The organism is Ideonella margarita (genome assembly GCF_038066635.1).
GTDB classification, from domain to species: Bacteria; Pseudomonadota; Gammaproteobacteria; order Burkholderiales; family Burkholderiaceae_C; genus Ideonella; species Ideonella margarita.
Window position 1 is genome coordinate 227,667 of the sequence record NZ_JBBUTI010000007.1, and the last position, 56,244, is coordinate 283,910.

51 protein-coding genes and 1 other RNA gene (1 of these 52 cut by a window edge) are annotated in these 56,244 nt (G+C 64.7%); 26 read left to right on the top strand and 26 right to left on the bottom strand.

Going from position 1 to position 56,244, the window contains the following annotated elements; genetic code table 11:
• On the top strand, positions 1-1,096 hold the 3' end of the coding sequence (locus AACH00_RS12015; protein ID WP_341399376.1) for a hypothetical protein. The gene continues 9,965 nt to the left of window position 1, outside the view; the window shows 1,096 of its 11,061 coding nt (coding positions 9,966-11,061); its start codon lies beyond the left edge, outside the window; the stop codon is at positions 1,094-1,096.
• 123 nt (positions 1,097-1,219) lie between these two features.
• On the opposite strand, the gene AACH00_RS12020 is transcribed toward AACH00_RS12015, so the two are convergent.
• Positions 1,220-2,152 carry a glycosyltransferase family protein gene (locus tag AACH00_RS12020; protein WP_341399377.1) on the bottom strand — a complete coding sequence of 311 codons (933 nt, stop codon included), beginning with the start codon at positions 2,150-2,152 and terminating at the stop codon, positions 1,220-1,222.
• Positions 2,153-2,401: 249 nt separating this feature from the next.
• On the opposite strand from AACH00_RS12020, the gene AACH00_RS12025 reads away from it, so the two are divergent.
• On the top strand, positions 2,402-3,541 hold the full coding sequence (locus AACH00_RS12025) for a serine/threonine-protein kinase (protein ID WP_341399378.1): 1,140 nt from the start codon (positions 2,402-2,404) through the stop codon (positions 3,539-3,541).
• A 37-nt stretch (positions 3,542-3,578) separates the two neighbouring features.
• On the opposite strand, the gene AACH00_RS12030 is transcribed toward AACH00_RS12025, so the two are convergent.
• From AACH00_RS12030 to AACH00_RS12045, 4 genes are read right to left on the bottom strand one after another with little or no spacing between them, the layout of a single operon-like run.
• Positions 3,579-4,985 carry a TolC family protein gene (locus AACH00_RS12030; RefSeq protein WP_341399379.1) on the bottom strand — a complete coding sequence of 469 codons (1,407 nt, stop codon included), beginning with the start codon at positions 4,983-4,985 and terminating at the stop codon, positions 3,579-3,581.
• Positions 4,986-5,005: 20 nt separating this feature from the next.
• Positions 5,006-6,424 (bottom strand): HlyD family type I secretion periplasmic adaptor subunit, encoded by a 1,419-nt coding sequence (locus AACH00_RS12035; protein WP_341399380.1) that lies wholly within the window; start codon positions 6,422-6,424, stop codon positions 5,006-5,008.
• Positions 6,421-8,718, bottom strand: a complete 2,298-nt coding sequence (locus tag AACH00_RS12040) for a type I secretion system permease/ATPase (protein ID WP_341399381.1) — start codon at positions 8,716-8,718, stop codon at positions 6,421-6,423. The genes AACH00_RS12035 and AACH00_RS12040 overlap by 4 nt, the downstream gene beginning before the upstream one ends.
• Before the next feature lie 20 nt (positions 8,719-8,738).
• Positions 8,739-10,604 carry an O-linked N-acetylglucosamine transferase, SPINDLY family protein gene (locus AACH00_RS12045; RefSeq protein ID WP_341399382.1) on the bottom strand — a complete coding sequence of 622 codons (1,866 nt, stop codon included), beginning with the start codon at positions 10,602-10,604 and terminating at the stop codon, positions 8,739-8,741.
• 737 nt (positions 10,605-11,341) lie between these two features.
• Between AACH00_RS12045 and AACH00_RS12050 the strand changes: the two genes are divergently transcribed.
• From AACH00_RS12050 to AACH00_RS12075, 6 genes are all read left to right on the top strand, one after another.
• Positions 11,342-12,067 carry a hypothetical protein gene (locus tag AACH00_RS12050; RefSeq protein ID WP_341399383.1) on the top strand — a complete coding sequence of 242 codons (726 nt, stop codon included), beginning with the start codon at positions 11,342-11,344 and terminating at the stop codon, positions 12,065-12,067.
• A 125-nt stretch (positions 12,068-12,192) separates the two neighbouring features.
• A complete protein-coding gene (locus AACH00_RS12055) occupies positions 12,193-13,176 on the top strand; it encodes a DGQHR domain-containing protein (protein WP_341399384.1) in 984 nt (327 codons plus the stop codon).
• Between the two features lie 25 nt (positions 13,177-13,201).
• A complete protein-coding gene (locus AACH00_RS12060) occupies positions 13,202-14,068 on the top strand; it encodes a hypothetical protein (protein ID WP_341399385.1) in 867 nt (288 codons plus the stop codon).
• 153 nt (positions 14,069-14,221) lie between these two features.
• The gene (locus tag AACH00_RS12065; protein ID WP_341399386.1) at positions 14,222-14,827 is read left to right on the top strand and encodes a hypothetical protein; all 606 of its coding nucleotides are present in this window, start codon (positions 14,222-14,224) and stop codon (positions 14,825-14,827) included.
• Between the two features lie 186 nt (positions 14,828-15,013).
• Positions 15,014-15,463 (top strand): hypothetical protein, encoded by a 450-nt coding sequence (locus tag AACH00_RS12070; protein ID WP_341399387.1) that lies wholly within the window; start codon positions 15,014-15,016, stop codon positions 15,461-15,463.
• A 57-nt stretch (positions 15,464-15,520) separates the two neighbouring features.
• The gene (locus AACH00_RS12075; RefSeq protein WP_341399388.1) at positions 15,521-15,952 is read left to right on the top strand and encodes a DUF1801 domain-containing protein; all 432 of its coding nucleotides are present in this window, start codon (positions 15,521-15,523) and stop codon (positions 15,950-15,952) included.
• A 38-nt stretch (positions 15,953-15,990) separates the two neighbouring features.
• Here the strand turns inward: AACH00_RS12075 and AACH00_RS12080 are convergent, their stop codons facing one another.
• A complete protein-coding gene (locus tag AACH00_RS12080) occupies positions 15,991-16,944 on the bottom strand; it encodes an alpha/beta fold hydrolase (protein WP_341399389.1) in 954 nt (317 codons plus the stop codon).
• Entirely contained in the window at positions 16,938-17,705 is a 768-nt protein-coding gene (locus AACH00_RS12085; protein ID WP_341399390.1) for a sulfurtransferase, read from the bottom strand. Before AACH00_RS12085 ends, AACH00_RS12080 begins: the two co-directional genes overlap by 7 nt.
• Positions 17,706-17,833: 128 nt before the next feature.
• Here AACH00_RS12085 and dnaE point away from each other — a divergent pair, with 128 nt between their 5' ends.
• Both dnaE and AACH00_RS12095 read left to right on the top strand, forming a co-directional pair.
• On the top strand, positions 17,834-21,370 hold the full coding sequence (gene dnaE / locus AACH00_RS12090) for a DNA polymerase III subunit alpha (protein ID WP_341399391.1): 3,537 nt from the start codon (positions 17,834-17,836) through the stop codon (positions 21,368-21,370).
• A 94-nt stretch (positions 21,371-21,464) separates the two neighbouring features.
• Complete coding sequence (locus tag AACH00_RS12095) at positions 21,465-22,883, top strand: patatin-like phospholipase family protein (RefSeq protein ID WP_341399392.1); 1,419 nt, start codon at positions 21,465-21,467, stop codon at positions 22,881-22,883.
• Here the strand turns inward: AACH00_RS12095 and AACH00_RS12100 are convergent.
• The 15 genes from AACH00_RS12100 to gyrA form a co-directional block, all read right to left on the bottom strand.
• The gene (locus AACH00_RS12100) at positions 22,766-23,146 is read right to left on the bottom strand and encodes a ComEA family DNA-binding protein (protein ID WP_341399393.1); all 381 of its coding nucleotides are present in this window, start codon (positions 23,144-23,146) and stop codon (positions 22,766-22,768) included. The genes AACH00_RS12095 and AACH00_RS12100 overlap by 118 nt on opposite strands.
• A gap of 11 nt (positions 23,147-23,157) precedes the next feature.
• Positions 23,158-23,988, bottom strand: coding sequence for a hypothetical protein (locus tag AACH00_RS12105; protein WP_341399394.1), 831 nt, complete (start codon positions 23,986-23,988; stop codon positions 23,158-23,160).
• Positions 23,989-23,997: 9 nt separating this feature from the next.
• Complete coding sequence (locus tag AACH00_RS12110; RefSeq protein WP_341399395.1) at positions 23,998-24,756, bottom strand: glycosyltransferase family 25 protein; 759 nt, start codon at positions 24,754-24,756, stop codon at positions 23,998-24,000.
• An 11-nt stretch (positions 24,757-24,767) separates the two neighbouring features.
• Positions 24,768-25,874, bottom strand: coding sequence for a glycosyltransferase (locus AACH00_RS12115; RefSeq protein ID WP_341399396.1), 1,107 nt, complete (start codon positions 25,872-25,874; stop codon positions 24,768-24,770).
• Between the two features lie 13 nt (positions 25,875-25,887).
• Positions 25,888-26,688: a glycosyltransferase gene (locus tag AACH00_RS12120; RefSeq protein WP_423221926.1), complete on the bottom strand. Its 801-nt coding sequence runs from the start codon at positions 26,686-26,688 to the stop codon at positions 25,888-25,890.
• 16 nt (positions 26,689-26,704) lie between these two features.
• Positions 26,705-27,853, bottom strand: coding sequence for a lipopolysaccharide assembly protein LapB (lapB, locus tag AACH00_RS12125; protein ID WP_341399397.1), 1,149 nt, complete (start codon positions 27,851-27,853; stop codon positions 26,705-26,707).
• Entirely contained in the window at positions 27,843-28,139 is a 297-nt protein-coding gene (locus AACH00_RS12130) for a lipopolysaccharide assembly protein LapA domain-containing protein (protein ID WP_341399398.1), read from the bottom strand. The genes lapB and AACH00_RS12130 overlap by 11 nt, the downstream gene beginning before the upstream one ends.
• Before the next feature lie 117 nt (positions 28,140-28,256).
• On the bottom strand, positions 28,257-28,574 hold the full coding sequence (locus AACH00_RS12135; protein WP_341399399.1) for an integration host factor subunit beta: 318 nt from the start codon (positions 28,572-28,574) through the stop codon (positions 28,257-28,259).
• A 27-nt stretch (positions 28,575-28,601) separates the two neighbouring features.
• Entirely contained in the window at positions 28,602-30,290 is a 1,689-nt protein-coding gene (rpsA, locus tag AACH00_RS12140) for a 30S ribosomal protein S1 (protein WP_341399400.1), read from the bottom strand.
• Positions 30,291-30,449: 159 nt separating this feature from the next.
• Positions 30,450-32,462 (bottom strand): bifunctional 3-phosphoshikimate 1-carboxyvinyltransferase/cytidylate kinase, encoded by a 2,013-nt coding sequence (locus tag AACH00_RS12145; RefSeq protein WP_341399401.1) that lies wholly within the window; start codon positions 32,460-32,462, stop codon positions 30,450-30,452.
• Positions 32,463-32,539: 77 nt separating this feature from the next.
• Positions 32,540-33,424: a prephenate dehydrogenase gene (locus AACH00_RS12150; protein ID WP_341399402.1), complete on the bottom strand. Its 885-nt coding sequence runs from the start codon at positions 33,422-33,424 to the stop codon at positions 32,540-32,542.
• Between the two features lie 69 nt (positions 33,425-33,493).
• Complete coding sequence (gene pheA / locus AACH00_RS12155; protein WP_341399403.1) at positions 33,494-34,624, bottom strand: prephenate dehydratase; 1,131 nt, start codon at positions 34,622-34,624, stop codon at positions 33,494-33,496.
• Positions 34,617-35,723, bottom strand: coding sequence for a 3-phosphoserine/phosphohydroxythreonine transaminase (gene serC / locus AACH00_RS12160; protein ID WP_341399404.1), 1,107 nt, complete (start codon positions 35,721-35,723; stop codon positions 34,617-34,619). The genes pheA and serC overlap by 8 nt, the downstream gene beginning before the upstream one ends.
• Positions 35,724-35,731: 8 nt before the next feature.
• Positions 35,732-36,313, bottom strand: coding sequence for a DUF2059 domain-containing protein (locus AACH00_RS12165; RefSeq protein ID WP_341399405.1), 582 nt, complete (start codon positions 36,311-36,313; stop codon positions 35,732-35,734).
• Positions 36,310-38,982, bottom strand: a complete 2,673-nt coding sequence (gyrA, locus tag AACH00_RS12170) for a DNA gyrase subunit A (RefSeq protein WP_341399406.1) — start codon at positions 38,980-38,982, stop codon at positions 36,310-36,312. Before gyrA ends, AACH00_RS12165 begins: the two co-directional genes overlap by 4 nt.
• Positions 38,983-39,244: 262 nt before the next feature.
• On the opposite strand from gyrA, the gene ompA reads away from it, so the two are divergent.
• From ompA to ssrA, 4 genes are all read left to right on the top strand, one after another.
• The gene (gene ompA / locus AACH00_RS12175) at positions 39,245-39,898 is read left to right on the top strand and encodes an outer membrane protein OmpA (protein WP_341399407.1); all 654 of its coding nucleotides are present in this window, start codon (positions 39,245-39,247) and stop codon (positions 39,896-39,898) included.
• A 93-nt stretch (positions 39,899-39,991) separates the two neighbouring features.
• A complete protein-coding gene (gene ubiG / locus AACH00_RS12180; protein ID WP_341399408.1) occupies positions 39,992-40,690 on the top strand; it encodes a bifunctional 2-polyprenyl-6-hydroxyphenol methylase/3-demethylubiquinol 3-O-methyltransferase UbiG in 699 nt (232 codons plus the stop codon).
• Positions 40,687-41,352: an HAD family hydrolase gene (locus tag AACH00_RS12185; protein WP_341399409.1), complete on the top strand. Its 666-nt coding sequence runs from the start codon at positions 40,687-40,689 to the stop codon at positions 41,350-41,352. Before ubiG ends, AACH00_RS12185 begins: the two co-directional genes overlap by 4 nt.
• 14 nt (positions 41,353-41,366) lie before the next feature.
• Positions 41,367-41,739, top strand: a transfer-messenger RNA (tmRNA) gene (gene ssrA / locus AACH00_RS12190).
• 77 nt (positions 41,740-41,816) lie between these two features.
• Here the strand turns inward: ssrA and AACH00_RS12195 are convergent.
• A complete protein-coding gene (locus tag AACH00_RS12195; RefSeq protein ID WP_341399410.1) occupies positions 41,817-42,110 on the bottom strand; it encodes a hypothetical protein in 294 nt (97 codons plus the stop codon).
• 155 nt (positions 42,111-42,265) lie between these two features.
• Here AACH00_RS12195 and AACH00_RS12200 point away from each other — a divergent pair, with 155 nt between their 5' ends.
• The 12 genes from AACH00_RS12200 to ntrC all read left to right on the top strand — a co-directional run bounded on the left by AACH00_RS12200 (position 42,266) and on the right by ntrC (position 54,224).
• A complete protein-coding gene (locus tag AACH00_RS12200; protein WP_341399412.1) occupies positions 42,266-42,901 on the top strand; it encodes an NAD(P)H-dependent oxidoreductase in 636 nt (211 codons plus the stop codon).
• A gap of 118 nt (positions 42,902-43,019) precedes the next feature.
• A complete protein-coding gene (locus AACH00_RS12205; protein ID WP_341399413.1) occupies positions 43,020-43,628 on the top strand; it encodes a TetR/AcrR family transcriptional regulator in 609 nt (202 codons plus the stop codon).
• Positions 43,629-43,692: 64 nt separating this feature from the next.
• Positions 43,693-44,508 (top strand): TIGR00266 family protein, encoded by an 816-nt coding sequence (locus tag AACH00_RS12210; protein WP_341399467.1) that lies wholly within the window; start codon positions 43,693-43,695, stop codon positions 44,506-44,508.
• 155 nt (positions 44,509-44,663) lie between these two features.
• On the top strand, positions 44,664-45,662 hold the full coding sequence (locus AACH00_RS12215) for a YncE family protein (RefSeq protein WP_341399414.1): 999 nt from the start codon (positions 44,664-44,666) through the stop codon (positions 45,660-45,662).
• Positions 45,646-46,446, top strand: coding sequence for a polysaccharide deacetylase family protein (locus AACH00_RS12220; protein ID WP_341399415.1), 801 nt, complete (start codon positions 45,646-45,648; stop codon positions 46,444-46,446). The genes AACH00_RS12215 and AACH00_RS12220 overlap by 17 nt, the downstream gene beginning before the upstream one ends.
• Before the next feature lie 6 nt (positions 46,447-46,452).
• The gene (locus tag AACH00_RS12225; protein WP_341399416.1) at positions 46,453-47,472 is read left to right on the top strand and encodes a sterol desaturase family protein; all 1,020 of its coding nucleotides are present in this window, start codon (positions 46,453-46,455) and stop codon (positions 47,470-47,472) included.
• A gap of 51 nt (positions 47,473-47,523) precedes the next feature.
• Positions 47,524-48,444 carry an EI24 domain-containing protein gene (locus tag AACH00_RS12230; RefSeq protein WP_341399417.1) on the top strand — a complete coding sequence of 307 codons (921 nt, stop codon included), beginning with the start codon at positions 47,524-47,526 and terminating at the stop codon, positions 48,442-48,444.
• A gap of 33 nt (positions 48,445-48,477) precedes the next feature.
• Positions 48,478-49,263 (top strand): competence/damage-inducible protein A, encoded by a 786-nt coding sequence (locus tag AACH00_RS12235; protein ID WP_341399418.1) that lies wholly within the window; start codon positions 48,478-48,480, stop codon positions 49,261-49,263.
• A gap of 277 nt (positions 49,264-49,540) precedes the next feature.
• Complete coding sequence (gene glnA / locus AACH00_RS12240; protein ID WP_341399419.1) at positions 49,541-50,956, top strand: type I glutamate--ammonia ligase; 1,416 nt, start codon at positions 49,541-49,543, stop codon at positions 50,954-50,956.
• 70 nt (positions 50,957-51,026) lie between these two features.
• Complete coding sequence (locus AACH00_RS12245; RefSeq protein WP_341399420.1) at positions 51,027-51,557, top strand: hypothetical protein; 531 nt, start codon at positions 51,027-51,029, stop codon at positions 51,555-51,557.
• Positions 51,554-52,651 carry a nitrogen regulation protein NR(II) gene (gene glnL / locus AACH00_RS12250; RefSeq protein WP_341399421.1) on the top strand — a complete coding sequence of 366 codons (1,098 nt, stop codon included), beginning with the start codon at positions 51,554-51,556 and terminating at the stop codon, positions 52,649-52,651. The genes AACH00_RS12245 and glnL overlap by 4 nt, the downstream gene beginning before the upstream one ends.
• Positions 52,652-52,667: 16 nt before the next feature.
• Complete coding sequence (gene ntrC / locus AACH00_RS12255; RefSeq protein ID WP_341399422.1) at positions 52,668-54,224, top strand: nitrogen regulation protein NR(I); 1,557 nt, start codon at positions 52,668-52,670, stop codon at positions 54,222-54,224.
• A gap of 44 nt (positions 54,225-54,268) precedes the next feature.
• On the opposite strand, the gene xth is transcribed toward ntrC, so the two are convergent.
• From xth to AACH00_RS12270, 3 genes are read right to left on the bottom strand one after another with little or no spacing between them, the layout of a single operon-like run.
• A complete protein-coding gene (gene xth, locus AACH00_RS12260) occupies positions 54,269-55,036 on the bottom strand; it encodes an exodeoxyribonuclease III (protein ID WP_341399468.1) in 768 nt (255 codons plus the stop codon).
• Positions 55,037-55,061: 25 nt separating this feature from the next.
• Entirely contained in the window at positions 55,062-55,637 is a 576-nt protein-coding gene (locus AACH00_RS12265; RefSeq protein ID WP_341399424.1) for a DUF4337 domain-containing protein, read from the bottom strand.
• A 4-nt stretch (positions 55,638-55,641) separates the two neighbouring features.
• Positions 55,642-56,169: a dihydrofolate reductase gene (locus AACH00_RS12270; RefSeq protein WP_341399425.1), complete on the bottom strand. Its 528-nt coding sequence runs from the start codon at positions 56,167-56,169 to the stop codon at positions 55,642-55,644.
• Positions 56,170-56,244: the final 75 nt, after the last annotated feature.

The following is a 56,244-nucleotide window of genomic DNA, read 5'->3' on the forward strand; positions in this document are numbered from 1 at the left end:
CGCACAGATCGACGCCCTGACCACCGCGCAAGTGGCGGCCCTGACGACGACCTCGCTGAACGCGTTGACCACCGATCAGATCGTGGCGATTGCCACCGACGACATCCAGGCGCTGGGCACCCGCTTCGGTGGCCTGTCGACCGGCCATGTCGCGGCCCTGACGACTGAGCAGTTCGCATCGTTGACCTCGACTGAAATCGGCGCCTTGACGGTGGCCCAGGCCCGCGCCTTGACCACGGCCGAGATCGCCGCCTTCACGACCGACCAGATCAGCTCGCTGGGCACTGCCCAGATCGCTGCGATGTCGTCGACCCAGGTCGCTGCCTTCGAGGCGGAAGACGTGGGGGTGATGAATGCCGCGCAGCTGGACGCGTTCTTCGCGGTCACTCCGATCGTGCTGGACCTGGACGGCAACGGCATCCAGACCATCTCGGCGGCCAACGGCGTGAGCTTCGATCTGAACGGCACGGGCACGGTACGCCAGACCGGCTGGGTGGGTGGCCATGACGGCCTGCTGGCGATGGACGTGAACGGCGACGGCCTCATCAACAACGGCACCGAGCTGTTTGGTGCGGGCACGCTGGACGCCAGCGGACACCGCGCCGGCAACGGCTACGCCGCCATGGCCCTGCAAGACAGCAACCACGACGGCCAGCTGAGTGCGCTGGACACCAACTTCGACAAGTTGCGTGTGTGGGTCGACGCCAACCACGACGGCAAGACCGATGCGGGTGAGCTGAAGACGCTGACGGAAGCCGGCGTGGCCAGCATCAGCCTGGCGCACACCACGGGCAGCGAGTCGGACAACGGCAACCTGCTGGGCCTGGTGGGCAGCTATACCGGCACTGACGGCGGCACCCACGCGGCGGCTGACGTGTGGTTCACCAGGGCAGTGGATGCTTCGGCTTCAGACGCGTCCAGCACGGCAGCCCTGCCGGCCCTGTCTGATCTGCTGAGCGCACCGACGACGCTGGCCACCGACCTGCTGTCGAGCGGCGTGACCAACGTGGCGGTGAACGCTGCAGCGGCGGCCACGGCTGCCTTCACGGCCCACCGCGGCATCGACGAAGAGCAACGCAACCTTCCGCTGCTGTAAACACACGGCCCCGAAAGGGGCTGCAGGGGGCTTCAGTTGAGCCCCCAAAACCAAGGCCCCGGCGATGCACACGCACCGCCGGGGCCTTGTTTCATGGGCGGGCAGGGCGCCCGGTTCGGTGTGTCAGCTGATCAGGGCGTTCAGGCGCTCAACCGCCCGGGCCAGATTGGCGCGTTCGGTGGCGGGGCTGAAATCTTGGCGGATGCGCTCGATGCCGGGGGCCATCTGCGACTGGGCCTGCGGCTGGCTCACGAAGTGCGCCACCTCGTGGAACTTGCGGACGAAGTCGCGCACATCACCCATGTCAACGCTGCGGAAGTTGGGCTCGCGCCAGTATTCGCGGCCGCCCCAGCCGTGGTAGCCCAGCACCAGGTTGCCGGCCAACGCGGCTTCAATGGGCGGTACCGGGCAGCCCTCGAAATCACTGAAAGCCAGGAACACGGCCGAGATACGCATGGCCGCGGCCACCTGGTCTTCGCTCATGCCGTGCAGGGCCATGAACTGCCACTGCGGAAAAGCCAGGCGCAGCCACGGCACCACGTTGTTGGCATGCAGCGGCAGCTTGCGCGGCATGTAGGTGACGAGCATCTTCTTGGGCTCTGGCGTGAACTTGGCGGCGTCGACCGAGTAGGTCACGCGGATGGTCTTGGCGGCCACGTCCGGGAACACCGACTGCAGCAGGCCGCTGGTGTCGTCAGAAATCGACAGCACCGCCACCGCATGCCGGTAGCAGCGCTGCAGGGTGTCGGTATCGGCCGTGGGCAGCACCAGGTAGCCGTTCTGCACGAACATGCCGTAGGTGATGCCTTGCTCATGCAGGGTCAGGGCGAACTGCGTCATGATCTCCGGCACCATCACGATGTCGGTGCTGCGCAACTGAGACAGCGGGATGATCGGCGCCGTGTTCGGGAACCAGTCGCAGCGGAAGCCCTCGGCGAAATGCATCACGTGGGCATCAAAACCCATGCTGCGCAGCATCTGCACATGCTGGTAGATGACCTTGATGCCGCCGGTCGGGCTGTTGCTGTCTGGGCTGACGTAAATGAGGCGTCGCACGCGGATCACTCCTGGAATCGTGACCGAGCATAGGCGGGCGTGCGTGAACACAAGCGCGAAAGTTGCAACTTGAAATACGGCCAGATCGGCGATCTGCTGCGGGCGCCTTCACAATAGCGGGCTTGTTTGCCTCCGTTTTGTTGTCAGGCGCGCCATGGTTCTGCTGCTCAATCACGTCCTGTTCACGGAACCCGCCCTCGCTGGCGGGGGCACGGTGCTGGCAGCTTGCCCGGCACTGAAGGGCACCGCATGAGCACCGCACCCGTCCGCATCGGCAAATACCGCATCACCGGCGTGCTGGGTTACGGCGCCATGGGCGTGGTGTACCGCGGCTTCGACCCGCTGATCGAGCGCGCCGTGGCCATCAAGACGCTGCGCCCGGACGGCGCCACCGGCCTGGCCGATGTGGCCCGTGCGGCAGAACGCTTTCGCAACGAGGCCCGGGCCGTGGGGCGCATTGCGCACCCCGGCGTGGTGGCCATCCACGAATTTGGCGAGCATGACGGCAAGCCCTTCATGGCGATGGAGCTGGTGCATGCCCGCAACCTCGACCAGGTGCTGTCGACCACGCCCAGCATGCCGGAGGCCGAGGCCGTCGCCATCATGGGCCAGCTGCTCGACGCGCTGGACGCCGCGCACGCCCAGGGCGTGTGGCACCGCGACCTGAAACCCGCCAACCTGCTGATCACCGCGGACGGGCGCCTCAAGCTGACCGATTTCGGCATCGCCCGCATCGACGGCGGTGACTCTGAGCCCGGGGTGCCGCCCTCGGTGCAGGGCAGCCCCGGCTACATGGCGCCCGAGCAATATCTTGAAGCACCAGCCGATCACCGCGTTGATCTGTTCGCCGCCGGCGTGCTGTTCTACCGCCTGCTGACCGGCAAGGCGCCTTTCACCGGCAGCGCCGACGACATCAAGGAACAGCTCTTCAGCCAGGTGCCGCCGCTGCCCAGCGCGGTGCTGGACCGCCCGCGCCTGCGCCGCTACGACGCCGTGATGACCCGCGCCCTGGCCCGTGACCCGGCCCAGCGCTTTCTCAGCGCAGTGGAGTTTCGCCAGGCCCTGCAAGTGGCCGTGGCGCAAGACCAGGGGCTGGAAGACACCCAGATCTCGCTGCCCGTGCATTGGTTCGGCGCCAGCCAACCCACGCCGGTGGGCGGGGCAGCCGCGCCCAGCGCGCCGTCAGCCTGGGCTGAATCGCCCCTGGCGCAAGCCTGGCTGGCCCGCCTGCACGAGGCCTTGACCACCCAGCTCGGCGCGCAATCAGAAGCGCTGGTGATGCAAGCCGCCCAAGGCGCCAGCCACCAGGGCGAAGTGCTGATGCGCCTGCTGGCCACCAGCGTCGGCATCGACCGCGTCAAGCTGGCGAGGGATCTGGATCAGCCTTGAGGTGATGTGATCCGGGGCAAGGCGGAGCGGGGTGAGGTCACCGCAACGGCTGCGCCACGCCACCGGCCAAGGACCACAGCAGCGCCACCGCCTGCTGGCCGTCGTGCAGGGCGTCGACGTAGGACAGCCGGAGGTTGAAGTGGTCGCCCTCGGCCGACATCACGTCGAAGAGGGAGCGGCGGCCGAGTTGTTGCCACATCTGTAGTGTGTCGTCGCGCACGCGTTCGCTGTCTTTCAGCACCTGTACCACGTCGCGGGCGCGGGTGAAGGCGGCACCGGCTTGTTCATGCACCTGGGCCAGCCGGTTCTGCAGTGATTCAAGCGCGTCTTCGCGCTGCATGCGTGCGGCGTCTGCGCGCTGGCGGGCGGCACGTTCAGCGGGGGCTGCGCCCGGGTTCATCAAGGGCACGGCGAGGGTGATGCCGGCTTGCCAGACGGCGTTGCGGTCGCCCACCACGTTCTTGCTGAGCGAGGCAGACCAGCCGACCTGCGGCTTCTGGCTGGCACTGGTGGCGCGGGCCAGCTCGTCGGCGGCGGCGGCTTGTGCGTCCAGTTGCACGATGTCGGCGGCGCGCACGGCTTGCGTGGTCAGCTGGGCCAGTGGCGGGGTGTCCAGCATCAGCGCGGCCATGCTGGGCACGTCGGGCAGTTGGTCGCCCACCAGGCGGCGCAGGCGAGAGTCGGTCAGCCGCATTTGCGTGAGTGCTGCGCTACGCGAGAGTTGGACCTGCTGCAGGGTCTTGCGGGCCTGCACCAGCTCGCTGCTGCGGCCCTTGTCGGCGGTGACGATCTGCTCGAGTGAGCTGACCAGTCCGCACACCTTCTGCGTGTATTGCTGCCACACCTGCGCCTGCAGGCGGAAGCGGCTGCGATCGAACGCCAGGCTCACGGTTTGCAGCTGCACTTGTTCGGCGGCTGAGAGCTGGCCCATCTTGGCCGCTTCGATCAATTGCTCGCGCCAGCGGTTCAGGTAGTCCTGGCGGCCACCGTCGTACAGCGAAGCGCCGATCTGCACTGACGGACGCAGCACGGTGCTGTTGTTCAGGCCGCTGTCGCGCACTTGCGTGCCGGTGGCGCCGGCCAGCATGCTGAACGAGGCCTGGGCCTGCGACATCGCGCGGGTTTCTTCGGCGTCGCTGGCGGCGGCGTCGGCCAGCAGGCGGGCGGCGCCCACGGCCTTGCTGCGTTGCTCGGCCAGCTGCAGCAGGTTCAGCATCGACAGGCGCGGTGCGGCGGCATCGGTGGCGGCGTTGCTGGCCAGCGCGGCGGGCACTTCGCAGCCTTGCGGCGCGGCGGTGGCCAGTGCTGGCGTGAGCGTTGCAAAAGCGGCTGCGACAGTGGCTGAAACAGCGTTTGAAAGCAGCCCTGGGGCCTGCTTCAAACCCACCTGGCGGGCCGCTACAAACTTCGCGAATTCTTGGCAGGGGCGCAGTGCGTGAGCCATGCGGGACTCCTTCGGGGCGATCAGCGCTCCCGGAAGGCCTCGCGGGCTTTCAGCAGGGGGCGCAACACAAAATCCAGCACCGTGCGTTCGCCGGTGTTGATCTCGACCGTGCCGGTCATCCCTGGGAGAACCGACAAGACCTGATCATGCTTTTTGAGGTGGTTCTGCTTTACCCGGATCAGAGCCTTAAACCACGTGTTGTCTGGCCCATTGCCTTGCCGTTCGGTGTCGCCCAGCGCGTCGGGGCTGATCGACTCCACCACGCCGGTCAGGCCGCCGTAGAGGTTGTATTCATAGGCCGACAACTTGATCTCGGCCGCCTGCCCGACATGCACGAAGCCGATGTCGGCCGGCTTCACCCGCGCCTCGATCAGCAACTCTTCGCTGATCGGCACGATCTCCATGATCGGCGCGCCGGCGTTCACCACGCCGCCCAGCGTGTTCATGCGCACGTTCTTCACCAGCCCGTCCACGGGCGATTCCAGCACCGTGCGGCGCACCGCGTCTTCACGCGCCACCATCTGCTCATTCAGCTGGGTGAGTTCGGTCTGGGTTTTCAGCAACTCGGTGCTGGCGTCTTGCCGGAAGCGGTTGCGCCGTTCCAGCATCTGCTGCTGCATGTCGTTGATCTGGCGGCGCAGCCGCACCACCTCCACCTCCGACATCAAGCCGCGGGCGGCCATGCCAGCCGCCACATCCAGTTCGCGGCGCACCAGGCCGATGCTTTGCTGGTTCGCGCCCACGGCTTCTTCCAGCAGGCGGCGGCGGGCCTGGTAGGCCTCGGTTTCGTTGGCCACCACGGCCTTCTCGGTCAGCACGTCAGGCGGAAATACCAGCGGCCGGCCATTGGCTTCGGCCTGCAGCCGGGCGATGCTGGCCATCAGCGCCAAGCGGCGCGCCTGGCCTTCGTTCTGTTGTGATTCAAACCGTGTCGGGTCAAGCCGGGCCAGCGGTTGTCCCACGGTGACACGCGTGCCTTCACGCGCCATCAACTCACGCAGGATGCCGCCTTCCAGGCTGGCGATGACCTGCTCGCGGCCATCCGGCACCACGCGGCCATCAGCGCGCGTGATCTGCTCGATGTTCGTGTTGGCAGCCCAGGCCACGGCCAGCGCAATGCTGATCAGCATCAGCCAGATGGCGCCGTTCACGGCCGGGTGGGCTTCGACGTTTTGAGCGGCGTCTACCGCGCTGAGGAAGGCCTCGTCGCCGGGTTGCAAGGCGACGCGCTTCTTGCCGCGCTTGCCGGCGCCTCTGCTTGCGCTGTTGCCAGATGAAGCGGGCGCGGGCTGGGCGGCCCAGCGCTGGCGGGCCGGCGGTGCGGCCTCAATGGGGGCCGGGTCGTTGGCGGCGAAGGTGGGCTCTACCGCGCGCTGCCGCTCAGGCGGCACGGAGAACCAGCGCCACACATCGGCGTTGTTGCCCGATGGGCGGCTCATGCGGTGGCTCCGCGGGCGGGGGCGCCGGGTGCACCGGCAGCAGGCACTGCAGGCCTGGCAGCAGCCGGGGTTGTTGAGCCTTGCGGCGCGGTGCCATCAGGCGCGGGCGGGCGCGGTGCCTGGCCTTGCAGGGCGGCCAGCACCTGGGCTTTCGGGCCGTCCATCACCACCTTGCCGGCGTCCACCACCACGATGCGCTGGGCCAGTTCCAGCACGGCAGGGCGGTGGGTCACCATGATCAGCGTGCGCGGGCCGGCGGAAGCGGCAAGGCGCTGCAGGAACATCACTTCCGATTGCGCATCCATCGAGCTGGTGGGCTCGTCCATCAGCAGCATCTGCGGCCCGGTGACCAGGCAACGGGCCAGCGCCACCAGCTGGCGTTGCCCGCCTGAGAGCAACGCGCCGCGTTCACCCACCGGCAAGTCCCAGCCCAGCGGGTGGCTGCTCACCAGGCGGTCCAGGCCGGTGAGCTGGGCCACCAGTTGCAGGCGCTGGGCATCGGCGCTGGCGCGGCCGAGCAGCACGTTGTCACGCAGGGTGCCCGAGAACAAGCGCGGGTCTTGCGCCACGAAGCCGATCTGGTCGCGGTAGTCGGCGGGGTCAATCTGTCGCAGGTCGATGCCGTCGACTTCCACACGGCCTTCGGTGGGCTGGTAGAGCCCGGCCAGCAGTCGCAGGATGGTGGATTTGCCGCTGCCGATGCGCCCCAGAATCGCCACGCGTTCACCGGGGCGGAACTGCAGGTTGATGTCGTTCAGTACCTTCGGCGGCGTGTCGCTGCCGGTGGGTGGGTAGGCAAAGCCGGCGCTGCGCAGGGCCAGGCCGCCTTGCAGTTGCGGCCGCACCAGGTAGTTGCGGTTTTCTTCGCGCTCGAGCGGCAGGGTCATCAGGCGGTCGAGCGCGGTCATCGCGGCGCGGGCGCCCTGGTAGCGGTTGGCCAGGCTCACCACGCTGCCCAGCGGGGCGATGGCGCGGCCGGCGAACATCACTGCGCCAATGAGTGCGCCGGCGGTGATGACGCCGTCGCGGATCAAATACACGCCCCACACCAGCATCACCAGCGTCACGGCCTGCTGGGCGGTGGACGACAGGTTGTTCGACCAGCTGCTGATCGAGCGTGCCCGCAGGGCCGAGCTGGCGGCCAGCGCGGTGGCATCTTCATAGCGCTGCAGGAAGCGGCCTTGGGCGCCGCAGGTTTTGAGGTCTTCCAGGCCGTCCACCGCTTCCACCAGCACGCCTTGCAGGTCGGTCTGGTGCTGCAGGCCGGCGTTCATGCTGCGCTTGAGCGAGCCTTGAATCACCAGCACGATGGTCAGGATGACCGGGATGGCCAAGGCCAGCACCCAGCCCAGCGGGCCACCGACGATGAAGGTCATCGCCACGAACATGGCGATGAAGGGCAGGTCAGACAAGGTGGCCAGCGTGGCCGAGGCGAAGAAGTCGCGCACGGTTTCGATCTGCGCGAGGTGGTGCGCGTAGGCGCCTGAGGACGTGGGCCGGTGCTCCATGCGCACGCCCAGCGTTTGCCTGAACAGCAGCGAGCCGATGATCAGGTCGGCCTTGCGGCCGGAGATGTCGATCAGGTAGGCGCGCAGTTGCCGCGCAGCCAGGTCCACCAGCAGGGCCAGTGCGGCGCCGGAAGCCAACGTCCACAGCGTGACGAAGGCCTGGTGCGGAATGACCTTGTCGAACACCACTGAGCTCACCAGGCCACTGACCAGCATCATCACGTTGCTGACGAGTGCGGCCAGCAGCGCGGCGCGGTAGTAGGGCACGAAGCGCCGCAGCGTGCCCCACAGCCAGTGGCCACCGTGGCCCAGCAGTTCACCACCGCCTTGCGGCAGCGCCACCTGCGGCGACACGGCCAGCAGGTGCCCCAAATACTCTTCACTCAGTTCATCGGCACGCACCAGGCAGGTGGCATTGCGGGCGGCTGGCAGCACGATCTCGAAGCTGCAGCCGCCGAGTTGCGGCGTGTCGATGCGGCGCGTCACCACGCAGGCGTCGCCGTCGCGCAGCAGCACCACCACGGGCAGCATCAGCGGGCTGATCTGCTCCAGCGGGCGGCTGAGGATGCTGGCGTGAAAGCCGGCCTGCTGCATGGCGCGCACGGCCTGGTCGGGCAGCAGGTTGCCGCCGGTGATCGGGATGCCGGCCAGCAGCGCCGCGGCCGAGCGCTCACGGCCGTGGTGGCGGCTCAGCCACACCAGCGATTGCAGCAGGGCGTCGTTGTCCGGCCCGCCGGGCGGCAGGGCGTCGGCAGGGGGCGGGGTGGCGCGAGGGGCGGTTGGCACGGTACTTCAGGGGCCGATGTTCAGGCGGGTCGGCTGGCCAGGGCCAGTTGCTCAAAACCGGCCTCCAGATCACGCACCAGCTGCGGCACGTTGAACAGCGGTGACTGGCGGCCATGCTCAGCCAGATAGCGCTTGTAAGAGGCCACGCGGGCGGGCTGTTGGCCCAGCTGCACAGCCAGGCGTTCGTAGTCGGCCAGCGATTCGGTGATCAGGTCAGGCAGGCCCACGGCGTTCAGCAGGCTGCCCGCCATGCGCGAGATGTAGGTCCGGCCCGACCAGGTGATGAGCGGCAGGCCCATCCACAGCGCATCGCTGGCGGTGGTGCCGGCGTTGTACGGGAAGGTGTCGAGCATCAGGTCGGCCAGCTGGAAGCGGGCGAGGTATTCGGGCGGCGCCACCCGCGGGGCAATGATCAGCCGCTCTTGCGCTACGCCGTGCTCAGCGGCCACCTGGCGCATGTTGTCGCGGGCCCAGTCGTTGTCAGCCAGCAGCCACAGCACGCTGCCGGGCACCGCCTGCAAGATGCGCATCCAGCCGCGGAACTGGCCTTCGTTGAACTTGAAGGTGTTGTTGAACGAGCAGTAGACGAAGGCGTCTTCCGGCAGGCCGTATTGGGCGCGGGTAGGGCGGGGCGCGATGTCGCGCTGGCGGTCGCTCACCTGGTAGCAGGTGGGCACATACAGGGGTTGCTCGGTGCAGTAGGGCGTGAGCGCCTCGGGCATCACCTGGCGGTCGGCCACGATCCAGTCCACACCCGGCAGGGCGCAGGTGCCCGGAAAGCCCAGGTAGCTCACCTGCACCGGGGCCGGGCGCAGCGCCAGGATGTTCGGGCGGGCGCCGTTGGTCAGGCCTTGCAGGTCAACCAGCACGTCAATGCCCAGGCCGGCGATCAGGCGGGCGGCGGTGGTGTCGTCCAGCCCGCCGATGCGGATGTGGTGGTCCATCGCCTGCACCAGCCGCTGGCGCAGCGGCGAGCCGTCGTCCTTGCTCCAGCAGAAGGCATACACCTCGAAGCGCTCGCGGTCGTGCAGCTCATACAGCTCGGCCGTGAGCAGGCCGACCGCATGCATGCACAGATCACCACTCAGGTAGCCGATGCGGATGCGGCCGCTGCGTGCCGGGCCGCTGGCGTGCAGCGGCACCTCGGGCGGCTTCACCACGCGTTCATGCACGAAGCGCTGGGCGGCCATCAGCTGCAGCGCGGGGTCGTCGGTCATGCTCAGCATGGCTAGTGGCGAGGTGCCCACCACCAGCTGGTTGGCCGTGACCCGGCCCACCGGCTGGTAGACCGGCCATTTGCATTGCTTCTGGCGGATGTGCACGTAGTGCTGCAGCACGTCGAACTGCGCGGCCTTGGCCGTGAGGCTGCGGCGCATCCAGGCTTCGGCGGTGTCCAGACGGCGCAGCTGCTCGTTCAGCCGCGCCAGGTTGTTCATGGCGTGCAGGCGCAGCGCTTGGTTGTCGGGTGTGTCTGGCGTGTCTTCCACCACCGCCAGCCACTGGGCCAGGGCGCCGTCACCGTCGCCACGGCGCTCCAGCGCATGGCCCAGGTTCAGCCGGGCCTGCGGAAAGGCGGGAAACAGCGTCAAGGCGGCCTGGTAGGCCTTCTCTGCCTCGGCGTCGGCCTGGCGGCTGCCCAGCAGCGTGCCCAGGTTGAACCAGGCCACATGCCGCAGCGGCGAGGTGTTGCCGTCCAGCCAGTTGCGGTAGAGCTGCACAGCAGCGTCAGCCTGCCCGGCGTCTTGCAGGCGCTGGGCAGCTTCCAGCAGCTCAGCCAGCGGCAGGGCGTTGGTGGCGGGCTCGTTCGCGGGCTCGCGCACGGGCAGCGTGGCAATGCCAGCGCCCTTGGCGGGGCGGAGCGCAGCGGTGAGTGCAGACGAGCTCATGGATCAGACAGACGCGGTCAGGGTCTGGTGATCGTAGGCAAAGCGGCCTGGGGGCAGTGGCCGGAAATGCGATGGCTTGGCGGGTTAGTTCGGGGTGGGGGGTGACCGTCGCGTATGGAAAGTACGGTCGTTAAAGGTTTGAACAGCGATAGCAACCGGTCTTTGGCTCGCTTGGACTGCTGACTCTTGCCAGAAATACCGATGGGCGTAGCGTGTTGAACAGTTCGATGTAAGGACTCGCCGGTAAGCGAGAGAACTTGTAACATCGTGCTGCCGTTCACGGTAGGATAATTGCGGCTAGACACCCAGCCGCAACGAAGAAGCTGTTGAATTGACGGGTACTTGGCTACACCCACCTTATTCGTTTTAGAGGGCAGACTGCCAAGTTATGTGACCGGTGCTATTCGCGCAGAACTAGTTCACGTGGGCATTGTTGCGCGGTCTAGCAACTGGGCAGGAAATCTAAAAATGTATGTTTATGAATAATGAGATTTCTGGCTCGTCGCGCTCCGTGGCGGACATAACTAGACGAGTGAAGATTACGCGGAAGGGCCTTTTTCGCGACATAGAGGTGGCTGCAGAATGGGCCCTGTATACCTTCGCGTTCGACCAGTCAGTAGCCTGAGCTGCTTGGTCTGTAGTAATTGTATGGTATCTTCCGCTGCAACGGATGACGTAACGCGTCGACGTGGAGCCCGAAAATTATGCGCCGTAAGCCAATGTTCCTTCATCGCACGATGCGTGAATACCTTCAAAGGAAAGAGCCTTTCGAAATTATTGCCGCTAGGCATCAAACCGAAGACGGCCTTATTCCGTGCCAATGCTTGATTATCCGATGTACAGCCGACGGCTATGATCTGGCATTCGCCGAAAATCCAGATATCGAGGTTTTTCCCGTGCCCGAATCTAACGTCGTGGCCGATGCGCTTGTTAATCGTCCTGATCTGTGGAGGCAGGCCGCAATTCGTCTAACTTACCGCCCATCTGTCTGGGGATCAGCGCCAATATTTGGAGTGCCATTTCAACGCGCTGTCGAAATTGCGCTAAAGCAAGGTTATACAAAGTCCAAGTATTTTCTCCCAAACGCGCACACTGGCGGAGGGTATGAGTCTTTGCTTATTCATTTGCGCAAAGTCGATGACAAGAGGGGGGAGCTCCTTCAGTTGGAGGCGTGGCAGTACAAGCCTGGAAGTGATTTTGCTTATTACCTGCACGCTATGTCGACTAACTTTCAGTCGCTGATCGTTCACCTTGATGGTGCAACGATCCAGTATTCCGGGCGTGATCTCGATACTTTGCTTCTCGAAACTAAAAAGGTAAAGGGAAGCCATTATCAGAAGTTCTTTCGACTCGATGGTGAACTCGACGTAAATGATATGCACAAGTTGGCAACCGCGTTCTTGCCCGGAGAGCAGCTCTATATGGAGGCCCTAGATGTTGCTGTCATGCAGAACTGCGCATGATCTAACGGGCATCGGTAATGCGCCACAAGGGTGCACAGCGCCGATGGCCGATAATTTTTGTATTTCCCACGTCATCCACTAATGACGCGCTCCCTTGTAAATATTAATACCAATCGACCAAACATATGAGTACGATAGAAAAGCAAGCGTTCAGCATCGGGAATGATTCGATTGACTACTATGTCACCGTAATGACCGCGAGAGAGATTTTTGCATTCTCAAAAGTCTCCCGAGTCGACGAGGATCCGAAGCTTGGTTATCAACGTTTCCTGAGTGAAAAGCGGGCCGAATCCATCGCGGAATACCTTAACTCTGGGAATATAATTCCTGGAGCGATAATACTTAGTGCTCAAAAAAATGCCGATCTCGAGTTTGCGAACGGGAAGCTCACCATAAATTTGATTCCGGGCTCATTTTTTGTAATTGATGGCCAGCATCGTCTTTACGGTTCGGAGATGGCTAACGAGGACATCAGCCTTCCGGTATGCATTCTAGATGGGTTAGATCATGCAGCTGAAGTGAAGTATTTCATCGACATCAATTCAACACAAAAAGGCGTGCCAAAGACTCTTCGGATTGAGTTGATGAAATTCCTTTCCGAGCCAGACTCAATTGATGCAACAAGAAATCGGCTCTTTAAGGATCTGAACGAAAGCCCTGAATCGCCTCTTTATGAGCGCATGAGTGCGACCAGCTCTGCGCCAGGTCGGCTGTCGTTGGTTCCATTTCAGGCTGCAATTGATCCGTTGTTAAATGGTGACATACTGGGTCAATTCACCTACGATGATAAAAGAAAGCTCTTGATTAATTTTCTATCGGCGGTGGAGGCTTCGCTTGAAAAGATGGAGGAAAGATCGAATCGACTAACGACCTCAGCATTTTTTCAGGCGATATTTAAGATATTCGATAAGGTTTGTCACCTTTCAATCATGCACAACAAAAATTACTCGCTCGCCTCCATGAGCAAAATAATGGATGGAATTGTCGGTGTGGATCTCTCCAGGCACACGGGCTCGAATCAAGCCGCAATTAACGAGCTAGCATTGGAGTTGTCAACGCTACTTGAGTTGCATAGCCAAAAGCTGGGCACCCCTTCGGACTTGCTTTGAAATGCTTGAGGCCGATATTTTGAGCGTGTCCTTGAGTCACCTGTCAGCGATTGGCCTGCGGGGGGAGGATAAGCCTCAACAATACAGATACGGTCATACAGTGAAAAGTATACTAAGCGATGCGAGTGCCCATCGCGAAGTGTCCTTTATTGGTCCGAATCTATTTCAAATCACAATTGCAGCTGGCGAGTACACGGAGGCAATATTTAATGATTTATATTTTGGTAGTCAGCGCATCAATCAGCAGTGTCGGAATATAGAGTGCCTGCTTGATTCAAATGCGCAATCAGCCTGGATACTGGTTACCGCGTATTATGCGGCATATTTTATGGCGAATGATATCTCTAAAGTAAATGGGAGATTTATTATTAATTTGAGTGAGGCGGATTTTCTCGGGATACTCTCAGCTCAGCAGCCCTCGCTTCAAAACGGTGTGACTGTCGAGGCTAATAATCCATTTTTCGTAATTGCTGAGCATGGGCAAATGAGTGGGGAAATTGTATTGACGCTCAAGAAGTCTTCCCCAAAACCGCACCAAATCGCTTGGTCAAATTTTAGCCAGATAGCAGGGAAAATAAAGATAACCGACGAGCGACTGACGTACCTAACTTTGCTGCAGTCAATAGTCTCAGCGGGGAATTCTGGCTGGGAAACGCCTAGCACGGTAAGGAATACTTGGAATTACAGCCAGTCAAACTACTACGGCGAAAAGGGTGATGAAGTCGGTAAGATCTTTTCATCGATAATAAAATCGCCGAAGTCAGCTTTTAGCTGGGCGAGAAACAATAATTTAAAGCCTAGTCGAGAGAACCTGGCGGCAAGTGTTGCCTATGTTTATCACATTTTAAAACTCTCTCATTACGCAATTATCAACCGACTCAAGATTGCATAGTGGTGTGCCGGATTAAATAAATGTCAAGCTCTTCTTCGAGTGTGGGGATAACATCAGCTATGGCGAAATTGAGTTCTTGGTCAGTTATAGTCCTAACTAATTTCGGCTCCGGTACTAGTCATCGCCTAGGTTAGTTGTGTCACACGGATAGCTATGCAGTCAGATCAGAGAAAACTAGAAATATGCCATCATGAGGCGGGACATTGGGTGATCGCCCAGGCAGTGGGTTTTGAGGTAGATGATATTACTGTTACGTTATTTAAAGATGGTAAGCACATTACAGCATCAGGTTCGGCGACCGTATTCCCGCGCCTCGAGATAAAATCCGTCGAGGCGGTTGAAGAGTATTTGGTAAAGCGAATTGTGGTGTTGTTTTCTGGTGTAATTTCAGAGTCCATTGCCATTGAAAATAGAAATGAGTTTACGGCAAGGGAGTTGCTGAAAACGAACGGTATCGATGATGCGAGAAGCGCAAATGAACTCCTTCAGATTTTAAGAGGTGTCCGTTTTCCGGGGAGGATTACCATTGATGAATCGAGGCAATTAGCAGAAGTTCAAACCGAGTGTTGGCAATTGGCTAATGCCCTCATTGAGGAAAACCAAGATAAAATTCGGCGAGTGGCGCGAGGAATGGCATTAAATGTAAGTGCCTTAAACAAGCCAGTGAGGTTCCGTAAAGTGATGCTGCAAGAATTCTCCGTGCGCGAACACAGTGGTGCGTGTTGCAGGCAGCCGAAGCCTGACAGCTCACTGGTGTAATTAAGGGCTCAATTTTTGTGTGGGCGGGTTCGGATTTGTAGGCGCACGACCTTGCCAAAAATTGCATCGGGAATTTCACTCTTCTCACCTATAACTCAAGCCCTCTAGTTTCTGAAAGGCCTTGGCATCACCACACCTCCCAAGACCCGATCGAATACCAATCTGTATGCCGCACCGTCAGCCAGCGTGGCTGACATTCCCGACACCGCCGAGTCAGCGGGCACCCGCAAAAACCTCATCCCACTCTGGATCAAGGTGTTCGGCTGGATGTTCCTGGCGATGGGGGTTGTGATCCCGCTGCTCGCCGTCTTCGCCGCGGTAACTGGGCAGCCAGCTTCGTATGAAGTTTTCGGCCTTCGATATCACGGGTCACCGTTTCATCCGATGGCGCTCGTCATCGCGGCCATCTTGGTGTCGCTGGCGGTGTCGGCTTATGGGCTGCTTTTTGGAAAGCCGTGGGGGGTGAACGCTTGTCTGGTCACGGGCTACGGTGGGGTAGCGATCTGCCTGTTGACCATGGTTTATTCCCTTTCACAGGGCACCTTCAACCTGCGCCTGGATTTGCTGGTCCACATTCCATACTTGAGGAAGCTGCACCAGATCAAGCCACTTTGGCCTTCAGCAGCCGTACGGTGAGCTTGGCATTTCAAACACACCACGGCCGCAGCTTGTGGCCACAAAGGGGTTCTGCTCATGGCTGAAGCCAAGACCAAGCCGACGGCGGCCAGCGTAGATGACTATCTCGCCGCCGAGGCCAGCCCCGAGCAACTGGCCGACTGCAAAGCGCTGATGGCCTTGCTCAAGAAGGTCACGAAGCAGGCGCCCAAGATGTGGGGGCCAAGCATCGTGGGCTACGGCAGCTATGCCTACAGGTACGAGAGCGGTCGAACCGGCGAGTCATGTCTGACCGGGTTTGCCGTGCGTGGCAAGGAACTGGTGGTCTACCTCGTTGCCGAGGGTGCGGAACAGCAGGCGCTGCTGGCCAAGCTCGGCAAACACAAGATGGGTAAGGCTTGTCTTTACTTCAAGCGCTTTGCCGATCTGGACGCGGCTGTGTTGGAGGCTTTGGTTTTGGCGTCAGTTGAAGAGATCAAGCGTCGTCACCCATCGGTGGGCGCGGCCTAGGCTCATTCAGGCTGACCGGCTCCGCTGGCAGCCGCCCCTCACCTCACCCCAAGAAACTCCCTCACCGGCGCCAGGCTGCGCTCCGGGTTTTCTTCCTGCGGCACATGCCCCAGTTCGTCCAGCACCACCAGCTTGGCACCGATGATGTCGCGGGCGAATTGCGCGCCCACGGCCGGGGGAATCAGCTTGTCTTTGCCGCCCCACAGCACCAGGGTGGGCACGCGCAGCTTGGGGATGCGCTCTGGCTCCAGATCGGCTTCCAGGCCGGCCAGGCGCAGGCGCAGAGCGCGGCGGTTGCCTTCGCGCAGCGTCAGCTCGTAGTAGCGGTCAATCACCTCGGGCGTCACGCGGCGCGGGTCGGCGTACACGCCGTACACGGTGCGCTCGATCACGCTGCGCGGCAGCAGGGTTTCGCCAATCCAGGCCATGGCCGGGTTGCGCGCCAGCCTAAAGCCCAGCGGCAAATCATCGGGCGTGAAGCGGTAGCCAGAGGCGTCCACCAGCACCAGGCTGGCCACGCGCTCAGGCGCCAGGCTGGCCACGCGCCAGGCCACTTCACCGCCGAGCGAGTTGCCCACCATCACGGCGCGGCGCACCTTCAGGCGGTCCATCAGATCAAGGGTGAAGCGGGCGAGGGCGTCGCCGCTGTAGTCGTCGGGCGTGTAGCTGCCGGCAAACGGGCCGGTCAGGCCGAAGCCGGGCAGATCGAACGTGATGACGCGCCGGCGTTCCTTCAGGCCCGCCACCCAGCCTTGCCAGGTGTGCAGGCTGGATGAGGTGCCGTGGATCAGCACCAGCGGCGTGGGGTCCCAGCGGGGGCCTTCGTCGCGCACGTGCACCAGCTGGCCGCGCAGGTCGATGAAATCAGACGGCGGCGGTGCCCAGCGGGCCACCAGGGTGTCCACCGTGCGGTCGGGCGCGCGCAGCAGCGGCAGCGCCAAGGCGCTCAACATCAGCAGAACGCCGAAGGCGCGCCAGAGGAAGGTCAGCATGCCGAGGCTCCGGCGGTGTCTTCGGTGGGCAGCAGGCTGGCGTCGAGCACTTCACGTTCGTCGAACACGAAGCAGCCACCGCGCCAGTGCGGTGCGCCGTCGGTTTCCTCGAAGTACTTGAGGATGCCGCCTTCGAGCTGGTAGGTGTGGCTCAGGCCGAGTTGCTGCATCACGATGGCCGCCTTTTCGCAGCGGATGCCGCCGGTGCAGTAGCTGACGATGGTCTTGTCTTTCAGCTCGTCGCGGTGGGCCTCCAGGGCCGCCGGAAACTCGCTGAACTTGCGCAGGCGCCAGTCGATGGCGCCTTCAAAGGCACCCGCGTCCACTTCAAAGTCATTGCGGGTGTCGAGCGTGACCACCTCGCGCCCTTCGTCGTCATGGCCTTGTGCCAGCCAGCGTGCCAGCGTGCGCGGCGGCACGGCCGGGGCGCGGCCTTCAGCCGGCCGGATGGCGGGCATGTTCATGCGGATGATCTCGGCCTTGACCTTCACCTTCAGGCGCTTGAAGGGCTGGGTGTCTGACCAGCTTTCCTTGGGCGCCAGGTTGGCCAGGCGGGCGTCGATGCGGCCGGCGGCTTCCAGCCAGCTGCGCACGGCTTCGGCCGGGCCGGCCAGAAACAGGTTGATGCCTTCCTCGGCAATCAGCACCGTGCCGGTGAGTTGCCGGCTGGCGGCTTCGGCGTGCAGCTGCTCGCGCAGGGCTTCCAGTTCATCAAGCGGAACGAAGCGGTAGGTGGAGATGTTGAGGAAGGCGCCAGTCATGGCCGCGATTTTAGGCGTTGCCGGGCGGGGCATGGGCGCTGGCCCGTGGCGCGCCTGCACCGGTCTTGATCAAGGTCATGTCAGGCGGTGGGCGTCGTGGCGGGGTGAGGGCTCCTTACAATCGGCCCATGAGTTTTGTCCACCTGCGCACCCACTCCGAGTTCTCTGTTGTTGACGGCACCTTGCGCATCGACGATGCGGCCGGCGCCGCCAAATCTGACGGGATGGTGGCACTGGGCATCACCGACCTGGCCAACCTGTTTGGCGCCATCAAGTTCTACAAGGCCTGCCGGGGCAAGGGCGTCAAGCCGGTCATCGGCGCCGATGTGTGGGTGGAGCCGATGGAGGGCACCGGCGGCGGTGCCACGCGCCTGCTGCTGCTGGTGCAAAACACCCAGGGCTACCTGAACCTGAGCGAACTGCTCGCCCGCGCCTGGACGCGCAATGTGCAGAAGGCGCAAGCCTGGCTGACCTGGGAGTGGCTGAACGAGCTGGGCGACGGCCTGATCTGCCTGTCTGGTGCCGAGTTTGGTGCCGTGGGCCACGCCCTGATGGCGGGTGACGCAGCGCGGGCCGAGTCTTCAGCGCTGCAACTGGCTGAGCTGTTCCCTGGCCGCTTCTACCTGGAAGTGCAGCGCGGCGGCTTGCCGCACCACGAAGCGCTGGTGCGCGCCACGGTGCCGCTGGCCGCGCGCCTGGGCTTGCCGGTGGTGGCCACGCACCCGGTGCAGTTCCTGGCACCTGATGACTTTGAAGCCCACGAGGCCCGCGTGTGCGTGGCCGAGGGTGAAACGCTGGCCAACCCGCGGCGCGTGAAGCGCTTTGGCCGCGAGCAGTATTTCAAGACGCAGGCCCAGATGGCCGAGCTGTTTGCCGACCTGCCCAGTGCGCTGGCCAACAGCGTGCAAATTGCAGCGCGTTGCAGCCTGACGCTGGTGCTGGGCAAGCCGCAGCTGCCGAACTTCCCGACGCCGCTGCTGGCCGATGGCACGTCGATGCCCATCGCGCAGTTCTTCCGCGAAGAGAGTTACGCCGGCCTGGAATACCGCCTGCAGCAGATCTTCCCTGACGCCACCAAGCGTGAGGCCGAGCGCGCCCGATACGTCGAGCGGCTGGAATTCGAGCTGGGCACCATCCTGAAGATGGGCTTCCCCGGCTACTTCCTGATCGTGTCGGACTTCATCAAGTGGGCGAAGAACAATGGCTGCCCGGTCGGCCCGGGCCGGGGTTCGGGCGCTGGCTCGCTCGTGGCCTATGCACTGCTGATCACTGACCTCGACCCGCTGCAATACAACCTGCTGTTCGAGCGATTCCTGAACCCGGAGCGGGTGTCGATGCCTGACTTCGACATCGACTTCTGCCAGGGCAACCGCGATCGCGTCATCGACTACGTGAAAGACAAGTACGGTCGCCAGGCCGTGAGCCAGATCGCCACCTTCGGCACGATGGCGGCCAAGGCGGCGCTGCGCGACATCGGCCGGGTGCTGGGCATGGGCTTCGGCCAGGTCGACAGCATCGCCAAGCTGATTCCGGCGCCCCCGGGCAAAACCGTGACGCTGGCCAAGGTGCCGGCCGAGCCCGACAAGGGCGTGATCTACGCCCGCCTGGAAGCGCCCGAGCTGGAACTGCGCGAGAAGGCCGAAGAAGAAGTGGCCGAGCTGCTGAGCCTGGCCACCCGCGTGGAAGGCATGGTTCGCAACATCGGCATGCACGCCGGTGGTGTGTTGATTGCGCCGGGCAAGATCACCGACTTCTGCCCGCTGTACCAGCAGCCCGGCAGTGATTCAGCGGTGAGCCAGTACGACAAGGACGACGTGGAGGCCATCGGCCTCGTGAAGTTCGACTTTCTGGGTCTGGCCACGCTGACCATTCTGGAGCTGGCCAAAGACTTCATCGTCGAGCGCTACCCCGACCAGAAGGACTTCGCCTTCGAGAAGCTGCCGCTGGACGACGCCAAGGTCTACAAGCTGTTCTCGGACGGTTTGACCGAAGCCGTGTTCCAGTTTGAATCGCGCGGCATGCAGGGCATGTTGCGCGACGCCAAGCCGAGCCGGCTGGAAGACCTGATCGCCCTGAATGCGCTGTACCGCCCGGGCCCGATGGACCTGATCCCCAGCTTCGTGGCGCGAAAGCACGGCCGTGAAACCGTGGAGTACCCGCACCCGATGGTGGAGTGGGTGCTGTCGGAAACCTACGGGATCATGGTCTACCAGGAGCAGGTGATGCAGACCGCCCAGGTGCTGGGTGGCTACAGCCTGGGCGGCGCCGACATGCTGCGCCGCGCGATGGGCAAGAAGAAGGCCGAGGAAATGGCCGAGCACCGCGAGATCTTCCGCAAGGGGGCCGCGGCGAACAACATCGAGCAGGACAAGGCCGACGAAATCTTCGACTTGATGGAGAAGTTCGCCGGCTACGGTTTCAACAAGTCGCACGCTGCCGCCTACTCCCTGCTGGCCTATCACACGGGTTGGCTGAAGGTGCATTACACGGCCGAGTTCTTCGCGGCCAACATGACCAATGAAATGGGCGACACCGACAAGTTGAAGGTGTTGCTCAACGACGCGGTGAAGAACTTCAAGATCGAGTTCGAGCCGCCGAACGTGAACCGTGGCGTGTACCGCTTCGAGCCGATGCCGGGCCTGGAAGGGCGCCGCAAGATCCGCTACGGCCTGGGCGCCATCAAGGGCACGGGCCAGGGCGCGATCGAGGCCATGGTGGCCGCACGCACGGCCGACGGCCCTTTCACCAGCCTGTTCAACTTCTGCAGCCGCATGGACAAGGGCAAGGTCAACAAGCGCGTGGTGGAGGCCCTGATCAAGGCCGGCGCGTTTGATGAGCTGCACCCTGACCGCGCCGCCACGCTGGCCAGCGTGGGCCTGGCCTTCGACTGGGCCGAAACCCAGACCGCGAACGCCAACCAGGGCGGCCTGTTTGACTTTGACGACGGCGACAGCCACGGCAGCCACACCACCGAGCCGCCGCTGGTGGTGGTGTCTGAAGGCTGGACCGTGCGCGAAAAGCTCAGCCTTGAAAAGACGGCGCTGGGCTTCTACCTCTCGGGCCACCTTTTTGACCAGGACGAGGCCGAGGTGCGGCAGTTCTGCAAGCGCCGGGTGGCTGACCTGATTGATTCACGCGAGCCGCAATTGCTGGCCGGCATCGTCAGCGAGATGCGCGTCATCAACGGCCAGCGCGGCCGGGTGGGCATCTTCAAGGTTGATGACAACAGCGAGCCGATCGAGGCCGTGGCCAACGAGGAACTGCTCGACGCCAACAAGGACACGCTGCGCGAGGATGAGCTCATCATCGTGCAGGGCAAGGTGCAGCCCGACCGCTTCAGCGGCGGCCTGCGCCTGAACGTGACGCAGGTGTGGAGCCTGGCCGCAGCACGCGCGCGCTTTGGCCGCTACCTGGCGGTGGTGCCGCAGCCGGGTGTGCCGCCCATCGCCGAGCTGGTTCAAACCCACCCGCCGCGCATTGAGGCCACCGAGCAGGGCGACCTGCCGCAAGGCCTGAGCGTGCGGCTGAAGGTGCTGCGCCCAACCGCACAGGCTGAGCTGGACCTGGGCGAACGCGCCAAGTTCTGGCCCAGCGACGAGGCGCTGGCGCGCTGGAAGGCGCTGGCGCAAGACGGGCAGGCGCGCATCGTGTACGAAGCGGGTTGAGCCAAGCGCTGCTCGCAGCGCGGCGAACTGTGCGACAAAAGGCGCGCATTTGCCCACCATGCGCCGCGCGGTGCAGGCCTAGACTGGCAGCGCCATGTCCGCCGACAAGTTTGCCGCCAGCTCGGCCTCGCCCACTTCGCCGCTGCCTCATCAGGCCGCTGCGGATAGCCCCGTCACCGGTTTGATCCTGACGGGCGGTGGTGCGCGGGCGGCCTACCAGGTGGGCGTGCTGCGGGCCATTGGCCGCATCCGCGCCGAGCATGAACACGGCCGCGGCAACCCGTTTCAGGTGATCGCCGGCACATCAGCCGGCGCGCTCAATGCATCCGCGCTGGCTGCGGGCGCTGACGACTTTGATCTGGCGCTGGCCCGGCTGGCGGCGGTGTGGCGCGGCTTTCATGCCGACCAGGTTTACCGCACCGATTCGATTGGCGTGATTCGCACCGGCGCGCGCTGGCTGACGATGATGTCGATTGGCTGGGTGATTGCGCGCTGGCGCCGTCAAAAGCCGCGCTCGTTGCTCGACAACACGCCGCTCGAAGGCCTGCTGGAACAGATGATTCCGCTCGACCGCATCCCGGCGATGCTGGAGGGCGGGCACCTGAAGGCGCTGGCCATCAGCGCATCGAGCTACAGCTCGGGCGAGCACGTCACGTTCTATCAATCTGCCCAAGAGGTGGAGCCGTGGGTGCGCTCGCAGCGGCGCGCCGTGCCTGCGCCGATCACGATGCCGCACCTGCTGGCGTCGTCGGCCATTCCATTCGTGTTTTCGGCCCAGCCGCTGCTGCTTGATCAGGAGTTGCAGTGGTTCGGTGACGGCTCGATGCGCCAGGTGGCGCCCATCTCGCCGGCCGTTCACCTCGGCGCGCAACGTGTGCTGGTGATCGGCGCCGGGCGGCTGCAGGAGCCGGGCGGTGGCCGCGTGATCGTCGACCAAGACTATCCGACCATGGCCCAGATTGCGGGCCATGCCATGTCGAGCATCTTCCTCGACGCACTGGCCGTGGACATCGAACGCCTGCAGCGGGTGAACCGCACGCTGGGCCTGCTGACCGACGAGGCGCGGGCACAGTCGCAACTGCGCCCGATTGATGTGCTGGTGATTGCGCCGTCACAGCGGCTGGACGACATTGCCGCCCGCCATCTTGAGGCCCTGCCGCTGCCGGTGCGCGCGCTGCTGCGCGGCGTGGGGGTGTCAGGCGCTGATGCGGCCACGGGTGCGCGTGGCTCGGCGCTGGCCAGCTATCTGCTGTTTGAAGCCGATTTCACGCGTGAGCTGATGGCCTTGGGTGAGGCCGATGCCATGGCCCGCAAGGCCGAGGTCTGCCGCTTCTTCGGCTGGCCCGAACCGGTGGTGTGGCCGCAGCCGGGCCAGGGCTTGCCGCCGCGGGCCGCTCAACGCCGGGCGGCTTCGGCGGGTGATGGTGCAGCTGGTGCGGCAGGTGCTGCGGCGTTGGCCGAGGTAGCGCCTGAATTGGCGACTGAGGTTGACGTCGCCGGCGTGGCCGAATAAGCCAAGCCATTCACGCGCAAGCCGGCGTCTGAAAGGCGCTTGGCCCGCGCCGGGCCCACACCGGGCGTTCGTTCGATGAACTGTGCCCAGCTGGCAAACGGCCGCTGTTGCCGCGCCGCCAGCCATTGCTCAGACAACTGCGGGCCGACGCCCTTGATCATCTCCAGCTCGGCCTGGTTGGCGGTGTTCAGCTCGGTGGCTGCGGCAACGCCCGGCAGGCTCAATGCACACATGAGTACGACTGCCAGCGTCAAGCAGCGCATCGTCAATTCGCTCAGGTGCTTTGATCAAGCCAGCGGCGAATTGGCCGGCCCAGGCCGTAGGCCAGTTGCTGCCAACGCGTGCGCACATGGCGCTGCTGGAAGATGCGGCGGAACCAGTCGGTCAGCCGCAGCTCAGGCTTGTGCTGGTCGATCAGGCCCAGGCACAGCTGCCTCATCTTGTCGCGCTCCTGGCCGGCAGTCAGGCCGTTGCGGTACACCGTGTCACCGCTGGTGATGGGGCGCACATGGCTGGCCATCACGGCGTCGACGATGGCCGTGTGCGTCAGGCCGGTCAGCTGCTGCATCGTGGGCACCAGGTACTTGTCGATGCCCCACGACGACACGTTGCCTTCGAAGTGCGGCGCGCAGGCGGCGAACAGCTCGCCGCTGTAGACCGGCATCATCACCTCGACCCAGTCCACTTCGCGCAGCACGCGGTTGGGCTGCCGCAGCGACCAGCGGTGGGTGTAGTGGCTGTCATGGCTGAGCGCGGCCGAGCTGACATGCAGCCCGTGGTAGCTGGCCAGGTGCAGCAGGCGGTTGATGTCGCTGACGCTGATCAGCACATCGTCGTCAATCAGGCTGATGAAGCTCGGCTGCAGGCCGGTGGCTTGCAGGTGCCGGGCGAGGGCCTGGTAGATGTCGCCCTTGCACTGCGTGCGCTCGCTCAGCAGGGTGTTGGGCAGGGCGTGTGGCGCGTTGTGCGTGCCCACCCAGCGGGCGGTGTAGTCGAACACCACGATGTCGAATTGCGGTGTGGTGTCAGCCAGCAGGCAGCGCAGCGGGGCTTCGCTGCCGTTCCAGGAAATGAGAACCAGCGGTCGGTGGGGCGTCAGTGACATGGTGTGCGGTCAGTGGCCCGTGGGCGTGTCGTGGCGGGTGCGGAAGTTCGAGGTCAGCGAGCCCCAGGAATACATCACCTGGCTGCGGAACTTGCGCCACCGGTACATGAAGCCGCCGACCTGTTCGCGCTGGCCGATGCTGGACACGAACGAGGCTTCGGCCAGCTGGATGGGGTAGGGCAGCATGCCGTACAGGCGCAGGTCGGTTTCCCACCAGAAGCGCAGGTCCACATCCACCGGGCGGTAGAAGGGCTTGCGGGCGGCAGCGAGCTTGGCAGCACCTTCGCGGCTGAGCAGGTAGGCGCCGGTGAGGCTGGGGGCGCGGCGGTAGCGCACCACGCGCCAGCGCTCCAGCAGGGGCCAGCTGCGCCACACGCGTTCACGGTCGCGGCCCACCAGCTTGATCATGTCCCACTGCGGCGGCAGCTGGGCCACGGCGGCCAGCAGGGCGGGCAATTCAGGGCCAAGCGCCACGTCGTCTTCCAGCACCAGGGCCATGGGCGCGGCGTCGTCGCGCATGGTTTCCCACACACGCAGGTGGCTGGCGTAACAGCCGATCTCGCCCGGGCTCATCGGCTTGTGGAAGCGGGCCAAGTTCAGCGCGGGGCTGTAGAGCGCATCACGTTCATGCGGCTGCAGGTCTTTGCCGTACACGGCGTCGACGCGGCGGGTTTCCAGGCCCAGCGCGCTGATCTGCTGGCGCATCTGCTCGCCGCGTTCATGGTCACGCGGCAGGTTGATCAGGTAGACCGGGCAGGGGTGGCTCATGGGTTGCAGCTTCAGGCCAGTGCCGGGTCAACCAGCACGTCAAACAGTTCGTCGTAGCGGGCCGTCATCAACCCCAGTGAGTGGTGCTGCAAGGCGGCAGCGCGGCCGGCTGCGGCCATGCGGGCCGAGGCCTCGGGTTGCTGCAGCACGTCGGCCAGGGTGCGGGCCAGCGCAGCGGCGTCAGCGTGCGGCACGAGCCGGCCAGTCACGCCGTCATTCAACAGCTCTTCAATGCCGGGCACACTCGAGCCAACCGCCACGCAACCGGCGGCCATGCCTTCCACCAGCGACAGTGGCATGCCTTCGTAATGGCTGCTCAGCACGGCCACCTGGTGACGCATCAGCAGGCCCGGAATGTCTTTCTGGAAGCCGAGGAACTGCACCTGATCGTTCAGGCCCAGCGCAGCGCACAGGTCCACCACCTTCCGGCGGTGGCGCGCACTGCCGCTGCCAGCCAGCAGCAGCGGCGGGCGCAGGCCTTGCTGGCGCAGCAGGGCCAGGGCCTGCAGCAGCGTGGCGTGGTCTTTCTGGCTGGCGAAGCGGGCGCACATCACCAGGCCGGGCACGCGCGCAGCCCAGGGGTGGGCATCGGCCTGGGCGAAGGGCTCCAGGCGGATGCCGTTCGGGATGGCCATCACCCGATCTTCGGGCAGGCCCTGGGCCAGCAGCGCGCCTTTGACGCCCTCCGAGCAGCCGACGATGCGGTCGGTGTGCGGCGCCAGCCAACGGGTTTGCGCCAGCCGCCAGGCGCTGTAACGCTCGCGGGAGTTGTGTTCCACCTGCACCAGGTGCGGCACGTCAGCCCAGCGACCGGCATGGCGGCCCAGCAGGTGTTCAGGGAAGCCGTGTGCCACCAGCACGTCGGGCTTGATGCGCTGGCAAAGGCGGCGCAGCGCCACGATGGTGGCGAGGTGCGACCAGCCTGGCAGCACCGTCACGTCCATGCCTTCGTCGCGCAGCGCCTCCACCCGTTCCGGGCTGGTGGTTGACTTGCGGCGCAGGGCCAGGAAGGGCTGGTTGCGGCCGCTGGCGCGCGCACCGCGCACCAGGTCGATGGCCACCTGGGTGGCGCCGGAAAACCCGCCCGTCACCACATGCAGAACGCGGGGCATGCTCATGGGGTGCCTCGGGTCACTCGTGCCAGTGGTCGGCGATCCACGGCGCCGGCCGGGCCTTGCGCCAGTTGCCGTTGCTGCGGCCCGCCAGCGCGTCAGGTGGGTTGACCACGCCGTGGAAGATCAGGATGCGGGCACCCTTCGGAATGTGCGGCGGCTGCACGAAGTTCAGCGGGAAGCGCGGAATGCAGTGGTACTTCCAGCTGGCGCACCAGTCGGCCGGCCAGTAGCTGAGCTTGCCCTGGCGGTGCAGCACTTCGGACAGGAAGGCCTGCTCGTTGCGCAGGCGCTGGCGCACATCTTCCTGGGTGGCCAGGAATTCGCTGAGCACGTCGTCGTGGGCGCCGATGCGCCAGCGGTAGACCGACGAGTTGCCGGTGATGCGCCACGGCCGTTTCCAGTCGTGGATGATGAGGAATTCGCCGGGCACTTCGAAGAACGGCGTGATGTCGTCGACGATCACCACGTCCAGATCGAGGAACAGGGCGGTGCCCTGCAGGCCGTGCAAGTCAGGGCTGAAGGTGGTCAGCTTGGTCCAGCCGCGCTCGGGGATGCCCGGCGGCAAGGCCAGCGGCGGAATCGGCAGGCACTGCACCTCGGCCCGGATGCCTTCGCTGCGGTCGGTCAGGCAGACGAAGCGGAACTCGCCGCGCAGGTGACGGCGCACCATGGCGTAGAGGCGGTTGACGTACTCGGGGCCGTACTTGGTGCCCCACTTCATGCAGATGATGACCCGGTCGTCCGGGTGGCTGGGCGGGAACGGGCTGGCAGCGCTGTTGGCCGATGCCGGGATGGAAGTGGTCGCCGTCGAGGTCATGCGGGCCTTGTTGTTCTCAGAGTTCTTCCAGATGGCGCGGCGGGAAGCTGTCCCAGCCGAGGCAGCCCGGGCATTGCCAGAAATAGCGCTGCGCTTCGAAGCCGCAGGCGGCGCAGCGGTAGCGCTGCATCGGCCGTGCGGCCTTGGCCACGGCGGTGCGCACGGCGGCGGCGTCGGTTTCGGTCCAGTCGCTGGCAGGGCGCTCCAGCAGCGCCTGTGCGCCCGACAGCGTCGGGTGGGCCTGCAGGTGCGGCAGCAGCCCGGCCGAGCTGCCCAGCGGTTGCTGCGCCAGCTGAGCCAGCGCGCGCAGCAAGTCGAGCCCCGGCGTTTGCGCGTAGGCCTTGTCGAGCGCGGCACGAGCAGCTTCGACCTGGTCGGCGGCGATGGCGGCGCTGGCGTAATCAGCGGCCACCAGATGGAAGCTGGCTGGATCACGCAGGCGAAGTTCGTTCCAGTGCTGCAGGGCGGCGGTGGCGCTACCTGCGCGCCAGGCCTGCTGGCCGGCCAGCAGCAAGGGGCGCGGGGCCTGCGGGGCGGCTTCACGGGCCTTGGCCAGGGCGCTGGCGGCGCCGGCTGCATCACCGCGACCATCGGCTTCCATGGCCAGCTCGCACCAGTGGTGGGCGATGCGGGTGCCGAAGGCGCCGGTGCCGGTTTTTTCCAGTGCGGCGGCGGTGTCGGCGGCGGCGCGCCAGTCGCGGCTGCGCTCATAGAGGTTGAGCAGGGCGAGGCGCGATTCGGTGTCGAACGGCGTGCCGGCCAGCGCCTTGTAGGCCTGCTCGGCGCGGTCGAACAGACCGGCCTTCATGAAGTCTTGCGCCAGGGCGTGCTGGGCGCGGTCACGCTCGGTGGCGCCAAGGTCAGCCCGGCCCAGCAGGTGCTGGTGCACGCGCACGGCGCGCTCGAACTCACCGCGCCGGCGGAACAGGTTGCCGAGCGCGAAGTGCAGCTCGGTGGTGTCGGGGTCGTGCTGGACGGCTTCGATGAAGGCGTCGATGGCCTTGTCCTGCTGTTCGTTCAGCAGGAGGTTCAGGCCCTTGTAGTAGGCCTTGGGCGAGTTGCTGCTTTCGCGGCGCACCTGGCGCAAGTCAAGCCGCGAGGCCAGCCAACCCACGCCGAACGCGAGCGGCAGGGCGATCAACACCCACTGGAAATCAAAGTCCATCAGGAATCACCGGAGTCTGGTCGGGGTTGGCAGCCGGGCCGGCAGCCGGCGTGGCTGCGGCGATCTGGCGCTTCGCCACGCGGCGGTGGTGCCACCAGGCGGGCGTCATGGCCAGTACGCCAAACACGGTGCCAGCCACGAAGGTGACGAGCACGATGATGACCAGCGGGGCCTGCCAGGTCAGGCCGAAGAACCAGTTGACCGTGGCGGCCTGCTGGTTGTTCAGCGCAAAGGCGAACAGGCAGAAGAAGAGGAAGGCCCAAAAGAGCCGGATCAGGAATCGCATCGGAACTCCAGTGGTGGGCCGATTTTACGGAAGCCTGCGAGCCCGCCCGGGTGCGCGGCGCCAAAAAAGAAACAGGGCCCTGAAAAGGGCCCTGTCGGTGTACTTGCTGGCAGAACGTCAGACCTTGGGGGTCTGGCCGACCTCATCGGTCGGCAGGCTGGCATCCACGCCTTCGCGCAGTGCCTTGCCCGGCTTGAAATGCGGCACCAGCTTCTCGGGGATCGTGACCTGCTCGCCGCTGCGGGGATTGCGCCCCACGCGCGGCGGCCGGCGGTTGATCGAGAAGCTGCCGAAACCCCGAATCTCGATGCGGTGCCCGCGCCCGAGGGCATCAGACATCGCATCAAGCATGGTCTTGACCGCGAACTCGGTGTCGCGTTGCGTCAGCTGGGCGAAACGCTCAGCCAGTCGTGCCACGAGATCGGAACGGGTCATGGGGTGTCAGCGCGGTGCGTTCGCAGATCAGCTGTTCGAGTTGTCCAGCTTGGCGCGCAGCAGGGCGCCCAGGCTGGTCGTGCCGGCGTTTTCACGCTCGTTGGTCTGCGACAGACGCTGCATGGCTTCCTGCTGGTCGGCTTGGTCCTTGGCCTTGATCGACAGCTGGATGTTGCGGGTCTTGCGGTCGACGTTGACGATCATGACCGAGACTTCGTCGCCTTCCTTCAGCACGTTGCGTGCGTCTTCGACGCGGTCACGGCTGATTTCGGAAGCGCGCAGGTAGCCCAGGACGTCGTCGGCCAGCTGAACTTCAGCGCCGCGCGGATCCACGGTCTTGACCACGCCGTTCACCAGCATGCCACGGTCGTTGACCGAGGTGAAGGTGGCGAAGGGGTCGCCGTCCAGCTGCTTGATGCCCAGCGAGATGCGCTCACGCTCGACGTCGATGCCCAGCACCAGGGCTTCAACTTCCTGGCCCTTCTTGAAGTTGCGCACGGCAGCTTCGCCGGTTTCGTGCCACGACAGGTCAGACAGGTGCACCAGGCCGTCGATGCCGGCAGCCAGGCCCACGAACACGCCGAAGTCGGTGATCGACTTGATCGGGCCCTTGACCTTGTCACCGCGCTTGACGGTGGCCGAGAACTCTTCCCACGGGTTCGCCTTGCACTGCTTCATGCCCAGCGAGATGCGGCGCTTGTCTTCGTCGATCTCGAGGACCATGACTTCGACTTCTTCGCCCAGGGTCACGACCTTGGAAGGAGCAACGTTCTTGTTGGTCCAGTCCATTTCGGACACGTGCACCAGACCTTCGATGCCCGGCTCGATTTCAACGAATGCACCGTAGTCGGCGATGTTGGTGATCTTGCCGAACAGGCGGGTGCTGTTCGGGTAGCGGCGGGCCACACCCATCCACGGGTCGTCGCCCAGCTGCTTGATGCCCAGCGAGACGCGGTTCTTCTCAGCGTCGAACTTCAGGACCTTGGCTTGCAGTTCCTGGCCCACGGTCACCACTTCGCTCGGGTGACGGACACGGCGCCATGCCATGTCGGTGATGTGCAGCAGGCCGTCGATGCCGCCGAGGTCAACGAACGCACCGTATTCGGTGATGTTCTTGACCACGCCGCTGACGATCGCGCCTTCCGACAGGGTTTCGAGCAGCTTGGCGCGCTCTTCACCCATCGAGGCTTCCACCACAGCGCGGCGGCTCAGCACCACGTTGTTGCGCTTGCGATCGAGCTTGATGACCTTGAACTCCATGGTCTTGCCTTCGTACGGCGACATGTCCTTGACAGGGCGCGTATCGAGCAAAGAACCAGGCAGGAAGGCACGGATGCCGTTGACCAGGACGGTCAGGCCGCCCTTGACCTTGCCGGACACGGTACCGGTCACGAAGTCACCAGACTCCAGAGCGGTTTCCAGCGACAGCCACGAGGCCAGACGCTTGGCCTTGTCGCGCGACAGGATGGTGTCGCCGTAGCCGTTTTCGACAGCGTCGATGGCCACCGACACGAAGTCGCCGACCTGGACTTCAACTTCGCCCTGGTCGTTCTTGAATTCTTCGATGGGCACGTACGCTTCGGACTTCAGGCCGGCGTTGACCACCACGTGGCTGTGCTCGATGCGAACCACCTCGGCGGAGATGACTTCACCGACGCGCATGTCGGCGCTCTTCAGGGATTCCTCGAAAAGCGCTGCAAAGGAGTCTTGGGACATGGAAATTTCCTGTGTCGGCTTGAACAGCCGACGTTGGCTGTGACACAAGGCGTGTCACGGGGTTGAGGTTGCGAGATCACCGCCCTGAACGATGCTTTGCGCATCTGGAGGGCAGGGCGGTGGGCCCAGGCTCGTCAGCGTTCGATCTGATCGAACGCCTCAGAACGGTTGGCGTTGCTGCCACCAATTCAGCACCTGCACCACCGAATCCTCGATGGACAGCTGCGAGTTGTCGAGCAGCTCAGCATCTTCTGCCGGCTTCAAAGGTGCCACAGCGCGGTTTTTGTCGCGTGCGTCACGAGCTTCGAGGTCAATGCGAAGACTGTCGATATTAGCCGAATTTCCCTTTTCGATCAATTGGCGGTACCGGCGGGCCGCCCGTTGCTCGGCGCTGGCGGTCAGGAAGACCTTCAGCGGTGCGTCGGGGAAAACGACGGTGCCCATGTCGCGGCCGTCGGCCACCAGGCCCGGCGCGCGGCGGAAACCGAGTTGCAGCGCGTGCAGCGCCTGGCGCACTTCCGGGTGCACCGACACCTGCGAGGCCATGCCGCCGGTCGATTCCAGGCGCAGCGGGTGGGTAATTTCTCGGCCGTTCAGGAACACGTCGTGGCCGGTGAAGCGCAGATCGAGGTTCGCGGCCATGGCGGCCAGCGCCGGACCGTCATCGAGGGCGATGCCGGCGTCCTTCGCAGCCAGGGCGGTGGCGCGGTAGAGCGCGCCTGAATCAAGCAGGTGGTAGCCCAGACGTTCCGCCAATTCCGTGGCCAGCGTGCCCTTGCCGGAAGCGGTCGGGCCGTCGATGGCCAGCACGGGCACGGCACCCGCCACCGGCTCAACCAGGCTGAACAGCGCGTCGAAGTAGTCCGGGAAGGTCTTGGCGACGCACTTCGGGTCTTCGATGCGCACCGTGCAGGGCGGCTGTGCGCCGGCGAGCACGTTCAGGCTGGCCAGCGACAGGCACATCGCCATGCGGTGGTCGTCGTAGGTGTGGATGGTGGCGGCCTGCCAATGCTGCAGCGGCTGCACCACGATGTAGTCGGCGCCTTCTTCGACCGTGGCGCCGAGCTTGCGCAGTTCGGTGGCCATGGCGGCGATGCGGTCGGTTTCCTTCACGCGCCAGCTGGCGATGTTGTTCAGCCGGGTCGGGCTGTCGGCATACAGCGCCATCACGGCCAGCGTCATCGCGGCGTCGGGGATGTGGTTGCAGTCGAGCGTGATGCCCTTGAGCGGCCAGGCGCCGCGGCGCACTTCCAGCCAGCCCGGGCCGCCGGTGACGGCCGCGCCCATGGCCTGGGCGGCCTCGACGAAGCGGATGTCACCCTGGATGGCGTCAAAGCCCACGCCTTCGATGCGCACGGGCTGATCAATGCCGGCCAGAGCACCCAGTGCCACGAAATACGACGCGGACGAGGCGTCACCTTCCACGTGGATGCTGCCGGGCGACTTGTATTGCGAGCCCTGGGGCAGCACAAAACGCTGGTAGTCGCTGCGTTGCACTTCGATGCCGAAGCGCGCCAGCAGGCCCAGGGTGATGTCGATGTAGGGCTTCGAGATGAGCTCGCCGTCGACCTCGATGGTCACCGGGCCTTGCTCGGTGACGAGCGGCAGTGCCAGCAGCAGCGCCGTGAGGAACTGGCTCGACACATCACCGCGCACGCGGATCGTGCGCTCGGTGTGCAGCGCATGCTGGCCACTGTCGCCCACGCGCAGCGGCGGGAAGCCGGGCTGGCCCAGGTCGGTGACGGGGCAGCCGAGTTGGCGCAGGGCGTCCACCAGGTCGCCGATGGGGCGCTCATGCATGCGGGCCACGCCGGAGAGTTCGAACTGGCCGCCTTGCGTGGCTGCGAGCACGGCCAAAGCCGCCGTCAGCGGGCGCATGGCGGTGCCGGCATTGCCAAGGAAGAGCTTGGCGTTGCGCTGTTGCAGCTGGCCACCCAGACCGGTGACGTGCAGGGCGCTGCCGTCACGACGCAGGGTGCAGCCGAGCGTTTCCAGCGCGGTCAGCATCACGCGGGTGTCGTCGGAATCCAGCAGGTCATGGACCACCGTGGTGCCGGCGGCCAGGCCAGCCAGCAGCAGCACCCGGTTGGAAATGCTCTTCGAGCCGGGCAGGCGCACGGTGCCGGCGGCCGACTGGAACGGCGGGAGATCAAGGAAAGCGGTCGAATACATGGCGATGGGCCTGTACGGCAATGAAGTCGAAAGCGGAGTCCGGCGCGCTGGAAGGGCGCACCGACTCCTTCGGGCGATCAGGTGTTGGCGCTGCCGCGGGGCAAGCCCATGCGCCACTGGCTGCGCGCCGTGGAGACACCCTTGACCAAGGCTTCCAGCGATTCCCCCTGGCAGTCGCGCAGCACCTGTTCGAGGATGCCGAGCGCGCCCCGGAACTGCTCAGACTGCTTGAGCACCTCTTCGCGGTTGGCGATCAGGATGTCGCGCCAGATGGCGGGGTCGCTGGCGGCAATGCGCGTGAAATCTCGGAAGCCCGGGCCGGCGAGCGACAGGAACTGTTCGCTGTCAGCCTGCTGAAGAATGCCGGTGAAGTAGGCAAACGCCAGCAGGTGCGGGAAGTGGCTGACGGCGGCAAAGGCCGCGTCATGCGCTTCGGGCGTCATCACGCGAACGCTGGAGCCCACGGCCGACCACACCGCCTTGGCCTTCTCAACCAGTTCGGGCGAGGTTTGCGCGATCGGGGTGAGAATGACCTGGCGATCACGGTAAAGCGCTGCGTCGGCGTATTGCACGCCCGAGTGCTCCTTGCCGGCGATCGGGTGCGCGGGCACGAAGGCGATCGAGCGCTCCTTCAGCACGCGGCGGGCAGCGTCCACCACGTCGCGCTTGGTGCTGCCCACATCCATGAACAGCGTGTTCGGCGTGACGAGGTGCCGGATGGCGCGGAAGGTGGCGTCAGTGGCGGCCACCGGCACGGCGATCAGCACGATGTCGGAGCCTGACACGGCCAGCAGGGCCGATTCAGCCGTCTGGTCGATCACGCCCATCTGGCGGGCTTTTTCGGTGGTCGACGGCGACTTGCTGTAGCCGATGACTCGCTCCACCAGACCAGCCTGCTTCAGTGCGAGTGCAAAGGAGCCGCCCATCAGGCCGCAGCCGATCAGGCCGAGTTGCTTGAACATGGCCGCCATCTCAGCCCTCGGCGCGGCGCGGGCCGGCGTGGCGATGGCACACGGAAATGCGTACTGCGATCATTTGACGTCGATGGGGTAGGTGCCCAGCACCTTGAAGAAAGCGCACACCTCGCGCAGTTCCATCATGGCGGACTGCACATGCGGCTCGTCAGGGTGGCCCTGCAGGTCGACGTAGAAGTAGTACTCCCACTGGCCCGAGCGTGCGGGCCGCGACTCGAAGCGGGTCATCGAGACGCCATGGCGCTTCAGCGGCACCAGCATGTCGTGCAGCGCGCCCGGACGGTTGGTGACCGAGACGATGAGGCTGGTGCAATCGTGGCCCGACGCCTTGGGTGCCGGGTGCCGGTGCGGGTCGGTGACGATGGCGAAGCGGGTGCGGTTGTGGGTGTCGTCCTGGATGGCCGGGGCCACCAGGTGCAGGCCGTATTCGCTGCCGGCGCGGGCGCTGGCAATGCCGGCCAGACGCGGGTCCAGCGCAGCCAGGCGTGCGCCTTCGGCATTGCTGGACACCGGACGGCGTTCCACGTTCGGCAGGTGGTGCGACAACCAGCCGTGGCACTGGGCCAGCGCCTGCGGATGCGCGCACACGACTTCGATGCCTTCGAGCGCATTTTCCTTGCGCAGCAGGTTGTGGCGCACGAACAGGCTGGTCTCGCCGATGATGAACAGCGGCGTCGTCAGGAAGATGTCGAGCGAGCGGGCCACCACGCCTTCGGTGGAGTTTTCCACCGGCACGACGCCGAAATCGGCCGCGCCCGACGAGGTGGTGTGGAACACCTCGTCGATGCTGGCGCAGGGCACGCGAACGATGGAGGCGCCGAAGAAGCCAAGCGCGGCTTCTTCACTGAAGGTGCCGGCCGGGCCGAGGTAGGCCACGCGGGTGGGCGTTTCCAGCGCGCGGCAGGCAGACATGATCTCGCGCCAGATGGGCGCCACACTGTCCTTCTTCAGCGGGCCGGGGTTGACGGCCTTGAGGCCATCAATCACCTGCGCTTCACGCTCGGGGCGGAAGACCACCGAGCCTTCCTTCTTCTTCAACTCACCCACCGCCAGCGCCAGGCCGGCGCGGCGGTTCAGCAACTCGAGCAGGTCGCGGTCCAGGGCGTCGATCTGGTGGCGCAGGGCCAGCAATTCAGGGGGCGTGTCCGCGGCAGCGGACTTCGGGGCATCAGAGGGGGCGTCAGCCATGGCGGCGGGCAAAGTCCTGCATGTAGTTCACGAGCGCCTGCACGCCTTCCAGCGGCATGGCGTTGTAGATCGATGCACGCATGCCGCCCACAGACTTGTGGCCCTTGAGCTGCAGCAACCCTGCATCCTTGGCGCCCGACAGGAACGCGTCATTCAGCGCATCGTCGGCAAGGAAGAAGGGCACATTCATCCGCGATCTGGCTTGGGTGGCCACGCGGTTGCGGTAGAAACCGCCGTTGTTGTCGAGGTAGCCGTACAACAGGTCGGCTTTGGCAATGGCACGGCGTTCCATCTCGGCGACGCCGCCTTGCGATTTGAGCCACTGGAACACCAGGCCGGCGATGTAGATGCCGTAGGTGGGTGGCGTGTTGAACATCGAGCCGTTGTCGGCGACCGTCTTGTAGTCGAAGGCCGACGGGCAGATGGACAGGGCGTGGCCCAGCAGGTCTTCACGCACGAACACCAGCGTCACACCGGCCGGGCCGATGTTCTTCTGTGCGCCGGCGAAGGCGAGGCCGACGCGGCTCCAGTCAATCGTGCGCGAGAGGATGTGCGAGGAGCAATCCACCACCAGCGGGGCACGGCTGCCCAGGGCGGCCAAGTCGGGCAGTTCGCCCATCTCGACGCCATCGATGGTTTCGTTCGAGCACACGTGCACATAGGCCGCGCCGTCACGCAGGGCCCAGGTGGCCGGGGCGGGCAGGCTGGTGTGGTGGTCGGCTTCGTTGCTGGCCACCGCCAAGGCGTCGGCGTAACGACCGGCTTCCTTGAGCGACTTCTTGCTCCACGAGCCCGTCACCACCACGTCCACCATGCCGCCGCGCGACAGGTTCATCGGCACGATGGCGTTTTCGCCCAGGCCGCCACCCTGCATGAACAGGATGCGGAAGTTGGCCGGCACGGCCAGCAGATCACGCAGATCCTGTTCGGCAGCCGCGTGGATCGCCGTGAACTCCTTGCCGCGATGGCTCATCTCCATCACGCCCATGCCGCTGCCATGCCAGTCCAGCATCTCGGCAGCGGCCGTGCGCAACACGGCTTCAGGCAACACGGCCGGGCCAGCCGAGAAGTTGTAGGGGCGCAGGGGCGTGGTGCTCACGGATCAGATCACTTCTTCACGGGTTTGGCAGCGGCGGGCTTGGCGGCGCCGGCAGCGTCAACGGGCACGCCCAGCTTCTTGCGCAGGTTGTCTTCCAGGGCCTTCAGCTTCGGCTCCACCGTCGGGCGGGTGTCGGCCACCAGCTTCTGGCTCAGCGCGTTCTGCATGTCGTTGCTGATCTGGCTGAACTTCTTCATCGCCGACGATTCCAGCCACGTGATGATGGTCTTGAGCTCGTCTTCGGTGAACTTCTCTTCCAGCAGCGGGCCCAGCGTGGGCTGCGACAGCTTCACGGCGCGGTCGCGCAGCACCGGCTCGATCTCGTCGTGAAACTTCTTCACGTCGGCCTGGATTTCCTTCGCCACGGCTTCGCGCTTTTCGGGCGCAACGCCACCGATGGCGCCACCTGCGGCCTGCAGCACCTGCTGCGCCGTCTGGCCTGCCACGGCACGACCGACGTTCTCGGCCGACTGCTGCTGCAGCTGGACCACGCGGGCTGCGAGGTCCTTCTTGTCATCCGCATGGGCGGTGCCTGCCAGCAGGGCGCTGGCCAGCAGCGTCAGCGGCAAATGCTTGAGGAGGGTGATCATTCAGCGGAATCCTGGTTGTTGTCCGGGCCTTCGCCTGCGTCGGCCTGGCCTTCGGTGTCGCCTTCAACTTCAGCGTCGGTGTCGACGTTGGCGTCGTTTTCGACGATGCGTTGCAGGCCCGACAGCTTGCTGCCGTCGTCCAGCGAGATGAGCGTCACGCCCTGGGTGGCGCGGCCGAGTTCACGGATCTCCGAGACCCGGGTGCGCACCAGCACGCCCTTGTCGGTGATCAGCATGATCTCGTCTTCCGCACGCACCAGCGTGGCGGCCACAACCTTGCCATTGCGCTCGGTTTGCTGGATGGCGATCATGCCCTTCGTGCCACGGCCGTGGCGGGTGTATTCGACGATGCTGGTGCGCTTGCCGTAGCCGTTTTCGGTGGCCGTCAGCACGCTCTGGGTTTCGTCTTCGGCCACCAGCATGGCGATCACGCCCTGGCCTTCCTCCAGCATCATGCCGCGCACGCCGCGCGCCTGACGGCCCAGCGGACGAACGTCTTCTTCGTCGAAGCGCACGGCCTTGCCGCCGTCGCTGAAGAGCATCACGTCATGGTGACCGTCGGTCAGGGCGGCGCCGATCAGGTAATCGCCTTCGTCAAGGTCCACGGCGATGATGCCGGCCTTGCGCGGGTTGCTGAATTCATCCAGCGCCGTCTTCTTGACGGTGCCGCGTGCCGTGCACATGAACACGTAGTGGTCAGCAGGGAAGGTGCGGTTGGTGCCGGTCAGCGGCAGCACCACGGTGACCTTCTCGCCTGGCTGCAGCGGGAACATATTGACGATCGGCTTGCCGCGGCTGGCGCGGCCGCCCTGCGGCACTTCCCAGACCTTCAGCCAGTACACGCGGCCGCGATCGCTGAAGCACAGGATCCAGTCGTGGGTGTTGGCGATGAACAGCTGGTCGACCCAGTCGTCTTCCTTCGTGGCGGTGGCTTGCTTGCCGCGGCCGCCGCGCTTCTGTGCGCGGTACTCGGCCAGCGGCTGGCTCTTGATGTAGCCGGTGTGGCTCAGCGTCACGACCATGTCGGTCGGCGTGATCAGGTCTTCGGTGCCGAGTTCCTGCACGTTGTGCTCGACCACCGAGCGGCGTGCGCCGACCTTGGTCTGGCCGAACTCCTGCTTCAGCGCGATCAGCTCTTCGCTGATGATGAAGGTCACGCGCTCGGGCTTGGCGAGGATGTCCAGCAAGTCGGCGATGACCGACATGACGTCCTTGTACTCGCCGACGATCTTGTCCTGCTCCAGGCCGGTCAGGCGTTGCAGGCGCATCTGCAGGATTTCGCCCGCCTGGTCTTCCGACAGGCGATACAGGCCATCGGCCTGCATGCCGAACTCGGGCGCCAGGCCGTCCGGACGATAAGCAGCACGGCCGCCCGGGGTGTCGGTTTCGGCGCGCGAGAGCATCTCGCGGACCAGCGACGAATCCCAGCTCTTGGTCATCAAGGCGGCCTTGGCCATCGGCGGCGTCGGCGAGTTCTTGATCAGCTCGATGAACTCATCGATGTTGGCCAGCGCCACGGCCAGGCCTTCCAGCACGTGGCCGCGCTCGCGCGCCTTGCGCAGCTCGAACACCGTGCGGCGCGTCACCACTTCGCGGCGGTGCTCCAGGAAGATTTCCAGCAGCAGCTTCAGGTTGCACAGACGCGGCTGACCGTCGATCAGCGCGACCATGTTGACGCCGAAAGTGTCTTGCAGCTGGGTCTGCTTGTAGAGGTTGTTCAGCACGACCTCAGGCACTTCGCCGCGCTTGAGCTCGATCACCACCCGCATGCCGGACTTGTCCGACTCGTCCTGGATGTGGCTGATGCCGTCGATCTTCTTCTCGTGCACCAGCTCGGCGATGCGCTCGAGCAGCGTCTTCTTGTTGACCTGGTAGGGCAGCTCGTCAACGATGATCGACTGGCGCGAGCCACGGTCGATGTCCTCGAAGTGCACCTTGGCGCGCATCACCACGCGGCCGCGACCGGTGCGATAGCCTTCGCGCACGCCATTCACGCCGTAGATGATGCCGGCGGTCGGGAAGTCCGGCGCCGGGATGATTTCCATCAGCTGGTCGATCGTTGCGTCCGGCGCCTTCAGCAGGTGCAGGCAGGCGTCGACCACCTCGTTCAGGTTGTGCGGCGGGATGTTGGTGGCCATGCCCACCGCGATGCCGGCCGAGCCGTTGATCAGCAGGTTGGGCAAGCGCGCCGGCAGCACCAGCGGCTCTTTCTCTGAGCCGTCGTAGTTCGGTCCGAAGTCGACGGTTTCCTTGTCGATGTCGGCCAGCATTTCATGGGCGATCTTCGAGAGGCGGATTTCGGTGTACCGCATGGCCGCAGCGTTGTCGCCGTCGACCGAGCCGAAATTGCCCTGACCATCAACCAGCATGTGACGCAGGGAGAAATCCTGGGCCATGCGGACGATGGTGTCGTAAACGGCGGTGTCACCGTGCGGGTGATATTTACCGATGACGTCACCAACGATACGGGCCGACTTCTTGTAGGGCCGGTTCCAGTCGTTGTTCAACTCGTGCATCGCGAACAGCACGCGGCGGTGCACCGGCTTCAAGCCGTCACGCGCGTCGGGCAGGGCACGTCCCACGATCACGCTCATGGCGTAGTCGAGGTAGGAGCGCCGCATCTCCTCTTCGAGGCTGATGGGCAGGGTTTCCTTGGCGAATTGGGTCATCGGGTGCGCTGTTCGGGCCGGGTTGCGGCCGGGTGCCTGGAAAGACGGAAGCGCAGATTCTAAGGGGCGCCGCTTGTAGCTCCCAAGCAACATTGCAGGCACTCTTGCCTGCCCCGGAAGCCAAAACAAAGTCGGACCAAAGCCCTATGGCACAATCGGTTGTCGGTGGTGAGCGCTCGACGAAACCGGGTGTTTGCCAGGTTATCTCGCTTCCGATTTGGACGTATCGCAGTGAACTGCGGCTTTCCTTGAGAGGAGAATCATGAAGAAACTGAACAAGGTGGCGATGCTGTTTGCATCGGCTGCGCTCGCCGCTCCGGCTTTCGCACAATCCGTTGACAACTGGCGCGCCACTGATGGCACCGTCTGGAAGAACGGTACCAATGAACTGTGCTGGCGCGACGCCAACTGGACCCCGGCTACGGCTGCCAAGGGCTGCGACGGCGCTATCGTGCCGCCGGCACCGGCTCCGGCACCTGCCCCGGCTCCTAAGGCTGCCCCGGCTCCGGCCCCGGCACCTGCCCCGGCTCCGGTTCCTGTGCCTGCCGCTCCTGTGAGCGAAAAGGTCACCTACGCTGCTGACGCTTTCTTCGACGTGGACAAGTCCGTGCTGAAGACCGAAGCCAAGGCCAAGCTGGATGACCTGGTCAGCAAGACCTCGGGCATGAACCTCGAAGTCATCATCGCCGTCGGCCACACCGACAGCGACGGCTCCGATGCCTACAACCAGAAGCTGTCGGTTCGCCGCGCTGAATCCGTCAAGGAATATCTGGTCGGCAAGGGCGTGGAAAAGAACCGCGTCTACACCGAAGGCAAGGGCGAGAAGCAGCCTGTGGCCGACAACAAGACCAAGGAAGGCAAGGCGAAGAATCGCCGCGTCGAAATCGAGGTCGTTGGCACCCGCGCCAAGAAGTAATCAGTTCGCTGATTGCTCACTGAAACCCCGCCTCGGCGGGGTTTTTTCATTGGCGCTCCCATTCTTCAGAATCGCCCCGGATACCATTGCCCCATGCTGAATGCCGACCCCCAAGAACTGAGCAAATTTGGTGACCTGGCGCACCGCTGGTGGGACCCCGATGGTGAGTTCCGCCCGCTGCACCAGATCAATCCGCTGCGCCTGGACTGGATTGCCGCTCTGGCAGCCTTGCCGAACCACGACGTGATCGATGTGGGCTGCGGAGGGGGCATCCTGGCTGAATCGATGGCCCAGCGCGGTGCGCGTGTCACGGGCATCGATCTGTCGGTCAAGCCGCTGAAGGTGGCGCAGCTGCACGCCATGGAATCCGGCGTGGCCGTCGACTACCGCGAGATTGCCGCCGAGGCGCTGGCCGAGGAGCGCCCATCGAGTGCTGACGTGGTGACCTGCATGGAAATGCTGGAGCACGTGCCCGACCCAGGCTCGGTGGTGCGTGCGTGCGCCACCCTGGTCAAGCCGGGTGGCTGGGTGTTTTTCTCGACCCTGAACCGCAACCCCAAGTCTTTCCTGTTCGCGATCGTCGGTGCCGAGTACGTGCTGAAGATGCTGCCCAAGGGCACGCACGAATATGCCAAGTTCATCCGCCCGAGCGAACTCTCGCGCTGGGTGCGCGAGGCCGGCCTCGAAGTGCATGAGTTCAAGGGCATGGAGTTCAACCCGCTGACCAAGCGCTACTGGTTGTCCGGCGACACCAGCGTGAACTACATGGTGGCTTGCCGCCGTCCGCGATGAGGGGCGACATCGATGCGGTGCTGTTCGATCTGGACGGCACGCTGATTGACAGCGCCCCCGACCTGGCAGGTGCTGCCAACGCCCTGCGTGCGGAGCACGGCCTGCCACCGCTGCCCTACGCTGATCTTCGGCCCATGGTGGGCTCTGGTGCTCGCGGCATGGTGGGCGTGGCTTTGGGCCTCACGCCTTTGGATGCGGCATTCCCTGAGCAGCGTGACCGCTTCCTGGCAATCTACGAAGCGGCCCTGCTGGTGCACACGCGCGTGTTTGACGACATGGCGCCGGTGCTGGCGCAGTTGAGCGGCGCCGGCATCCCCTGGGGCATCATGACCAACAAGGCGACCCGGTTCGCCCAACCCGTGGTGGCGGGCCTGGGCCTCGATGCGGTGGCCAAGACGCTGGTGTGTGGTGACACAACCCCGCACGCCAAACCTCACCCTGAGCCCTTGCTGGAAGCCGCCCGACGCATGGGTGTGGCGCCAGAGCGTTGCGTCTACGTGGGCGACGACCTGCGCGACGTACAGGCCGGGCGCGCCGCCGGCATGCAGACGCTGGCCGCGGGCTGGGGCTACCTCGGCCAGGGCGAGGCGATCGAAGCCTGGGGCGCCACCGCAGTGACTAAGTTTCCGGCCGAGCTCTTGAACTGGCTGGAGATAGCCTAAACTACAGACTTCCTGGGGCCGACCTGGTTTCGACGTGGGTGCGGAGTTGGGATAGGGCACGCCGAGCACCAGTCCGCTCGTTAAACCACTGGAAAAAAAGTAACTGCGAACGACGAACGTTTCGCCCTCGCCGCTTAACACCGGTGAGCCTCTCAGCAGTTGGCCGATGGGCTGCGTCTGACGCCGCAAGGTGTTAGGCAGAGAGGTCATTCACATTGGCTGGTTTCCAGGTGGGCCATGTACCCGGAAATAAGATCAAGTGGCTGGCTGCCAACGAAGCGTGCTGCTGCGCGTCGGGGGTGGTGAGATCCAAATCAGTCAGCTAAGCGTGTAGATCTACCTGGCGATGGCTTGCGGACGGGGGTTCAATTCCCCCCGGCTCCACCATCACAACGTTCGCGCTAGATCGCGAACAACTGGAAAGCCCTGTGTCAAACGACCCAGGGCTTTTTCTTTGGGTTTTCTCACCGCGTCTGCAGCACCCACTCCAAGGCCAACGCTGCAATCTGGTTCTTCGACAGATCCGTGTGGCTGCACAGCTGGTCAATCTGGGCGTGAGTGTCCGGGCCCAATGTGCAGGTCACTTTCGTCGGCGCAGTCATCGCCGCGCCGGCCAGTGCCCGCTGGGTGATCCCCTGGCCCAGCAGCGCTGGGTTGGCCACGAAGGCGGCCACGCCCGTGGTGATGGCTGCTGAGCGGTTGATGCCGGCGGTCGATTCGCGCAGCTGCGTGGGAATCAGGAGGGTGGTGGTTCGCATGGTGGGGTTGTACCACCGGGCGTTTGCGTGCATGTTCGGCCTGACATGTCCCGATGCCCCCACGCCAGCACCACCGCGCGCCACTGGCTACGATGCCCCTCACGCTGACTGTGTTTTTCGCGCGGTCATTCCCAATCCCACCAAAAGGACAATTCATGAGCCTGCTCCAGAACCTGCAATGGCGTTACGCCGCCAAGAAGCTTGACGCCGCCAAGCCTGTGCCCGAGGACAAGGTTGAGCGCATTCTGGAAGCCATTCGCCTGACCGCCACCTCCAGCGGCCTGCAGCCGTATGAAGTGATCGTCGTGACCAACGCCGAAGTGCGCGAGAAGATCAAGCCGATCGCCTGGAACCAGAACCAGATCACCGATGGCTCGCACCTGCTGGTGTTCGCGGCATGGGACAACTACACGGTTGAGCGCATCAACATGATGTTCGACCTGACCAACGACGAGCGCGGCTTCAAGAACGAAGGCTGGGAGAACTACCGCAACATGCTGCTGGGCATCTACCCGAAGCGTGAAGCTGAAGTGAACTACCAGCATGCGGCTCGCCAGGCCTACATCGGCCTGGGCACGGCGCTGATCGCGGCTGCGGAAGAGCAGGTCGACAGCACGCCGATGGAAGGTTTTGATCCGAACGCGCTGGACGAGATCCTGGGCTTGCGTGCCCGTGGCCTGCGCAGCGTCGTCATCCTGCCGCTGGGCTATCGCGAGCCCGCCAAGGATTGGCTGGTCAGCCTGAAGAAGGTGCGCCGCTCGGTCGACAATTTCATCAGCTGGGTGCGCTGAACCGAGTGACTGACCGGCAGGGGGCGCGGGCATGACTCGCGGGTCTGTTCGCGATGCATTCGCCTGCATTGAAAACTTGTCAGTCACCTTATAGCCGTGGGCGCCTAAAATAGCGCCCATGGCCAAGATCTCTTTCCGCGAGCAGGTGCTCCGCGTCCGTGAGGACGCCATCATCACGTCCGTCAATCGCTTGTTGGCCGAAAAGGGCTTCGACAGCATGACGGTGGACGAGGTGGCCGCTGACGTCGGTATCGCCAAAGCCAGTCTCTACAAGCACTTCGCCTCCAAGGAGGCGCTCGCTGCGGCGGCGATGGTTCGTGTGCTGGCGCGCACGCTGGAGCACATGAACACCCTGACGGGCCGGCCTGAGTTGACGCCGGTGCAGTGCCTGCGCTCGGTCACCGGCTGGGCCTTGCAGTTGCAGCTGGCGGGCGAGATGCCGGCCTTGCCCTCGCAGAATTCCACGCTCCGCGCGACGCTGGTGTCGGACACCGCCTACCTCGACCGCCTCAATGAGGTCAGCGAGCAGATGGGCGCCTGGATCGTGGCCGCCCAGGCGGACGGCAGCATCGATGACACCTTGCCGCCTGAGCTGGTGCTCTACACCTTGTTCGCCCGTGCCTGTGACCCGGTTCCGGGCGTGATGCAGGCCAGCGGGCAGCACACCGATGAGCGCATCATCGAGTGGGTGTTGCAGACCTGTTTCAACGGCCTGCGCAAGTCCTGAGATTGCCTTCGTATTTCGGTACCATTCGCGCCTTTGCAGACTTCCCGTTGAAGGGGTGATGAACATGGCGATGGACGTGGTGGACTTCGAAATCAAGGGCTCGGAAATGCAGTTCGTCGAGGTCGAACTCGACCCGGGCGAGGCTGCAGTCGGCGAGGCCGGCAGTCTGATGTTCATGGACGCCGGCATCGGCATGGACACCGTCTTCGGTGACGGCGCCAAGTCAGGCGGCGGCTTCTTCGGCAAGCTGCTCGGCGCCGGCAAGCGGCTTGTGACGGGCGAGTCGCTGTTCACCACGGTCTACACCAACCAGGTGTCGTCGAAGCAGCGCGTGGCCTTTGCCGCCCCGTACCCAGGCAAGATCCTGCCGATGGACTTGAGCAAGATGGGCGGCACGCTGATCTGCCAGAAGGACGCGTTCCTTTGCGCTGCCCGCGGTGTGTCGCTCGGCATTCACTTCCAGCAGAAGCTGTCGGTCGGCTTCTTTGGCGGCGAAGGCTTCATCATGCAGAAGCTCGAAGGTGACGGCCTGGCGTTTGTGCATGCCGGTGGCACCGTGGTGCGTCGTGAACTGAAGGCCGGCGAAACGCTGCTGGTGGACACCGGTTGCGTCGTGGCCTACACCCCGAACGTCGACTTCGAGATCCAGTACGTTGGCAAGATCAAGACGGCGCTGTTCGGCGGTGAAGGCCTGTTCTTCGCCAAGATGACCGGCCCGGGCACGATCTGGCTGCAGAGCCTGCCGTTCTCGCGACTGGCCAGCCGCATCTTCGCTGCAGCACCGCAGGCGGGTGGTGGCTCCCGCGAAGAGGGTTCGATGCTGGGCGGTTTTGGTGCCGGGGGCCTGCTGGGTGCCGTGTTGGGCGGCGACGACGAGTGAGTCGGAATTGCGGAAGGACAAACGCCCGGCGCGTTTGCCTTTCCGCGGTGGCGTTCACAGCGCCTACACTTGCGGGTTGCCCCCAATGAGCCCGCCGCGCTGTGAACCTGCCTTTTGTTGATCGCCTTTCGCTTCGCCAGTCCGCTGCTGGCGTGATGCTGTCTCTTGCCTGCGCGCTGGTTGCTGCGCAGAGCCCGGCCAAGCCGGCGGCTGCCGCACCGGCGCCCGCAGCGCCGCGTCCCATCTTCGTGCTGAACTCGCTCGACGCCAGCGTCAGCGTGGTCGATCCGCTGCGCTTCACCGAGGTCAAGCGCATCCCGGTCGGCAAGGAGCCGCATCACCTCTACATGTCGCCTGACGAGAAGTCGCTGCTCGTGGCCAACGCCGTGGGCGACACGCTGACCTTCATCGACCCGGTGAACGCCACCGTGCAGCGCACCATCACCGGCATCGTAGACCCGTACCAACTGCGCTTCTCGCCCGACATGAAGTGGTTCGTGACGCTGGCCAACCGCCTCGATCACGTCGACATCTACCGCTGGCAGCCCGAGAACGCCGCCGAGCCGCTGAGGCTGGCCAAGCGCATCTCCACCGGCAAGACGCCGAGCCACCAGTGGATCGACAGCAAGAGCACGACGATCTTCGCAACCATGCAGGACAGCAACGAGCTGGTGGCCGTCGATCTGGCCAGCCAGTCGATCCGCTGGCGCGTGGGCACCGGCAAGCTGCCGGCGGACGTGTACCTCACAGCCGATGACAAGACGCTGTTTGTCGGCTTGACTGGCGACCGCTTCGTCGAGGCCTACGACGTGTCCAGCGGCCCGGCCAAGCTGATCAAGCGCATCGAGACCGGGGAGGGCGCCCACGCCTTCCGCGCCAAGGGCGACAAGCGCCACATCTTCGTGAGCAACCGCGTGGCCAACACCATCAGCATCATCGATACGCAGACGATGACGGTGGTGAGCCAGCTGCCCGGCCCGGGCGGCCCGGACTGCATGGAACTGCTGGCCGACGGCAAGACGCTGCTGGTGAGCTCACGCTGGGCCCGCAAGCTGACCTACATCGACATCGAAACCAAGCAGGTGCTGCGCCAGGTCAACGTCGGCCGCTCGCCGCACGGTGTGTGGACGCTGGACCATGCCGGCCGCCAATAAGGTTGCCCGCCAGTTCGGCCTTGGGCTGGCACTGGCCGCTGTGGCCCTGCCCGGGCCGGCAGCCACCTGCAGCCGGCCGGTCTACCTGACATTCGACACAGGCCACATGGGCGTGGCGCCGCTGGTGGCCGAAGTGCTGCAACGCCAGCAGGTGCCGGTCACCTTTTTCCTTGCCAATGAGCGCACGCGTACCGAGGGCACCAGCCTCGATGAGCATTGGGCGCCCTGGTGGAAAGCCCGCGCCGCCGAGGGTCACCTGCTGGCCAGTCACACCTTCGACCATGTCTACTGGATGGCGGACCGTCCCGGCGGTCGGTTCCTGATGCGACCCAGCGCCGGCCCCAAGTCAGGCCAGACCTTCGAGTGGAGCGCGGCCGAGTACTGCCAGGAACTGGACCGCGTTGGCGCACGTGTGCAGGCCATGACTGGCCAGCAGCGGCGCGTGCCGCTGTTCCGCGCCCCCGGTGGCAAGACCTCGCCCGCGTTGCTGGCCGCGGCCAGGCAGTGCGGTTATGCGCATGTGGGCTGGGCGCCCGCCGGGTTTCTCGGCGACGAGCTCTCGAGCGAAAAATTCCCGAATGCCCAATTGCTGGCCAAGGCGCTGCGTGATGTGCAGGCCGGCGATATCCTGATGGCGCACCTCGGCATCTGGTCGCGGCAAGACCCCTGGGCGCCTGCGGTGCTGGAGCCCCTGATCAACGGCCTGAAGGCGCGCGGCCTGTGCTTTGCCAGCCTGCGTGATCACCCGAGCTACCGGGAACTTCTGGCCACGGCAACACCCTGAACGTCCATGGCGGTACTGGCGCAACTCTTTGACTGGCTCGGTGATCTGTTTGGACAGGTCCAGCAGCTGCTGTTCGAGACGGTGGTGCAGCCGGTGCTGTTCCACGCGGGGTTGGCGTCTTTGTTGTCTGATGCTTATGACGCGACCGGCTGGTTGCTGGTGGGCCTGCTGCAGCTGGTGGTCATGCTGCTGGTGCTGGGCCCATTGCAGCGCTGGCGGCCGATCGAGCGCGAGCCGCAGTCGGCCATCGGCCGCGCCGAGCGCCGCATGGCCGTGGCCACCGACGTGATCTACACCTTGCTGCACCGGCTGGGCGTGTTCCGTGTCGCCATGTTCTTCCTGATCGACCCGGTCTGGAACCTCCTGTTCGGCTGGCTGGCCGTGCAGGGCCTGGACGGCTGGCACCTGGATCAGTGGATCGCGCCGGCCTGGCCGGGGGTGAGCGACACCGCATTGGCCGGCTTCGTGGTTTACCTCGTGGCGCTGGACCTGCTGAACTACCTTTTGCACCGCGCCCAGCATCAATTCGATTGGTGGTGGGCGCTGCATGCCACCCACCACAGCCAGCGCCACATGACGATGTGGACCGACAACCGGAACCACCTGCTCGATAGCCTGCTGGTGGACTGCATCTTCGTGCTGGTGGCCCGCGTGATTGGCGTGGCGCCCGGGCAGTTCGTGGCGCTCGTCGCCATCTCGCAACTGCTCGAAAGCCTGTCGCACGCCAACGTCCGTCTGAGCTTTGGTTGGCTGGGCGAGCGCCTGCTGGTCAGCCCGCGGTTTCATCGGCTGCACCATGCCATGGGCATCGGCCATGAGTCAGAGGGCAAGGGCACGCTGGGTGGCCACAACTTCGCCGTGTTGCTGCCCGTGTGGGATTTGCTTTTCCGCACCGCCAGTTTCGCCCCGGTCGACGGCGCCACAGGCATCCGTGACCAGTTGCCGGAAGAGGGTGGCCGCGATTACGGCAACACCTTCTGGGCGCAGCAACGGCTCGGCCTGCGCCGCCTCTTCGGGCGCGCTTAAGCGGCACGGCCCGCGGCGGCAAGGCCCCGGGCTTGCCGTTATGCTCGCGGGATGAAACTTCTGCTTGATTCTTCCTGGCGCGCAGCCGTTTACCTGCTGATGCCGCGTGTCATCGGCCTGTCGCTGCTGCCCCTGTTGATCGCGGGCGGGCTGGCGGTCGGGCTGGGCTACTTCTTCTGGGAAGCCGCCGTGGCCGGCGTGCGCGCCTCGCTGGAAAGCTGGTCGCTGATCGAGGCCATGCTCAAGTGGGTCGATGCGTCTGTCGGCCCGAGCTTCCGTGCCGTGCTGGCGCCGCTGCTGGTGGTGGGCATGGCGGTGCCTGTGGTGGTGGTGGTGAGCCTGCTGCTGGTGGCCGGCTTGATGACACCAGCGATCGTGAGCCTGGTGGCCGAGCGGCGCTTTCCGGCGCTGCAGCGCCGACACGGTGCCGCCTGGTGGCAGGGCCTGTTGCGTGGCCTCGGTGCCACCGTCGTGGCCATGCTGGCGCTGCTCATCACGATGCCGCTGTGGTTCATTCCGCCCCTCATGTTGCTGATTCCGCCGCTGATCTGGGGCTGGCTCACGGCACGTGTGATGGGCTTCGATGCGCTGGCTGACCACGCCAGCCGGGAAGAGCGCGAAGCGCTGCTCGCCCAGCACCGCTGGCCCATGCTGGTGATCGGGTTGTTCACCGGCTTTCTGGGGGCTGCGCCCTCGCTGATCTGGGCCATCAGCGCGACGATGCTGTTCCTCGCGCCGCTGATGGTGGCGGTGTCCGTGTGGCTCTACACCCTGGTGTTCGCGTTCTCGTCGCTGTGGTTCACCCATTACGCCTTGGCGGCGCTGCAGGCGCACCGCGTGCGGGTGGAGGGCGAGGTGCTGGCGCCGCGCACCGACCGCGAGCCGGCGCCCCAGGTCATCGAGCCTATCGCGCCGGGCCCTACCGATGCGGCACCGCCCATCGGCGGCACCTCGATCGCCCCTTTGCCCTGACCGGGCGTCTCTCTTCATTCGGCAAGCTGCACCATGGCCTTCGGACTCATCATCATCGGCGACGAAATCCTCTCCGGCCGTCGCCAGGACAAGCACATGGCCCGCGTCATCGAGATGCTCAGGGAGCGTGGCCACATGTTGTCCTGGGTGCGCTACATCGGCGATGACCGCGAATCCATCACCGCCACCCTGAGAGACGCTTTCGCCAGTGGCGATATCGTGTTTTCCTGCGGCGGCATCGGTGCCACGCCCGATGACCACACCCGGCAGTGCGCTGCCGCGGCCTTGGGCGTGCCTCTGGCATTGAACCCTGAGGCGCGCGAACTCATCCTCGAGCGCATCCGCGACGTGGCGGCCGAGCAGGGCGTGCCCTATGAGCCTGAGCGCGACGACAACGTGCACCGCCTCAACATGGGCGTGTTCCCGCAGGGTGCCCGCATCATTCCGAATCCGTACAACAAGATACCGGGCTTCAGCGTGGGCACGGTGCACTTCGTGCCCGGCTTCCCGGTGATGGCGCACCCGATGGTGGCCTGGGTGCTCGACACCCAGTGCGGCCACGTCCGCCCCGCTGATGTCGAGGAGCGGTCGGTCTTCGTGTTCGGCAGCATGGAGTCCACGCTGACGCCGCTGATGCTCGACATCGAGCGCGACCATCCCGGCATCCGCGTGTTCAGCTTGCCCAGCGTGGATCACCCGGTGCGTGGCCGTCACATCGAACTGGGCGTGAAGGGCGCGTCTGGCGACCTGCCCGCCGCATTCGACGCCTTGATGGCTGGCCTCGCCCGATTCACCGACATCAAGGTGCGCACCGAATGAGTGCGAATTGAATGCACCAAGTTGGCGCTACCGAGGGCGCCATTTCGGTGCATTCCGCAAATTCAAGCACTGCCATGCCTGAGGTTTCCGCGAGGAAGCGGTCTTGCACCCACGGTGGTGTCTTCTGGCAGCCGCTTGCGTTGGCATCCCCATTTCTGGGCATGGTTTCTGCTACATTCTTTCGGCCGTGACAAGTCCGAGCTTGCCCTTGAAAGCAGGCTTGTTCTGGTCACTGACTCAAGAACCCGTTGACAACTCATCCGCCAGGAGCCCCTTGATGGCAAAGACCGTCGCCGATGTGATGAAGATGGTGAAGGACAACGAAATCAAGTTCGTTGACTTCCGCTTCACCGATACCCGTGGCAAGGAACAGCACGTCACCGTGCCGGTTTCCCACTTTGACGAAGACAAGTTCACCTCGGGCCACGCGTTCGACGGTTCTTCGATTGCTGGCTGGAAGGGCATTGAAGCCTCCGACATGCAGTTGATGCCCGACCCGAGCACGGCCAACATCGACCCGTTTTTCGAAGAGCCGACGCTGATCCTGACCTGCGACGTCATCGATCCGGCCGACGGCAAGCCTTACGAGCGCGATCCGCGTTCGCTGGCCAAGCGCGCTGAAGCCTACATGAAGGCCTCGGGCCTGGGCGACGTGGCTTACTTCGGTCCGGAACCCGAATTCTTCGTGTTCGACAGCGTCCGTTGGGCCAATGAAATGTCGGGCTCGTTCTTCAAGATCGACTCCGAAGAAGGCGCCTGGAACTCGGGCCGTGAATACGAGCACGGTAACACCGGCTATCGCCCGACCGTCAAGGGTGGCTACTTCCCGGTTCCCCCGGTCGACAGCGCCCAGGACATGCGTTCGGAAATGTGCCTGCTGCTCGAGCAGTGCGGCATTCCGGTCGAAGTGCACCACCACGAAGTGGCGAACGCCGGCCAGATGGAAATCGGCACCAAGTTCAGCTCGCTGGTTGAGCGCGCTGACTGGGTCCAGCTGCAGAAGTACATCATCGTGAACGTCGCTCATGCCTACGGCAAGACCGCGACCTTCATGCCGAAGCCGATCGTTGGCGACAACGGTTCGGGCATGCACGTGCACCAGTCGGTCTGGAAGGACGGCAAGAACCTGTTCGCCGGTGACGGCTATGCAGGCCTGTCGGAATTCGCGCTGTACTACATCGGCGGCATCATCAAGCACGCCCGTGCCCTGAACGCCATCACCAACCCGGGTACGAACTCGTACAAGCGTCTGGTGCCTGGCTTCGAAGCCCCGGTGAAGCTGGCTTACTCGGCCAAGAACCGCTCGGCCTCAATCCGTATTCCTTACGTCGCGAACCCGAAGGGCCGCCGTATCGAAGCACGTTTCCCGGATCCTTCCGCCAACCCGTACCTGGCCTTCGCAGCACTGCTGATGGCCGGTCTGGACGGCGTGGAAAACAAGATCCATCCGGGCGAAGCCGCAACGAAGGACCTGTACCACCTGCCGCCGGAAGAAGACAAGCTGATCCCGACGGTCTGCCACAGCCTGGACCAGGCTCTGGAATACCTGGACAAGGACCGCGCGTTCCTGACCAAGGGTGGCGTGTTCACCGATGCGTACATCGATGCGTACATCGACCTGAAGATGCAGGAAGTCACGCGTTTCCGCATGGCCACGCACCCGGTCGAATTCGACATGTACTACGCACTCTGATCCTCCGGATCCAGTGCAAGCAAGAGGGACGGCTTTGGCCGTCCCTTTTTTTTGGCTGCACAATCAAGGCATGAAATTGACGCTGTCCAGCTTGATCTCCCGCACGCTTGGCCGCACCCTGCTGGTGGCGCCGGTGTTGACCGTTCTGCCCGCCCTGGCGCAGGCGCCGTCGGTCTATTACATCTGCCCCGGCAATGTGTTCACCAACACCATTGGCGCCAAGGAAGCCGAGCAGCGCGGCTGCAAGGCCCGAGAAACCCAGCAGCCCACCACGGTGCCGGGCACCAAGCCCAAGCCGAGCACATCGCCCAGCACCCCGCCAGCCTCCGGCCCGAGGCCGCCTGACGCCCGGGTGGACGCCGCCGAGCAACGCGGCCGCGACACCGACGCCCGCCGCATCCTGGAGGCTGAACTCCGCAAGGAAGAAGCCGCACTGGAGGCTGCCAAGCGCGAGTACAACAACGGCGAGCCAGAGCGCCGCGGCGATGAGCGCAACGCCCAGAAATATCTCGATCGCGTCGCCGAACTCAAGGCCGCCGTGACCCGCAAGGAGGCTGATGTGGCCGCCATCAAGCGTGAAATCCAGAAGCTCGGTGGATGATGCAATTTTCTGAACAAGCCGCCCCTGACGAAGTCCGGGCATGGGAAGCGTTCGATCTGCTGGCCACGATGGTTGCCGTCGTTCAGCCTGATGGCACCTGTCTGTTCGCCAATGCGGTGCTCGAATCGGTGGTGGGGCTGTCTCGCCGCACGCTGGTCACCCGCACCTTGCCCGAGTGGTTCAGAGAGCCTTCGGCGCTGCTGGAAGCGATCGATGCCGTGTCGCGCAACGAGTTCGCCACCCGCCGCTTTGAAGGCGCGCTGCGCCGCGCGGTGGTCGGCCACGCCGAGCCTCTGCCTGTGCACATCATCGTCAGCCAGACCGAGCATTCGCACAGCCGCATCCTGGTCGAGATGATCGAGATCGAGCAGCAGACCCGGCAAGACCGCGAAGAGCGGGCGCTGGGCCAGGCGCAGGTCACCAAAGAGCTGATCCGCAACCTGGCGCATGAGATCAAGAACCCGCTCGGTGGCATTCGCGGCGCCGCGCAGCTGCTGGCGATGGATCTGCCCAGCCCCGAGCTGATCGAATACACCCAGGTGATCATCCACGAGGCGGACCGGCTGCAGACGCTGGTCGATCGCCTGCTGGCGCCGCACCGCAAGCCGCATGTGGTGGGTGACGTGAACATCCACGAGGTCTGTGAGCGGGTGCGCTCGCTGGTGCTGGCCGAGCATTCACGCGGCCTGCGCGTGGAGCGCGACTACGACGCCTCGATCCCCGAGTTCCGCGGTGACCGCGAGCAGCTCATCCAGGCCGTGCTCAACATCGTTCACAACGCCTGCCAGGCCTTGAATGAGCGCATTGACGAGGGCGATGCCTGCATCACGCTGCGCACGCGGGTCTCGCGGCAAGTCACGATCGGCAAGCAACGGTTTCGACTGGCACTGGAATTGCATATCCAGGACAACGGACCGGGCGTCCCCGACAGTTTGAGAGACCGTATCTTCTACCCGCTGGTGTCAGGGCGGGACGGTGGCTCAGGACTTGGGCTCACGCTGGCGCAGACATTCGTGCAACAGCATCAGGGCACGATCGAATGCGACAGCGCGCCGGGACGCACGGTCTTCAAGATCGTGATTCCGTTGCCCTGACGCAAAAGTTGCCTGAATGAAACCCATCTGGATCGTTGACGACGACCAATCCATCCGCTTCGTGCTTGAAAAAGCACTGGCCCGTGAGCAACTGCCGGTCCGCAGTTTCGCCAATCCGCGAGAAGTGCTTGCGGCGCTGGCAGACGACGAGCCGCAGGTCCTGGTCAGTGACATCCGCATGCCGGGTGGCTCGGGCCTCGACTTGCTGGCCAAGGTCAAGGAGCGCATCCCCGGTTTGCCGGTGATCATCATGACCGCCTACTCTGACCTGGACAGCGCGGTGTCGGCTTTCCAGGGCGGGGCGTTCGAGTACCTGCCCAAGCCGTTCGACCTGACCAAGGCCGTCGAGCTCATCCGCCGCGCCGTGGACGAGAGCCTGCGCGAAGAGGTCAATGACGAGCGCAACGCGCCGGCCCCGGAAATCCTCGGCCAGGCGCCGGCCATGCAGGACGTCTTCCGTGCGATCGGCCGCCTGTCGCAAAGCAATGTCACGGTGCTGATCACCGGTGAGTCCGGCTCCGGCAAGGAGCTGGTGGCGCGCGCGCTGCACCGGCACAGCCCGCGTGGCGATCTGGGCAGCAACGGGCCCTTCATCGCGATCAACACCGCGGCCATCCCGAAAGACCTGCTGGAGTCCGAGCTGTTCGGCCATGAGCGCGGCGCCTTCACCGGCGCGCAGACCATGCGCCGCGGCCGCTTCGAGCAGGCTGACGGCGGCACGCTGTTCCTCGACGAAATCGGCGACATGCCGTTCGATCTGCAAACCCGCCTGCTGCGAGTGCTCTCAGACGGCCAGTTCTACCGCGTGGGCGGTCACCAGCCGCTGAAGGCCAACGTGCGCGTCATTGCGGCCACCCACCAGAACCTGGAAGACCGGGTGCGGCAGGGTGTGTTCCGCGAAGACTTGTTCCACCGACTGAACGTGATCCGGCTGCGCCTGCCGCCGCTGCGCGAGCGTTCTGACGACGTGCCGGCGCTGGCCAAGTTCTTCCTGCAGAAGAGCGCGAAGGACCTTGGCGTCGAGCCCAAGCGCATCACCGATGAAGCGCTGGAGCTGCTCAAGACCTTCGAGTTCCCGGGCAATGTGCGCCAGCTGGAAAACGTCTGCCACTGGCTGACGGTGATGGCGCCGGCGCAGGTGATCGAGTCGAAGGACTTGCCGCCTGAGTTGCTGGCGGGCGGTGGGCCTGAGGTTCAGGAGCGCAACAGCCTGTCGGTGAACCTGCCGGGTGTGGCGCCTACGGTCGCTGTGGCCGCAGCAGTGGCGCCAGCCGCGGTTGCGCCCGTCGGGCAACCCGTCGCCGTTGTCGCGGGTGCAACGGCCACCGCGCCGTCGGCGTCGCCTGACGGCAGCGGCCCTTCGTGGCTGGTGGATCTGGAAGCCGAGGCGCGTCGCCTGCTGGAGGCTGGTGCGCCCGAGGTGTGGGACGTGCTGACCCGCCAGTTCGAGGCTCGCCTGATCCAGACCGCGCTGTACCTGACCCGCGGCCGTCGCATCGAGGCGGCGCAAAAGCTGGGCATCGGCCGCAACACCATCACCCGCAAGATCCAGGAACTGGACCTCGACGAGTGACAGGCTCCGGGCGCATCATGCGCCCGGATCAAGCAAACAACGCCTCAGCGGCTCAGCGTCACCAGTACGGGGGCGTGGTCGCTGGGGCGTTCGTTCTTGCGGGTTGGCTTGTCGACCTCGCAGCTTTGCACCGACGGCACCAAGGCCTGGCTGACCAGGATGTGGTCGATGCGCAGGCCCTGGTTCTTGCGGAACGCCAGGTTGCGGTAATCCCACCAGCTCCAGATCTTCGGCGGCTGATCGAACAGCCGGAACGCATCACTCAGGCCCAGCCCCAGCAGTTGCTGGAAGTGCGTGCGTTCCTCGTCGGTGCAGTGGATCTGCCCGGCCCACGCGACGGGGTCGTACACATCCCGGTCGTCCGGGGCGATGTTGTAGTCGCCCATCAGCACCAGCTCGGGGTGGGCGGCCAGTTGCCCGCGCACCCATTCCCGCAGGGCCGTCAGCCAGCCCATCTTGTAGACGAACTTGTCGCTGTCGGGCGCCTGGCCGTTGGGGAAGTAGCCACCAATCACGCGGATGCCGTTCACCGTGCCTGCAATCACCCGGGCCTGCTGATCGGCAAAACCGGGGATGTTGCGAACCACATCGGTTGCCGGGCTGCGCGACAGCAGCGCCACGCCGTTGTAGGTCTTCTGGCCATGAAACACGACGTGGTAGCCGGCGGCTTCAATCTCGGCCTGCGGGAACTTGTCGTCGGTGAGCTTGGTTTCCTGCAGCACCAGCGCCTCCACCGGGTGGGCTTTCAGCCAGTCCAGCAGTTGGGGCAGGCGCACGCCCAGCGAATTGACGTTCCAGGTGGCGAGTTGCATGGCGTTGCTCTTGGGGGTTTCGCTCTCAGACATGGAACCAGGCCAGCACGCCCACCACCACGCCCACGCCACCGATGCCCACGGTGCCCCAGGCCATCCAGCGGCGTTTGGTCAGCAGGGCGATGGCAGCCATGGCGATCGAGATCTGCAGTGCCGTCGTGGCCTGTGCCCAGCGGTGATGCTGGTGCATCTGCTCATCCGACTGGTGGTCCCACTCGGTGGCGGCCTCTTCAAGGGCTTCGGCTTCCTTCTTGATGTCTGCCTTTTCGCCCTTGTAGCGCTCGATTTCGGCCTGGTAGCCAGCCTTGCGGTCTTCCGGCACCAGGGCCAGCGCCAACTCAGCCAGGTTCTGCTTGCTGCTCTTGGCCTGGTAGTAGTTCCACTTGTTCGAGGCCTCGGTCTTCTTGATGGCCGCGTTGTTCTTGTAGAGGCCGGCATTGGCCTGCGTGGCCCCGCCCATGTAGGAGAACAGCGCCCCGACTGTGGCGAGGATGGCCGTGATCACCGCCAGCTTGCCGGCCATGCCTTCCGGGTTGTGCTGGGCAGCGTGTTCAAGTTCGTGGTCGTGCGGGCCGTGCACGTGAAAACCATGTCCGGACATCGGTTCAGTTCCTTGCAGGGGTTCGTTGGTAGGTGACAAAGCTGAAGTGGAACGCATTGGGCGCAGCGGCTTGATGACGTTCGCGGCTCGTTTCGGTGAAGCTGCCGTGCTCCCAGGCCGGGAAGAAGGCGTCGGCGGGCAGCGTCAGCTCGACCTCGGTGAGCACCAGCTCGTCGGCCACGGGCAGGGCCGCCTGGTAGATCTGCTCACCGCCGATCACGAACACGCGAGGCGAAGTGCGGTCAGCGGCCGATAGGGCGTCTTCCACGCTGTGCGTGACGATGGCGCCCGGCGCATCGAAGCCAGCTTGGCGGGTGATGACGATGTTCTGGCGTCCTGGCAGCGGGCGAAACCGCGGCGGCAGCGAGTCCCAGGTCTTGCGGCCCATGATCACCGGGCAGCCCTGGGTCTGACGCCGGAAATGCGCCATGTCTTCAGGCAGGTGCCAGAGCAACTGGTTGTTCAGGCCGATGCCCCGGTCGCTGGCCAGGGCGGCGATCAAGGTCACAGGGGGAGTGGTGGAGGCAGGCATGGCGCCATTGTCGCCTCGTCCGAACGAGGGGCCGAGTGCCTCACACTGCCGATGCGCTTTGTGATGGAATTGCGC

Coding starts and splice junctions, on each gene's coding strand:
- AACH00_RS12025 (WP_341399378.1), top strand. CDS start 2,402: ATGAGCACCGCACCCGTCCGCATCGGCAAATACCGCATCACCGGCGTG.
- AACH00_RS12030 (WP_341399379.1), bottom strand. CDS start 4,985: ATGGCTCACGCACTGCGCCCCTGCCAAGAATTCGCGAAGTTTGTAGCG.
- AACH00_RS12035 (WP_341399380.1), bottom strand. CDS start 6,424: ATGAGCCGCCCATCGGGCAACAACGCCGATGTGTGGCGCTGGTTCTCC.
- AACH00_RS12045 (WP_341399382.1), bottom strand. CDS start 10,604: ATGAGCTCGTCTGCACTCACCGCTGCGCTCCGCCCCGCCAAGGGCGCT.
- AACH00_RS12050 (WP_341399383.1), top strand. CDS start 11,342: ATGCGTGAATACCTTCAAAGGAAAGAGCCTTTCGAAATTATTGCCGCT.
- AACH00_RS12055 (WP_341399384.1), top strand. CDS start 12,193: ATGAGTACGATAGAAAAGCAAGCGTTCAGCATCGGGAATGATTCGATT.
- AACH00_RS12065 (WP_341399386.1), top strand. CDS start 14,222: ATGCAGTCAGATCAGAGAAAACTAGAAATATGCCATCATGAGGCGGGA.
- AACH00_RS12075 (WP_341399388.1), top strand. CDS start 15,521: ATGGCTGAAGCCAAGACCAAGCCGACGGCGGCCAGCGTAGATGACTAT.
- AACH00_RS12080 (WP_341399389.1), bottom strand. CDS start 16,944: ATGCTGACCTTCCTCTGGCGCGCCTTCGGCGTTCTGCTGATGTTGAGC.
- AACH00_RS12085 (WP_341399390.1), bottom strand. CDS start 17,705: ATGACTGGCGCCTTCCTCAACATCTCCACCTACCGCTTCGTTCCGCTT.
- dnaE (WP_341399391.1), top strand. CDS start 17,834: ATGAGTTTTGTCCACCTGCGCACCCACTCCGAGTTCTCTGTTGTTGAC.
- AACH00_RS12095 (WP_341399392.1), top strand. CDS start 21,465: ATGTCCGCCGACAAGTTTGCCGCCAGCTCGGCCTCGCCCACTTCGCCG.
- AACH00_RS12100 (WP_341399393.1), bottom strand. CDS start 23,146: ATGCGCTGCTTGACGCTGGCAGTCGTACTCATGTGTGCATTGAGCCTG.
- AACH00_RS12105 (WP_341399394.1), bottom strand. CDS start 23,988: ATGTCACTGACGCCCCACCGACCGCTGGTTCTCATTTCCTGGAACGGC.
- AACH00_RS12110 (WP_341399395.1), bottom strand. CDS start 24,756: ATGAGCCACCCCTGCCCGGTCTACCTGATCAACCTGCCGCGTGACCAT.
- AACH00_RS12115 (WP_341399396.1), bottom strand. CDS start 25,874: ATGAGCATGCCCCGCGTTCTGCATGTGGTGACGGGCGGGTTTTCCGGC.
- AACH00_RS12120 (WP_423221926.1), bottom strand. CDS start 26,688: ATGACCTCGACGGCGACCACTTCCATCCCGGCATCGGCCAACAGCGCT.
- lapB (WP_341399397.1), bottom strand. CDS start 27,853: ATGGACTTTGATTTCCAGTGGGTGTTGATCGCCCTGCCGCTCGCGTTC.
- AACH00_RS12130 (WP_341399398.1), bottom strand. CDS start 28,139: ATGCGATTCCTGATCCGGCTCTTTTGGGCCTTCCTCTTCTTCTGCCTG.
- AACH00_RS12135 (WP_341399399.1), bottom strand. CDS start 28,574: ATGACCCGTTCCGATCTCGTGGCACGACTGGCTGAGCGTTTCGCCCAG.
- rpsA (WP_341399400.1), bottom strand. CDS start 30,290: ATGTCCCAAGACTCCTTTGCAGCGCTTTTCGAGGAATCCCTGAAGAGC.
- AACH00_RS12145 (WP_341399401.1), bottom strand. CDS start 32,462: ATGTATTCGACCGCTTTCCTTGATCTCCCGCCGTTCCAGTCGGCCGCC.
- AACH00_RS12150 (WP_341399402.1), bottom strand. CDS start 33,424: ATGTTCAAGCAACTCGGCCTGATCGGCTGCGGCCTGATGGGCGGCTCC.
- pheA (WP_341399403.1), bottom strand. CDS start 34,624: ATGGCTGACGCCCCCTCTGATGCCCCGAAGTCCGCTGCCGCGGACACG.
- AACH00_RS12165 (WP_341399405.1), bottom strand. CDS start 36,313: ATGATCACCCTCCTCAAGCATTTGCCGCTGACGCTGCTGGCCAGCGCC.
- gyrA (WP_341399406.1), bottom strand. CDS start 38,982: ATGACCCAATTCGCCAAGGAAACCCTGCCCATCAGCCTCGAAGAGGAG.
- ompA (WP_341399407.1), top strand. CDS start 39,245: ATGAAGAAACTGAACAAGGTGGCGATGCTGTTTGCATCGGCTGCGCTC.
- ubiG (WP_341399408.1), top strand. CDS start 39,992: ATGCTGAATGCCGACCCCCAAGAACTGAGCAAATTTGGTGACCTGGCG.
- AACH00_RS12185 (WP_341399409.1), top strand. CDS start 40,687: ATGAGGGGCGACATCGATGCGGTGCTGTTCGATCTGGACGGCACGCTG.
- AACH00_RS12195 (WP_341399410.1), bottom strand. CDS start 42,110: ATGCGAACCACCACCCTCCTGATTCCCACGCAGCTGCGCGAATCGACC.
- AACH00_RS12200 (WP_341399412.1), top strand. CDS start 42,266: ATGAGCCTGCTCCAGAACCTGCAATGGCGTTACGCCGCCAAGAAGCTT.
- AACH00_RS12205 (WP_341399413.1), top strand. CDS start 43,020: ATGGCCAAGATCTCTTTCCGCGAGCAGGTGCTCCGCGTCCGTGAGGAC.
- AACH00_RS12210 (WP_341399467.1), top strand. CDS start 43,693: ATGGCGATGGACGTGGTGGACTTCGAAATCAAGGGCTCGGAAATGCAG.
- AACH00_RS12215 (WP_341399414.1), top strand. CDS start 44,664: ATGCTGTCTCTTGCCTGCGCGCTGGTTGCTGCGCAGAGCCCGGCCAAG.
- AACH00_RS12220 (WP_341399415.1), top strand. CDS start 45,646: ATGCCGGCCGCCAATAAGGTTGCCCGCCAGTTCGGCCTTGGGCTGGCA.
- AACH00_RS12225 (WP_341399416.1), top strand. CDS start 46,453: ATGGCGGTACTGGCGCAACTCTTTGACTGGCTCGGTGATCTGTTTGGA.
- AACH00_RS12230 (WP_341399417.1), top strand. CDS start 47,524: ATGAAACTTCTGCTTGATTCTTCCTGGCGCGCAGCCGTTTACCTGCTG.
- AACH00_RS12235 (WP_341399418.1), top strand. CDS start 48,478: ATGGCCTTCGGACTCATCATCATCGGCGACGAAATCCTCTCCGGCCGT.
- glnA (WP_341399419.1), top strand. CDS start 49,541: ATGGCAAAGACCGTCGCCGATGTGATGAAGATGGTGAAGGACAACGAA.
- AACH00_RS12245 (WP_341399420.1), top strand. CDS start 51,027: ATGAAATTGACGCTGTCCAGCTTGATCTCCCGCACGCTTGGCCGCACC.
- glnL (WP_341399421.1), top strand. CDS start 51,554: ATGATGCAATTTTCTGAACAAGCCGCCCCTGACGAAGTCCGGGCATGG.
- ntrC (WP_341399422.1), top strand. CDS start 52,668: ATGAAACCCATCTGGATCGTTGACGACGACCAATCCATCCGCTTCGTG.
- xth (WP_341399468.1), bottom strand. CDS start 55,036: ATGCAACTCGCCACCTGGAACGTCAATTCGCTGGGCGTGCGCCTGCCC.
- AACH00_RS12265 (WP_341399424.1), bottom strand. CDS start 55,637: ATGTCCGGACATGGTTTTCACGTGCACGGCCCGCACGACCACGAACTT.
- AACH00_RS12270 (WP_341399425.1), bottom strand. CDS start 56,169: ATGCCTGCCTCCACCACTCCCCCTGTGACCTTGATCGCCGCCCTGGCC.